This window comes from Sphingobium quisquiliarum P25, assembly GCF_000445065.1.
Lineage (GTDB): Bacteria > Pseudomonadota > Alphaproteobacteria > Sphingomonadales > Sphingomonadaceae > Sphingobium > Sphingobium quisquiliarum.
The window spans coordinates 1-57671 of record NZ_ATHO01000055.1 but is presented as its reverse complement, the minus strand read 5'-3'; the positions used below and the strand labels follow the sequence as shown (position 1 = coordinate 57671).

Genomic DNA, 57671 nt, shown 5'->3' with positions numbered 1-57671 from the left:
GGAGTGCAAGGAGGAGGACAGCCTGGTCGCCTGCGGCCCCGGCGTGGAGCGGATCGCCGATGAGGTGAAGGCGTTCTGGCCGCAGGCGCGAACCGCCATCGTTACGTCCGACACGCTCTGGTCGCCCGCCAAGGCGGCCGAGTTCGTGAAATCGGTGGAGGCAGGCGCCATCGACATCATCATCGGCACCCAGCTTGTCACCAAGGGCTATCACTTCCCCAACCTGACGCTGGTGGGGGTGATCGATGCGGACCTGGGCCTGGAAGGCGGCGACCTTCGCGCGTCGGAACGCACCTTCCAGCAGATCGTGCAGGTCGCGGGGCGCGCGGGGCGGGGACAGAAGCCGGGCCGCGTCTTCATCCAGACCCGCATGCCGGAGGCGGAGGTCATCAAGGCGCTGATCGCGGGCGATTCGGAACGCTTCTATGAAGTCGAGACCGAAAACCGCCGCCGCGCCAACGCCCCGCCCTTCGGCCGCTTCGCCGCGATCATCATCTCCAGCGAAGATGCGGACGAGGCGGCGCAGGTCGCCCGGCTGATCGGCAAGTCCGCGCCGATGATCGATGGCATGCGCGTCTACGGCCCCGCGCCCGCGCCGCTATCCGTCCTGCGCGGCCGTCATCGCCACCGCCTGCTGATCCACGCCACAAGGGCGATCGACGTACAGGCGGCGATCCGCGAATGGCTGGGCAACATCACATGGAAATCCGGCACCCGCGTCGCGGTGGATGTCGATCCCTACAGCTTCATGTGAGGGCCTGAACTGCAATGGAAAGCCCCTGCGTCAACATCTGCACGCTGGACAAGGCGGGCCGCGTCTGCACCGGCTGCGGCCGGACCATGGAGGAAATCCGGCGCTGGCGCGGCATGAGCAAGGCCGAACGCCGCGCGGTCATGGAGCGGCTGAGGCGGGCGGTTTAGCCGGAGGCGCTTTCTCCTTCGCCCTGGCGTCATATTCGGCCTTCTGCCCCACCGCCCATTCCCGCATGCCCGATGGGTGGGGCGAAAAAGCAAGCGGATCCAGCAGGCGGGACGCGCGGGCGTAATCGCCCCTCGCCGCCATGGAAGCGGCATAGTTGGCGCGATATTCGGGATTTTGCGGCAACAGCGCATAGGCCTTGGCAAGGCCGTCATAGCCAACGTCCGGCATCTCCCCGCCCCTCATCTGATGATAGCGGTAATAGAGGGCAAGCGGCACCGGGTCTTCCGTGTCGGCGCGGTTGGCCTTCACGATCATGGACCTGGCGGCCTTCCAGTCCGCCTCGGCATCGCTGTCATAGGCGCGGTCCAGCAGCACATTGGCGCGGACGCCGTAGGCGCGCGACAGAGCGGGGTCGAGCGCGATGGCGCGATCCGCATCGGCAAGCGCCTCGTCCTTTTTCTCCGCCTTCCATTCCGCTTCGGCCAGCAGCGTCAGCGCATAGGCGTTTGGCGGGAATTTGGCGGAGGTGGCGCGGATCGAATCAGCGATCAGGGGAAGCTCGTCCGCCGGAGGATGGTTCATCAACCGCAGTTCGTCTTCGATCAGCGCGCCCCGGACGGGATCGACAGGGCTGATCGCAATCTCGCCAACGGTGACTGCGTTGGCCGCCAGGCGGGACGCCGTCAGCCGCTGACGCATATAGGCGCGCAGGTCCTTTTCCAACCCGTCGACGCCTCCGGCGAAATAGCTGTCCAGCTTCATGTCGGGCACGCCCGCCGACAGGTCCTTCAGATAATGGCTGATCTCCTCCCGCCGGTCGGGGCGATATTGATAATAATGGGTGAGCAGCCAGGCCGTGCCGTAATAGCGGTCGCCATCGCGCAGCCCCAGCCCTTCGGTATCGCGGGCGAACAGCTGCTTGAGCGGATAGGGCGAAGCCATGATCAGCCCCGGCGCGCGCATCAGGGGGATGTGGCCGAACTCTATGGAGCCGTCCTTCGGGAACTTCACGACCGAGAAGAATTCGGCGAATCCCTCCACATACCAAGCTGGATAAGCCGCCGGAAAATGGTGCAGCATGAAGTGATGGCTGTATTCGTGGAACAGGATTTCTTCCGCGCCCGCATCGAACTGGCCCGTCTTCTGGCCGCGCCCCAGCACGGCGAATGCGAACCTGTCCGATGTCGTGTAGAAGCCCGACAGATGCGGGTTGCGGGCAATCGCCTTCACCTTCGCATCGTTCGACAGCAGGTAGACATGCACCGGACTGCCCGCTTGCGGATCGTCGATCCCGGTCACGCGGCGCAGCAGGCAGTCGAACTTTTCCAGCTTTTCCGCAAAGTCCCGCAGCTTCGCTTCATTGCTTTCGCTGTAGATGGTGAAATGCCTGCTCTTGGCCTGCAACCATGCGGCATGGGCCGTATCGGGCAGCAGCGCCACCATGAATGCCAGGGCCAGCAGCCCTTTCAATCCTTTTCCCATCAACGCCCCCCGACGGCATACCCCTCATCATTGCCCGTCATGCGGCGGAAAAGAAAGGGGAAAGGCGATGTTCATCCGCCGCCTTCCCGCTCCAGCAGGGCCTTCTTGCGCTCCAGCCCATAGGCGTATCCGCCCAGACTGCCGTCGCTGCGCAAAACCCGGTGGCAGGGGATCAGGACCGCCAGTCCATTGTCGCCGCAGGCCGTGCCCGCCGCCCGCACCGCGCCGGGCCTGCCGATCGCGGCCGCGATCTCGCCATAGCTGCGCGTCTCGCCCGCAGGGATGGCGCGCAGAGCCGCCCAGACCGCCTGCTGGAAGGCCGTGCCGCATATGTCCAGCGGCAGGTCGACGGGCGCCGCGGGATCCTCGATCAGGCGCACGACCTGCGCCGCCAGTCCCGCCAGGGCGGCGTCGCCCGGCACGAGCTCCGCCTTGGGAAAGCGCCGCCGCAACGCGCTCTCATCCTCATCGAAGCTGATGCGGCACAGCCCCTTCGCGGTGGCGGCCACCAGCACGGGGCCAAGGCTGGATCCCACCACTGCATAGCCGATCGTGACGCCCCGCCCGCCATCCTTCCACGCACTCGGACTCATGCCCAGATGCCGCTGCGCATCGGCATAGGCGCGGCTGGGGGCATTATAGCCCGCCTCATAGATGGCGTTGGTGACGCTCTCGCCCTCCTCCAGCGCTGATTTCAACCGCTGCGTCCGCAGGGACCGGCCATAGGCAGCGGGAGTCAGCCCCGTCTCCCGCTTGAACAGCCGGTGGAAATGATGCGGCGCATAGCCGGCATGGGCCGCGATATCCTCCAGCGAAGGCGGCGTCTCAGCGGCGGCGATGAAGGCCTTCGCCGCCTCCACCGCCAGCCGGTCTCGCCCCACTCCGTCGGGCCGGCACCGCAGGCAAGCCCGGAAACCCGCCTCCCGCGCCGCCTCAGGCCCGGGCAGGAAAATCATGTTTTCCCTCAGGGGCCGCCGCGCCGCGCAGCTTGGCTTGCAATAGATGCCGGTCGTGAGCACCGCGCCGACGAACAGCCCGTCCATGCCGCGATCGCGCCGCTGAAACGCGTCCCAGCAGGCATCGTCATCCATTGCCATCGGCGTCGGGGCGGAAAGGTCGGTCATCCGGTTCATGCTTATGGATTAGCATGGCGCGTGCCGCCAGCCTTCCCGCTGCTTGCTCTCAAAGCATTTCTCGATTGCCTCAGCCGGGCTTTGCCATATGAATGCGCCGCATATGGTCGCCATCCTCCGCCGCCTGTGCCTCGTGCTCGCCCTCATGCTGCCCGCCGCCGCGCAGGCGGAACAGCAGGACATCGCCGCCGCCGCGCGCGGGGTCGTCCGCGTCGTCATCGTCGCAACGGACGGCAGCGACGCCTATTTCGTCGGGCATGGCAGCGGCTTTGCCGTCGCGCCCGACAAGGTGCTGACCAACGCCCATGTTGTGGAACTGACGCGCGAGGAAAAAAATCTCGTCATCGGCGTCATCCCGTCGGAAGGGCGCAAAAGCTATGGCGGCCGCGTGATCGCCTATTCGCCCGGCAACGACCTGGCGCTGATCCAGCTTGAGGAAGGCCACCTTCCCGTCAGCACATTTTATGCCGGGGCGGTCAGCGACGGGCAGCATGTGACCGCCATCGGCTATCCCGGCAATGTCGACCGGGCGCAGGGCCTTGGCCTCAAGGACATGATCGAGCCGCTGGGTACGGTGAAGACCAGCGGCAACGTTTCGTCGGGCCGGTCGAGCCACAGCTTCGACACCATCCTGCACACCGCCCCGCTCGCCGCGGGCAACAGCGGCGGGCCGTTGGTTGACGATTGCGGGCGGGTGCTGGGCGTCAACAGCTTCGGATCCGTATCCGACGGCAATGACGCGGAATTCGGTTTCGCCGTTTCCTGGCGGGAAGTCGCCTCCTTCCTGCGGCAGGCGGGCGTTTCCTCCCTGCATACGGTCGTGCCTTGCCGCTCCATGGCGGAAGCCGACGCCGCCGAAGCCGCGCTGACCCAGCGCGAGGCGCAGCAGAGCGAGCAGTCAGAGCGGGCGAAGGCGGACGCGCGGGAGGCCGCGCTGGAAAAGGCCCGCGACACGGCCGAACGCGATATCATCTCCGCCCGCGAAAATGCGATGGCGGGGGCGGCGGTCCTTCTCGCCCTCGCGGTGCTTGGCTTGGGAGCTGGCGGCCTCTACTACAGCCAGGGCCGCGAACGCCACGCGACATGGTTCCTGGCAGGCGGCGGCGTCCTGCTGCTGGGAGCATTCGCCCTTTTCTTCCTCAAGCCAAGCTTTTCCGGCATCGATGAACGGGTGAAGCTGGCCGACGACGATCGGGTCAGCGGCAACAGCGCCTTCGCATGGGAAGGCGACAATATCTGCCGCATAGACCTCAACCGCAGCCGCCTCACCGTGTCGGAAGCCAATGACATTCCATTCCATTGGACCGGCAATGGCTGCGTCAACGGCAACAGCCAATATGTCAGCGCCGGGAATGAGTGGGAACGCGCCACCGTCCCCGAATCCGGCAACTTCATCACGGTCAGCCGCTTCGATCCGGCGACCGGCACGCTGCGCGTCCAGCGCTGGCTTCCTGACGGCGAGACGATGGACAAGGCGCGCGCGTTCTTGAAGGACGGCCCGGCCAAGGCGTGCGGGACCGATGCCGGCCTTCTCGCGAAAATCGCCAGCCTGCGGTCCGATCTCGCCTCCCTGCTGCCCGTCCAGCCCAATGAACGGCTCGTCTATCACTGCACCAAGGGCCGCCTGTCGCCGGGGGACGCGCCGGACTGACCCGATTTCCGGCGCCAGGAAGCACCGGAAAATCGCATCGATTCCATCCTTGTCACGGAATCGCGTTCCATGACTTGCATAGTCATAATCCCGCTGCTAACCGGCCCGGCAACAGGGGAACGGGCAGCTACTGCTCCCCTCTTTTTGCATGACCGGCAAATCAAGTGCCAGTGACAGAAATTGGAGGACGGTAAGCGCGTGGAGACTACCGGCGGCATTCAGGCTAGCCTCAGCGGACGCTACGCGGTTGCGCTGTTCGATCTGGCCCGTGACGGCAACGCCCTCGACACCGTGGCGGCCAGCCTCGGCGGGATCAAGGGCGCGATCGCCGAATCGGCGGATTTCAGGAGCCTGATCAACAACCCCGTGCTGAGCCGCGATGCTTCGGGAAAGACGATCGCGGCCGTCGCATCCTCCATGGGGATCGATCCGCTGACGACGAAATTCCTGGGCGTGCTGGCGGAAAACCGCCGCCTGTCTCAGCTGCCCGCGATCATCCGCGCCTATGAGACGCTGCTGTCGAATCACAAGGGCGAAGTGCGTGCGGAAGTGACCAGCGCGCATCCGCTCGATTCGAACCAGATCACTGCCCTGCAACAGAATCTGCGGACGCGCGTCGGCCGCGAAGTCGCGCTCGATGCGAAGGTCGATCCTGCGATCCTTGGCGGGCTGGTCGTCAAGATCGGCAGCCAGATGATCGATTCCTCCATCCGCACCCGTTTGAATAGTCTCGCCCACGCGATGAAAGGCTGAAAGCCGCAAGGCTTCGATGAAAGGCTGAACATGGATATCAACGCCGCAGAAATTTCGAAGGTCATCAAGGACCAGATCGCCAATTTCGGCACCGAAGCGCAGGTGAGCGAAGTCGGTTCCGTGCTGACCGTGGGTGACGGCATCGCCCGCGTCCATGGCCTCGACAACGTCCAGGCGGGCGAAATGGTCGAGTTCGCCAATGGCGTGCAGGGCATGGCGCTCAACCTCGAAGCCGACAATGTCGGCGTCGTGATCTTCGGCTCGGACGCCGAAATCAAGGAAGGCGACACCGTCAAGCGCACCGGCACCATCGTCGACGTTCCGGTCGGCAAGGGCCTGCTCGGCCGCGTCGTGGACGGCCTCGGCAACCCGATCGATGGCAAGGGCCCGATCCAGTACACCGAGCGCAAGCGCGTTGAAGTCAAGGCGCCGGGCATCATCCCCCGCAAGTCGGTGCATGAACCCGTGCAGACCGGCCTCAAGGCGATCGACGCCCTCGTCCCCGTGGGCCGTGGCCAGCGCGAGCTGATCATCGGCGACCGTCAGACCGGCAAGACCGCCGTCGCGATCGATACCTTCATCAACCAGAAGGGCATCAACGCGGGTGACGATGAGTCGAAGAAGCTCTACTGCATCTACGTCGCCGTGGGCCAGAAGCGCTCGACCGTCGCGCAGATCGTCAAGCAGCTCGAAGAAAATGGCGCGATGGAATATTCGATCGTCGTCGCCGCGACCGCTTCGGAACCCGCTCCGCTCCAATATCTGGCGCCCTATACCGGCGTCACCATGGGCGAATTTTTCCGCGACAACGGCATGCACGCCGTGATCGTCTATGACGACCTGTCGAAGCAGGCCGTCGCCTATCGCCAGATGTCGCTGCTGCTGCGCCGTCCTCCGGGCCGCGAAGCCTATCCCGGCGACGTTTTCTATCTCCACAGCCGCCTGCTGGAGCGCGCTGCGAAGATGAACGACGCAAATGGCGCAGGCTCGCTGACGGCGCTGCCGATCATCGAAACGCAGGCCGGTGACGTGTCAGCCTACATCCCGACCAACGTGATTTCGATCACCGATGGCCAGATCTTCCTCGAAACCAACCTCTTCTACCAGGGCATCCGTCCGGCCATTAACGTTGGCCTGTCGGTGTCGCGCGTCGGCTCGGCCGCGCAGACCAAGGCGATGAAGAAGGTTTCAGGCTCGATCAAGCTGGAGCTGGCCCAGTATCGCGAAATGGCGGCCTTCGCCCAGTTCGGTTCGGACCTCGATGCTTCGACCCAGAAACTGCTGAACCGTGGCGCGCGCCTGACCGAGCTGCTCAAGCAGGCGCAGTTCTCGCCCCTGCCCTTCGAGGAGCAGACCGCGTCGATCTTCGCTGGCACCAACGGCTATCTGGACAATATCCCGGTCAAGGACGTGACGCGCTATGAGGAGCTGATGCTCGCTTATCTGCGCCACGACCATGCCGATGTGCTGACCGCGATCCGCGACAGCAAGGATCTGGGCGACGACGCCAAGGCCAAGCTGAAGGCTGCGCTGGACTCGTTCGGCAAGACGTTCGCTTAACGAAAACCGTCGCCCCCACGCAGGCGGGGACCCATCTCCGGGCCGAGCGTCTGGACGCACCGCAAGGGAGATGGATCCCCGCCTCCGCGGGGATGACGACAAAAGGTTGAAACAGGTAGCATGGCCAGCCTCAAGGAACTGAAGCTCCGCATCGGGTCGGTGAAATCGACCCAGAAGATCACCAAGGCGAAGCAGATGGTCGCCGCCGCGAAGCTGCGCAAGGCGCAGGCTGCCGCCGAAGCCGCTCGCCCCTATTCCAGCCGTCTGGAATCGGTCGTGGCGAGCCTGGCTTCGAAGATCGCTGGCGGTTCGGGCGAAGGCGCCTCTCCGCTGCTGGCAGGCACCGGCAAGGATGACGTGCATCTGCTGGTCGTCGCCAATTCCGACCGCGGCCTTGCTGGCGCGTTCAACGCCAACATCGTCAAGGCCGCTCGCGCCAAGGCGGATGAACTGATCCAGCAGGGCAAGACGGTGCGCTTTTATCTGATCGGCCGCAAGGGCCGTCCGGTGATCAACCGCACCTTTCCCGGCATGATCGTCGCTCAGTTCGACACGACCGGGGTCAAGGAACCCGGCTATGCGCAGGCCGAGGCGATCGCGCATGAACTGACGGAGATGTATCTGAACGGCAAGTTCGACGTCGCCCACCTCTTCTTCTCGCGCTTCAAGTCGGCTCTTGCCCAGATCCCGACCGAACAGCAGATCATCCCGGTGAAAATCCCGGCGGACGCCAACCGCGACGCCATCGGCGCGACGGTCGAATATGAACCAAGCGAGGAAGCGATTCTCGATGACCTGCTGCCGCGCAACGTCACGGTGCAGATCTTCAAGGCGCTTCTGGAAAACAACGCGTCCGAACAGGGCGCATCGATGACCGCCATGGACAATGCGACCCGCAATGCCGGTGACCTCATCAACAGGCTGACCATTCAGTATAACCGCAGCCGCCAGGCCGCGATCACCACCGAATTGGTTGAAATCATCTCAGGCGCGGAAGCGCTGTGATCTTGATGCTGCTCGCTTCTGCCCTCGCATCCTCGCCGAAAGCCGGTACGGAATTTCGGATGAGTGCAAAGGTAGTTGAAGCAGCATTTGAAGAAATGGAACGTAGGCTGATGGCTGATCCGGCCATCTCCTACGATCCTGTTTTTGGGATACGGTACGGACCTGGGCGATGCGTGTTAATCGAACCAAATGTGGCAGATTGCTCATTTCGGAAAACGTACAGGAACGGCAAGTCGGTTAAGGCTAGAAACACATTCAGAAAACTCCAACTAGACAGTTGGATCGCTGATCTAGAATTTTGAACGCAAGGACACAGTCATGGCAACCACCAACAATGTAGGCCGCATCTCGCAGGTCATCGGCGCTGTCGTCGACGTGACCTTCCCCGATGCGCTCCCCGAGATTCTCTCGGCGCTGGAAACCAGCAACAACGGCCAGCGTCTGGTGCTGGAAGTCGCCCAGCATCTGGGTGAAAACACCGTCCGCACCATCGCAATGGACTCGACCGACGGTCTGACCCGCGGTCAGGAAGTCACCGACACCGGCGCGCAGATCAGCGTTCCCGTCGGTCCGGCCACGCTCGGCCGCATCCTGAACGTCGTCGGCGAGCCGATCGACGAGCGCGGCCCGGTCGCCACCACCGTCACCGCCCCGATCCACGCCAAGGCGCCCGAGTTCGTCGATCAGTCCACCGACGCCAGCATCCTGGTCACCGGCATCAAGGTCATCGACCTTCTCGCTCCCTACGCGAAGGGCGGCAAGATCGGCCTGTTCGGCGGCGCGGGCGTGGGCAAGACCGTGCTCATCCAGGAACTGATCAACAACATCGCGAAGGGCCATGGCGGCACCTCCGTGTTCGCGGGCGTCGGTGAGCGGACCCGCGAAGGCAACGACCTCTATCACGAATTCCTCGACGCCGGCGTTATCGCCAAGGACGCCGATGGAAACGCGATCAGCGAAGGGTCTAAGGTGGCGCTGGTTTACGGTCAGATGAACGAGCCCCCGGGCGCCCGCGCGCGCGTCGCCCTGTCGGGCCTCACCATCGCGGAATATTTCCGCGACCAGGAAGGCCAGGACGTGCTCTTCTTCGTCGATAACATCTTCCGCTTCACGCAGGCGGGCGCGGAAGTGTCGGCTCTGCTCGGCCGTATTCCTTCGGCCGTGGGCTATCAGCCGACCCTCGCCACCGATATGGGCGCCCTTCAGGAGCGCATCACCTCGACCAACAAGGGTTCGATCACCTCGGTGCAGGCCGTGTACGTCCCCGCGGACGACTTGACCGACCCGGCGCCTGCGACCTCCTTCGCCCACTTGGACGCCACTACCGTTCTCAACCGCGCCATTTCCGAACTCGGCATCTATCCGGCGGTCGATCCTCTGGATTCGACCAGCCGCGTTCTGGAACCCCGCGTCGTTGGCCAGGAACATTATGAAACCGCCCGCGCGGTTCAGGCGATCCTGCAAAAGTACAAGTCGCTTCAGGACATCATCGCGATCCTGGGTATGGACGAGCTGTCGGAAGAAGATAAGCTCACCGTCGCCCGCGCCCGCAAGATCCAGAAGTTCCTGTCGCAGCCCTTCCACGTCGCCGAAGTCTTCACCGGCATCTCGGGCAAGTTCGTCCAGATCGAAGACACGGTGAAGTCGTTCAAGGCCGTGGTCGAAGGCGAATATGACCATCTGCCCGAAAACGCCTTCTACATGGTCGGCGGCATCGACGAAGCCATCGAAAAGGCGAAGAAGCTGGCCGCCGAAGCGGCGTAAGCTGACGGAAAACTAGCCCCTCCCTTTCAAGGGAGGGGTTGGGGTGGGTGGTGAGCGGAGCGAACCGGCTACCTATCCCAGCAAGTTGCAGGCGATTGCTCACGCAATCGCACCCACCCCCTGCCCCTCCCTTGAAAGGGAGGGGGGAGTTATGTTGATGGCACTGCATTTCGAACTCGTGACCCCCGAAAAGCTCGTCCGCTCGGAAGAGGTCTATCAGGTGGTCGTCCCCGGCACCGATGGCGACTTCGGCGTGCTGGAAGGCCACGCGCCCTTCATGTCCACCGTCCGCGACGGCGCGATCCAGATCTTCGCCAGCGCCGGTGCGGCCCCCGAAGTCATCCCCGTTCAGGGCGGCTTTGCGGAAGTGAACGAAAAAGGCCTCACCGTCCTCGCGGAACATGCGGGCTGATCGCAGCCTGACATATCCCACCATGTAAAAAAAGGCTGCGCTCCGCCGGAGACGCAGCCTTTTTGCTGCTCCAGGCGCAGCTTCCTCGGCCGACCTGAAATGCCGGATCAGAGCCAGTTTCGACGGCGAATGACGTCAATCATCCGCCGCTCCTGATCCCAGCCGTAGCCATTGTCCGCGATCTGCGGTTTCGCGACAGGGCGGATCACAAAAGCTGGTCATCAGACTTTCATCCTTTCTCTTCTGTCGCCCAGTCGCGGCGCACGGCGCCGGTGCTCCATTCACTTGTATGAAATATCGGCTCTAGCCCGGTGCAGAACCGCCTTGCGCGGTCTGCGCGCCATTAGCCATTTGTCAAAGTTTCCGCCCTATTCACCATTGCAGCCAAATCGGATCGGCCTGTTCTGAACGGCTGGCCCATCGGAATAATGCGGCGGAGAATTATGAGCGCGTTTGGACGGAAGAATGGACCGGCCGGCATCAAGCCGGGATTTGGCGTGGCCCGGCCTATGCAGGGCGGCGCGCCGCGTGAAGAGATACGCGGCGGGGATCAGTTCCCGCCCCTGGACATGGCGCCCCTGCCCGCCGAAACGCCCATTGATCCGCTTTCCGCTCCTACCGGCCAGATGCAGCGTAACGCCGACGCGATGCAGCGCCTGTCCGATCGCGCCAATGCCGAACATATCGCCGACACCGGGCCGCAGGGCTTCGAGGCGTCGGTCCACAAGATCAAGGAACAGGTCCTCCCCCGCCTGCTCGAACGCGTCGATCCCGAAGCGGCCGCGACGCTCAGCAAGGATGAACTGGCCGAGGAATTTCGGCCCATCATCATGGAGGTGCTGGCCGAACTCAAGCTCACCCTTAACCGCCGCGAGCAGTTCGCGCTGGAAAAGGTGCTGGTGGACGAGCTTCTGGGCCTCGGCCCGCTCGAAGAACTTCTCGCCGACCCGGACGTCAGCGACATCATGGTGAACGGCCCGGAGCAGACCTATATCGAAAAGAAAGGCAAGCTCCAGATCGCGCCCATCAAGTTTCGGGATGAGGAGCATCTGTTTCAGATCGCCCAGCGCATCGTGAACAAGGTCGGCCGCCGCGTTGATCAGACCACGCCGCTGGCCGACGCCCGCCTGCCCGACGGCAGCCGCGTCAACGTCATCGTGCCGCCGCTCAGCCTGCGCGGCACCGCCATCTCCATCCGTAAATTCTCCGCCAAGCCGATCACGCTCGACATGCTCGCCCAATGGGGCGCGATGAGCCAGAAGATGTGCACCGCGCTCAAGATCGCGGGTGCGTGCCGGATGAACATCGTCATTTCGGGCGGCACCGGATCGGGCAAGACCACCATGCTCAATGCGCTGTCGAAGATGATCGACCCCGGCGAACGCGTGCTGACCATCGAGGACGCCGCCGAACTGCGCCTGCAACAGCCGCACTGGCTTCCCCTCGAAACCCGTCCTCCGAACCTGGAAGGCCAGGGCGCGATCACCATCGGCGACCTCGTCAAGAACGCCCTGCGTATGCGTCCTGACCGCATCATCCTGGGCGAAATTCGTGGCGCGGAGTGTTTCGACCTGCTCGCCGCGATGAACACCGGCCATGACGGCTCCATGTGCACGCTTCACTCCAACAGTCCGCGCGAATGCCTGGGCCGTATGGAAAACATGATCATGATGGGTGACATCAAGATCCCGAAGGAAGCCATTTCCAAGCAGATCGCCGATTCGGTCGACCTGATCGTCCAGGTGAAGCGCCTGCGCGACGGCTCGCGCCGCGTCACCAACCTGACGGAAGTGATCGGCATGGAAGGCGACGTCATCGTCACGCAGGAACTGTTCAAGTTCGAATATCATGACGAGGATGAGAATGGCCGGATCGTGGGCGAATATCGCTCCATGGGCCTGCGCCCCTACACGCTGGACAAGGCGCGGCAGTTCGGTTTCGACCAGCCTTTCCTGGAAGCGTGCCTCTGATCCGATCGCGCGGCCGCATGCTGCGGCTTGCATGGCGGGCGTATGACCGGCACATCGGAATTTCCACATAAGGAGGATTCCGATGAACCGCCTGATCCGCATCAGCATGCTGTCCGCAGGGCTGATCCTGCCTCTCGCTTCCGCTACCGCCCAGCATGGCGATCATGCCGGTCATGCAGCGCACAGGGCGGCTGACCCTATCGCGGCCGCTGTAGCGGCACCCACGCGCACGCCAGCCAATGCCGCGCGGGACAAATATCGCCATCCCGCCGAAACGCTGAGCTTCTTTGGCATCACGCCGCAACAGACGGTGGTGGAATATTCGCCGAGCGGCGGCTGGTACACCGAAATCCTCGCTCCGCTGCTGCGCGACAAGGGCAATCTGATCGCATTGCAGCCCAGCGGGCGCTATCTTGACGGATATAAGAAGTTTCTCGCCGCCAAGCCGGACGCCTATGCCAAGGTGAAGCTGGTCGCCTTCCCCGAAGAGACATCCGCCATTCCGGCGGGCAGCGTCGACACGGTCCTCACCTTCCGCAACGTGCACAATATGGTGATGTCCGGGACGGAAGAATCCGCCTTCAAGAGCTTTTACGACATGCTCAAGCCGGGCGGCATCCTTGGCATCGTCGACCATCGCCTGCCGGAAGATCGCGATGCCGCGCTGGAAAAGAGCAGCGGCTATCTCAAGACCTCCACCGTTCGCCGGATCGCCGAAGCCGCCGGGTTCGAATATGTAGGAGCGTCCGAGATCAACGCCAACGCCAAGGACAGCGCCGACTGGCCAAAGGGGGTCTGGACCCTGCCGCCCGTGCTCAGCAATGGTGAGGTGGACAAGGCGAAATATATGGCGATCGGCGAAAGCGATCGCATGACGCTGAAGTTCCGCAAGCCCGGCTGACGGCGGGCCATTGCGCGGTTGCGCAAATGCGCAGCCGCACTAATGCGGGCTGATGTCCGCCAGTCCTGCCGATCCCCGCCCCCACAGGCCCTTGCTGGGCATGGCGCTGCGCCTGGGGGCGGCGGTCTGCGTATCGGCCATGTTCATCGCCGGGCGCGTCGCCAGCACGCGCGGCGTCCATATCGTCGAAACGCTTTTCTACCGGCAGTTGCTGGCCCTGCCGGTGGTGCTGAGCTGGATCGCGATGACGGGCGGGTTCGGCTCTATCCGCGCCCGCAGGATCGGGGCGCATGCCACGCGTATGGTCGTGGGCGTTGCGGGGATGGCGCTCAATTTCCTGTCCTATATCCTGCTGCCCCCTGCCGAAGCGGTGACGATCGGCTTCACCATGCCGATTTTCGGCACCATCCTGTCAGCCGCGATCCTGAAGGAGAAGACGGGGCTGCATCGCTGGAGCGCGGTGCTGGTGGGCTTTCTGGGCGTGCTGGTCACTCAGCGGCCCGACGCGGGCGAATTGCTGCCCCTGGGCGTCGCCGTCGCGATCGCCGCTGCCTTCATGACGGCCTGCGTCAGCCTGATCCTGCGTGAGCTGGGCCGGACGGAGAATGCTGGAAACATCGTCTTCTGGTTCACCGCCCTGTCCCTGCCGCCGCTGGGCCTTGGCGCGGTGCTTTATGGCGGCGGCCATGATCCCCTCACCTGGGCCCTGCTGCTGTTCATCGGCCTGAGCGGAGGCGCCGCGCAAATGCTACTGACCGGCGCGCTGCGCTGGGCGCCGGTGTCAGTGGTGCTGCCGATGGATTATTCCAGCATCCTGTGGATCGCGCTGCTTGGCCTGCTGATCGGTCAGGGATGGCCGCCAGCGACGACCTGGATCGGCGCATCCCTGATCATGGTGAGTGGCCTCTATATCGCCTGGCGGGAGCATCTCCATGCCCGGCGGCAGCGGTCAGCCTAGCAGTTCCGCGTCAAGGCTGATTTCTGCGTTCAGCAGCTTCGAGACGGGGCAGTTCGCCTTGGCCTTGGCGGCAAGCTCCTGAAAGCGGCTGTCGTCTATGCCGGGGATCGACGCCTTCAGGCTGAGCTTGCTCGCGGTGATGGCGAAGCCGCCATCCTTCTGCTCCAGCGTGACGACGGCGTTGCTTTCCATCTTCTCGGCCGTGAAGCCCGCCTCGCCCAATATCAGCGAGAGCGCCATGGTGAAGCAGGACGCATGCGCCGCGGCGATCAATTCTTCCGGGTTGCTGCCCGGCACGCCTTCGAACCGCGTGGCGAAGCCATAGGGATGGGCGTCCAGCGCGCCGCTCTGGGTCGAGATCGCGCCCTTGCCGTCCTTCAATCCGCCGCTCCAGACGGCCGATCCGCTGCGATTGATCTTCACCTTACCCTCCTGTTTCCGTTCAGGGAGGAACTCGGTCTGTCCTGCCCGGTTTCATCCTTATAGCCTGATTTTCACAGGAGAGTGACGATGACTGACGCGATGACCGGAAATCCTGGCGATCTGATTGCGTCGGACCGGGTCGAAGGAACCGCCGTTTACAACCGGGAAGGCGAACGGCTGGGTCATATCTCCAACTTCATGGTCGACAAGCTGAGCGGGCAGGTCCGCTACGCGGTGCTGTCGTTCGGCGGCATATTGGGGCTGGGGCAGGATCATTATCCGCTGCCCTGGTCGATGCTGAATTACGACACGGACAAGGGCGGCTATGTCGTCGATCTCAGCCGGGAGGCGCTGGATAATGCGCCCAAACATCTGCCTGACGAGCGGCCCGATTACACTGACGCCTATGGCCGCAGCGTCTTCCAATATTATGGCCTGATATATCCCTGGTAAGGTGATGATATAGCAGCGGATGAAGGCTCGGAAGGCTGTTTTCCGAGCCTTTTTCCTTTGCTGGAGCGGCGGCTTTCAGGTTGCCCATATTTCGCCACATTCTGGCGCTGGACTATTGTCTACTTAAAAAATAGAATTATTTCTGATGCTCGATAAAGTGGACGAGGATCTCACCATGGACCGATTCGGACATATGGACGATGCACGCCAGCCTGTGGTGCTGACGATACCCGGCCTGAACAATAGCGGGCCGGGACATTGGCAGACCCTTTGGGAAAAGACGCGAGGCGATTGCGAGCGCGTGGATCTGGGCAGTTGGGCAAGCCCCAACCGCAACAGCTGGGTGACGCGGCTGGACGCCGCCATCAGGGAAGCTGACGGGCCGATCATATTGGCGGCGCACAGCCTGGGCTGCCTGGCTGTCGCCTGGTGGGGCGCGTTGCAGAGCCAGGCCTATGGCTGGCCGGTGACTGGCGCGTTGCTGGTCGCCCCACCCGATTGCGACCGGATGGAAACGCCGGAGACGATCGGCGGTTTTGGCCCCACCCCCAGAGGCCAGCTACCCTTCCCCTCCATCGTCGTGGGAAGCCGCAACGACCCCTATATCTTCTTCGAGCGCGCTCACAGCATAGCGAAGAACTGGGGAAGCGCGTTCGTTGACGCTGGCTATAGCGGCCACATCAACGCGGATTCCGGCCTTGGCGAATGGGCGTTCGGGCAAAGCCTGCTGGAAAGCCTGATCGACAATGCGCGCGAGCAGGCCTCTGCAATGCGCCAGATCCGCCCCGCCGTGGCGTCAGCGCATCAGGATCGCAGGGTCAGCGCGATGAGGAGCATCGGCTAAGCGCTGGGGGCGACAAGTTGAACTTGCACGCCCCCTATTTTTGTTTCTTTGTCTATCGTAATAGTTGAGTTAAGAACGGCCTTGAGGTGTTTATGAGTGAAACAAGATCCGTTGAGAATGCACGTAACGGCCGGGCTGATGGTCAACGCCATGACATTGCCATCAGCATCGAAAAGCTGCGCAATGTTCTGGAGGCGCTTCGGTTCGGGTCGGTGACCCTGACTGTGCACGACGCCCGCGTGGTGCAGATCGACGTAACAGAAAAAACACGCCTGACAGCCTGAAAGGCTGCGGAAGAATATCAGGGTTGCGAGACTAAGCCGCCGGGCAGGCGGTGATTGGAAGGCGGCAGGGGTGGCCGCCGACTGCCCGATACCATTCCCAGACCATCGGTTTTGACCGGACCGCCGGAAAAGCCGCGATCAACATCAACCGGACATCCGGAAGGGGAATCTTATGATTGCGCGTTTCCTGTTGCTCGCCTCCGCGGCGAGCGCCTCCATCATCGCGTCCAGCGCTCAGGCCGAGGACGCGGTCCAGCCAGCCGCCGACGCCGCCCAACAATCCAGCCCGCGCGGAGACGTGATCATCGTCACCGCCCGCCGCCGCGCGGAAACCGCGCAGGAAGTGCCGCTGGCGATCTCCGTGATCCGCGGCGACAGCATCGAGGCCACCGGCAATTTCAACGTGGTGAAGCTCCAGCAGCTCGCGCCGACTTTGCAGGTCTACACTACCAATCCGCGCAATACCTCCGTCAACATTCGCGGCCTTGGTGTGCCCTTCGGCCTGACCAGCGACGGTTTCGAACAGGGCGTCGGCATCTATGTCGATGACGTCTACAATTCGCGTGTCGCCGCCGCGACCTTCGACTTTCTGGACGTGAGCCAGGTCGAAGTGCTTCGTGGCCCGCAGGGCACGCTGTACGGCAAGAACACGACCGCTGGCGCGATCAACATCACGACCAACCAGCCGACCTTCGACTTTGAAGGCCGCGCCGAACTGTCCGTCGGCAACCTCAACTACCGGCAGGCCAAGGCCGCCATTTCTGGCCCGCTGTCCGACACCGTCGCCGCACGTCTTGCCGTCGCAGCGACCAGCCGCCGGGGCACGCTCTACAATGTAACCACGAACCGCTGGATCAACGAGCAGGACAATCTGGGCCTGCGGGGCCAGATATTGTTCCAGCCCAATGACGACCTGAGCATCACATTGTCAGGCGACTACAGCAAGCAGGACCCCGAATGCTGCGGCACCACCTTCGTCCGCGTGGGCCGGACGCAGCGTCCACTTACGCGTCAGTATGATGCGATCATTGCGGCTATCAATGCCGCCAATCCCGGCCGCAACTATGCGGTCCCCAGCCGAAACCCCTATGACCGCCTGACCGATCTCGATTCGAGCCTGAACGCGGGTAACAAGATCGGCGGCGTGTCCGCACGCGTGAAGTGGGATATTGGACCCGGCACGCTGACCTCGGTAACGGCGTGGCGCTTCTGGGACTGGAAGCCGGAAAATGACCGGGACTTCACTGGTCTGTCGGTCGTTTCCCGCTCGCAGAATCCGTCGCAGCAGGACCAGTACAGTCAAGAATTCCGCTACAACTATGACGGCGAGAAGATCGACTTCGTGGTCGGCCTGTTCGGCTTCAAACAGCGGATCGACACGCAGGGCACCGAGCAGCAGGGCCTTGACGCCACGCGCTTCAGCCTGTCGCCGTCCACCGATCAGAACAATCCCTACAACCGCCCTGAGGTGCTGGCTGGACTGACCGCCAGCAATACGCAATATCTCAAGAGCAGCAGCGCCGCGCTGTTCGGGCAGTTGAGCTGGCATGTGAACGACGCGCTGACCATTCAGCCGGGCGCTCGCCTCAACTATGACAAGAAGTCGGGCTTTTATGAGCGCGTTGTCACCAATGGCCAGGGCCAGGTGATTTCCTGCACCCCTACGCCTCCGACCGGCTCCGATCTGGCGGCACAGTGTGGCGTGTATCAACCGCAGGTCAGCGCGCCATCTGACAGCGCCTGGAACTTCACTTACGACCTCAACGTCAATTACAAGATCGCTCCGGATATCCTCGCCTATGCGACCTATGCCAAGAGCTTCAAGACGCTGGGCATCAACCAGAACGGGTTGCCGCTGAACGCCGATAATACGGTCAACACCGACGCAGGCACCGTGAAGCCGGAATCGGTCCATCATTATGAAATCGGGCTGAAAACCCAGTTCTGGGATCGACGCGCCACCTTCAACATCACCGCCTTCCGAACAGAAATCAAGAATTTCCAGGCGACGGTGAATGGCGGGCAGTTCGGTACGGTTCGCGGCTATCTTGCCAATGCGGAAAAGGTGCGGTCACAAGGCATAGAAGCAGACTTCAAGGTCGTGGCCAGCGATCGCTTCACCGCTTACGCCAACGGCGCCTACACCGACGCCAAATATGAAAAGTTCACCAACGCTCCGTGCCCGCCCGAACTGTCCGGCGGTCCGTCTCAGCCAGCTAATGCAGCCCCCGACTACTCACAACCGGGCGTCCCGGGCGCGGCCAGCCCCCGTCAGTGCGACATTTCCGGCCAGGATCTGCCCGGCGTGTCCAAATGGGCTTTCTCCTACGGCGCGGAATATAATATTCCGGTCACGCTGTTGGCGAAGGAAGGTCAGGTCTATCTGGGCGTCGACGGCAATTACCGCTCGCATTGGAATTCGAACGCGTCGCCGTCGCGCTACACGGAAGTGAAGGGATATGCCCTCACCAACTTCCGCGCTGGCTTCCGTGGCGAAGGCTTCGATGTCTTCGGCTGGGTCCGCAATGCTTTCGACGTGAACTACATCGAAAATCTACAGGTTGCGCCCGGCAACACCGGTCTGATCGCCGGTCAGGTGGGCGATCCGCGGACATGGGGCGGAACGATCAAATTCTCGTTCTGATCCTTCTTTCGAGGTTCACCCCCTGCGGGAGCGGCACAGGCCCGTCGCTCCCGCATTTTTTCCTTCCGCAGCCCTTGATCCCGCATGATTTGCGCCGATCCGGCGAGTGGGGTAGAGCGCAAGGTCATGTCCACCACCTTCACGCTCGACACGTCAACCAGCCGCGCCAATCCCACGCCCGCGCCGATGAAGCGGCTGACCGTCCCCGCGATCCAGCGGCGCAAGGTCGAAGGCAAGACGGCCGAACCGCTGGTGATGTTGACGGCCTACACCGCCCGTCAGGCGCAATTGCTGGACCCGCATTGCGACATGCTGCTGGTCGGCGATTCGCTGGGCCAGGTGATTTACGGCCTGCCATCCACCCTGCCGGTGACGCTGGACATGATGATCGCCCATGGCGCTGCCGTGGTGCGCGGCAGCTATCACAGCGTCGTCCTGGTCGACATGCCCTTCGGCAGCTATGAAGCCTCCCCTGCCCAGGCCTTCGCCAGCGCCAGCCGCGTCATGGCCGAAACGGGCTGCGCCGCCGTCAAGCTGGAAGGCGGGCAGGCGATGGTGGAAACCATCAGCTTCCTCACCCGCCGGGGCATCCCCGTCATGGCGCATGTCGGCCTGACCCCGCAGGCGGTCAACGCGCTGGGCGGCTATGGCGCGCGCGGCAAGAGCCTGGAAGAACATGCCCGCATCATGGACGACGCCAGGGCCGTGGCGAATGCCGGAGCCTTCGCCCTGGTGCTGGAGGGCGTGATGGAGGATCTGGCGGTGGAGATCACCAACGGGATCGACATCCCCGTCATCGGCATCGGCGCATCGGCCCATTGCGACGGGCAGGTGCTGGTGGCCGAAGACATGCTGGGCATGTTCGAACGCACGCCGCGCTTCGTCAAACGCTATGAAAACATAGCCGAAACCATCAGCGGCGCGGCGGAGCGTTATGCCGCCGACGTGCGCAGCCGCAGCTTTCCGACCGAAGATCAGGTCTATCGCCCCAAAAAGTGATTTGCGTGTGGCCGCGCCCCCGCTATTGATCGCGCCTTCCGCCTGCCTTTTCTGACGTATCTGGAGACTGATGTGGCCCTGACGCCGCAAAATAGCGAAGTGTTCATGCGCGAAGTCGATGAGGCGGTGCGCCAGGACCAGTTGCTGTCATTCTGGCAGCGCTTCGGCCGGTGGATCGTCATCGCCGTCGTCGTCGGCCTGGCGGCGTTCGCTGGCTGGCTTTACTGGCAGCATCACAGCAAGACGCAGTCGCAGGCCGTGTCCGAAGAGATGGACAAGGTGATCACGGCGGCCGCAGGGGGCGGCACGCCGGATGCCAAGCAGCTTGAGGCGCTGACCAACGCCAGCCAGCCGGGCTTCCGCGCTTCGGCCTTGCTGGTGAAGGCTGGCGTTGCTTCCCAGAAGGGCGACGCCAAGGCCGCGATCGCCGCCTATAAGGCGATGGTCGCCGACAGCAAGCTGGACAAGCCCTATCGCGACCTCGCCCTCATCAGGCAGACGGCGCTGGAGTTTGAAGCGCTCAAGCCGCAGCAGGTCGTCGACCGGCTGAAACCCCTCGCGGTCGAAGGCGCGCCCTGGTTCGGCAGCGCGGGCGAGATGGTCGCCATAGCCTATATGAAGATGCGTAAGCCCGACCTTGCCGGGCCGATGTTCGCTGCCATGGCCAAGGATGACAGCGTGCCACAGTCGATCCGTTCACGCGCGCGACAGATGGCGGGCTTATTGGGGGTGGACGCGGTCGAAATACCGGCCGTTCCGGGACAGGAATAACGGAAAAAAGCGCATGGGGATGCACAGCATGACGAAATTCGCGGGCACGCGCCGCGCCGTGACGATGGCCGCAATGGTTGCGCTGCTGGCAGGCTGCGGCATCATCGGCGGCAAGAAGGGCGGACCCAAGACGCCGGTGGTCGGCAACCGCGTGTCGATCCTGACCAATGAGCAGGGGATCGAGGTCGATCCGGCGCTGGCCGACGTGCCGGTCACGCTGCCCGAAGCGGTGGCCAACCCCGACTGGACGCAACCGGCGGGCAACAGTTCCAAGGCGATGGGCCATCTGGCGCTCAGCGCGTCTCCGCGGACTGCCTGGACCGCCTCGATCGAAGGCAGCACGCCGCGCGCGCGCCTGGCCTCCGCCCCGGTCGTCGCCAATAGCAAGCTTTATGTGATCGACGCGGCCGCGCATGTCATCGCCTTCGACGCCAACAGCGGGGCCAAGCTGTGGCAGACCGCCCTGCCTGCCGAAGGCAGCGGACGCGCGCTGTTCGGCGGCGGCGTCAGCGTGGTGGATGACAAGGTCTATGCCAGCACGGGCGTGGGCGATGTCGCCGCGCTCAACGCCGCCAATGGCTCGATCCTGTGGAAAAAGCGCCCCGGCGGCCCGCTACGCGGCGCGCCGACCCTTGCCAACGGCCATGTCTATGTGATGGGGCAGGACAACCAGATCTTCGCCCTGAACCAGAGCGATGGCGAGGTGCAGTGGACGGACAGCGGCACGCTGCAAGTCACCGGCGTTTTTGGCGTCGCGGCGCCCGCTGCTGCGCAAGGCACGGTGATCGCCGGATACAGCTCGGGCGAACTGACCGCCTATCGCTACGAAAATGGCCGGACCTTGTGGGGCGACGCCCTGTCGCGGACCAGCATCTCCACCGCCGTGGCGACACTGACCGACATCGACGCCGATCCGGTGATCGATCGCGGGCGCGTGTTCGCCATCGGCCAGGGCGGCCGCATGGCGTCCTATGAACTGGTCAGCGGCCAGCGCCTGTGGGAAATCAATATCGCGGGCATCTCCACCCCCTGGGTGGTGGGCGAATGGGTGTTCGTCGTGACCAGCGACGCAAAGCTGCTCTGCGTCGCCCGCGCCACCGGCAAGATCCGCTGGATCAGCCAGCTTCGCCGCTGGGAAAAGGAAAAGAAGAAGACCAACGCGATCCGCTGGACCGGACCTGTGCTCGCTGGCGGCCGCCTGATCCTGGTATCGACGCATGGCGACCTCAACTATGTCGATCCGGCGACGGGAACGGTGCAGGCCGCCGTCGACATGGACCGTTCCATGTCGCTTTCGCCCGTTGTCGCCAACAACATGCTGTACATCCTGGCGGATGACGGGAAACTGACGGCGTTTCGCTGACTCCGCTGATAATGTTAGATAATGTGCTCCTGCGCAGGCTGGAGCCCGGTCCAAGCGACGGAACTGGGCTCCAGCCTGCGCAGGAGCACTCATATTTTAAGGAATAGGGCTTTATGCTGCCCACAGTTGCCATTGTAGGGCGGCCCAATGTGGGCAAGTCCACCCTCTTCAACCGCCTCGTCGGCAAGAAGCTGGCGCTGGTCGATGATCAGCCCGGCGTGACGCGCGACCGGCGGGAGGGGCAGGCGAACCTGCTGGGCGTCGATTTCACCATCATCGACACGGCGGGCTATGAGGATGAAGATCCGCAGACCCTGCCCGGCCGCATGCGGTTGCAGACGCAGGCGGCGGTCGAAAGCGCCGATGTCGCGCTGTTCCTGATCGACGCCCGCGCGGGCATCACCCCGCTGGACGAGGAAATCGCCCGCTGGCTGCGCGAAGGCGACGCCCCCGTGGTGCTGGTCGCCAACAAGGCGGAGGGCAAAACGGGCGCGGACGGCGTGATGGAAGCGTTCAGCCTGGGCCTTGGCGAACCAGTGCCCCTGTCGGCCGAACATGGCCAGGGCCTGGCCGACCTGTTCCAGGCGCTGCTGCCCTATATCGACCGCGAGGAAGAGGAAGAGGAGGAAGCCGAACCGAGCGAAGCCGACCTGGAAGCCGCGCCGCTCAAGCTGGCGATCGTCGGCCGCCCGAATGCAGGCAAATCGACACTCATCAACCGGCTGCTGGGCGAAAACCGGCTGCTGACCGGGCCGGAGGCGGGCATAACCCGCGACAGCATCGCCGTTGACTGGACATGGACCAGCCGGGAGGGCGAGGAACGCCCGGTCCGCCTGATCGACACGGCGGGCATGCGCAAGCGCGCCAAGGTGCAGGACAAGCTGGAAAAGCTGGCGGTTTCAGATGGCCTCAACGCCGTCAACTTCGCCGAAGTCGTCGTACTGCTGCTCGACGCGACGCGCGGGCTGGAAGCACAGGACCTGCGCATCGCGGACAAGGTGCTGGAGGAAGGACGCGCCCTCGTCATCGGCCTCAACAAATGGGACACGGTGGAAAATGGCTCGGCGCTCTATCAGGGCATCAAGCAGGCGCTGTCCGATGGCCTCGCCCAGGTGCGCGGCGTGCCGATCATGACCGTATCAGGCGCCACCGGCAAAGGGCTGGACGACCTGATCCGCGTCGCCTTCGAAACGCGCACGGCATGGTCGCAGCGCGTGTCCACCGGCATCCTCAACCGCTGGTTCGAGCGCGCGCTGGAAGCGAACCCGCCCCCGGCGCCGGGCGGCAAGCGCATCAAGCTGCGCTACATCACGCAGAACAAGACCCGGCCGCCGACATTTGTCCTGTTCGGGACCCGGCTGGAGGACCTGCCCGAAAGCTATCGCCGCTATCTGGTGAACGGCATCCGCAAGGAATTGGGCTTCGGTGCGGTGCCTGTGCGGCTGACGCTGCGAAGCGCGAAGAACCCCTATGCCAGCAAGTGACGCGCTTCATATCGACGCGCGCGGCATGAAATGCCCCTGGCCTGCCCTGCGCGCCGCGCGCGCCATGCGATCGGCGAGCGCCGTGACGATCGAAGCCGACGATCCGGTCGCGCCGGGCGAACTGGAGGCGCTCGCCGTGCAGCAAGGCTGGGCGTTCACGGCGAATGGCGGCCATCATTTCAGGCTGGAACGGCAGGGTTGAAGGAAAAATCACGCTGGAACCGTAACAGCTTAACCGGCTGTTTACGCGCGCAACTTATCCTGAGCAGAAATTCAGGGAGTGTCGCGGGTGGCCTATCAAGAGGCGGAACTGGTAAACTGGAACGAGTTTGCTAAAACACGGGCGGAGCTGGGCAGCGCCTTCCTCCGCATCCTCGGCTATTTTCGGGAAGATGGCGCAAAGGCGATCAGCGCGATCGAACAGGCCATTCGCGAACGCAATGCCGTCGCGCTGGTGACGCCTGCCCATACATTGAAGGGCGAATCGGCTCAGTTCGGCGCCCATCGCCTGAGCAGCATGGCTGAACGCATCGAAATGGTCGCCCGCCGCTGCGTGGAATCGCGGGAAGGCCCGGACGAACTGATTGAGATCGTCGTGGCGCTGCGTCCCTGCTTCACTGAAACCATGGCGTTGCTGGATCGCGATTCCAATCCGCTGGTGGCGCGGCGTCAGCCCGCCTTCGGCCGCCGCACCGATGCGGGACCGCAGGGCTTCGGACGCTCCGTCTGACGCAGACTCACATTTCATATTGAAACGAAACGGATCATGCCCCCATATGCGGGCGATGATCCGTTTTTCCGTTCTGGACCTTGTCCCCGTCACCGAAGGCAGCGAAGCAGGCACCGCGCTTCGTCAGTCCGCCGCCTTCGCCGCCCATGCCGAAGCGCTGGGCTTCCACCGTTATTGGGTGGCCGAACATCATGGCATGCCCGGCATCGCATCGGCGGCCACGTCCGTCGTCCTGGCGCATATCGGCGCGGCGACGTCCCGCATACGCATCGGTGCTGGCGGCATCATGCTGCCCAACCATGCCCCGCTGCTGATCGCGGAGCAGTTCGGCACGTTGAGCGCCCTGTTTCCCGGCCGCATCGACCTTGGCCTCGGCCGCGCGCCCGGTTCCGACCAGCGCGTCGCGCAAGCGATCCGGCGCGGCTTGTCCGGCGGACCCGATGAGTTCCCGCGCGACGTCATGGAATTGCAGGCCTATTTTGCAGGCGACCCGCGCCTTGGATTTCAGGCGACGCCAGGCGCGGGCGAACAGGTGCCGATCTGGATATTGGGATCAAGCCTCTACGGCGCGCAGCTCGCCGCCGCGCTTGGCCTGCCCTACGCCTTTGCCTCCCACTTCGCGCCCGCGGCTCTGGACGAGGCGATCGCCATCTATCGCCGTGATTTCCGCCCCTCGGCGCAGCTAGACCGCCCCTATGTCATGGCTGGTTACAATGTCTGCGCCGCCGATGATCTTGGCGAAGCGCAATTGCTGGCGACATCGATGCAGCAAATGTTCGTGCAGTTGCGCACCGGGCAACCGGGCAAGCTGCCGCCCCCGGTTCCTGGCTATCTCGACAGCCTTCCCCCGGTCGTTCAGGCCCAGATGGCGGCGGCACGGAGCGCCACCAGCATCGGCACTCAAGCGGAGGTGGAGCGCGATCTGGCCGCCTTCATTGAACGCACCGGCGTCGATGAATTGATCATCGGCGGGCAGATCTACGATTTCGAGGCGCGCAAGCGGAGCCTGGACATCACCATGGCTGCCATCCGGCGCCTTACCGGCGAGTAGGCGCGCGGCCCGTTCAGGCTGTCGCGCGCAATCGCCCGCCGCTCAACAGGCCCGCAAGGCCCGGCCAGGCCCGGTTCAGCAGCGAGCCAAGCAGCAGCACCGCGATCAGCACCAGCAGCGGCTGAACGATCAGATAGGCAGGATAGAGCGGCGACCCCAGCTTGCCGAACAACGCGCCCAGCACCGGCCCGCCCAGCCAGATGAGGATGAGGTGCGAGCAGAAGAGGAAGAAGGCGAAAGGCTCGATCCGCAACAGCATCGCCCGCGCGGGGCTCGCCGCCAGCGCCCATGACAACCGCCAGAAACAGGTGGCGGCCGCCACCCGCACGGCCAGGTCGAGCATGCCGACGCCCAGCCCCGCGCCCGGCGCCGCCTTTAGCGAGAAGTAAAGCTGTACGGTCATCAGCAGGAGGAAGGGCATCGCCGCCCTGGGCCAGGAAAGCGCCGCCACCCGGTCCGCCAGGCCGCCCCGCCGCGCCATCATGCCGATAGTGAAGAAGAACAGGATCGCCGGGCGCATCAGCACCGGCGGCCCCCATCCCATCAGTTGTGCAAAGGCGGCTGCGCCCGCCACCCCTAGTAGCGCCCCGCCAGGCAAGCGGACGAGCAGCGGCGCAGCGACCATGCAGAGGAACAGGTCCCGCAGGAAGGGCATCTGCACATTGATGTCCGGGTTGCGGCTGACGATGAACAGCTCCTGCACCAGCCAGTCCAGCGACACAGGCACCGGCGCTGGCAGATGCAACAGCAAGGCCGCGCCCGACACGAACAAAATCGCCAGCGCATTCCACATGACCATGGGCAGCAATATCGTCCGCGCCTTGCGCGCGATGTGGCGCGGCCAGTCGAGCGTCTGCGCCGATCCGCCCACCAGCCAGCCGGAAATGATGCCCAGCAGGGGCACGGCGCTGCGGCCGAAGATTTCCATCAGCAGCCAGCGCAGATTTTCCTGCGGCGTTCCCCGCGCGATTTCCAGGTCATGGCCGTTCAGTCCCGTCCATGCATGAACATAGACGACGCCCAATATGCAGATGACGCGGGCAATGGAAATCGCATCGGACCGGCGGGACGCACTGGCATTCATCAATTCGCGCAAGCAGCTATCCTGTGTAAATGCCCCATTGCTGGCGGCGCTTTCCCATGAATGGATATGGTCCCGCACTTGGCAGCGCCATATCGGGCGGCGGTTTGACGCGCCGGGCGGAGCCCTGATCACGCCGGATGGCGCTCATAAGCATATTCTTTACCACTGGCGCGATAAAAAGGGTGACGGCTGCCTGAAGCTGGTTCCGGCGGCGCAACGGGAGCGCTTATGAGTCTCATGCCTGCGGCAGCCGAATTCGCCGACGCCCTACCCCAGGCCGCGGCGCTGCCCGGCTCGATCGGCGAGGTGTTTCAAATCGCCGGTTCCAGTTCGAAGGTGCTGATCGACGCGGCCTGCGTGCAGACGCTGGCGCGGGACGGCGATCCCTGCATAGCGATGGCGGGACAGGTGGGCAGTCAGGTGAAGATGCGCGTGGGCGCGGCCTGGCTGATCGCCAGCGTCCGGTCCATGGCGCTGGACCGGCAGAATAGCGGCCTGATCATCGCCGACATCGACTTTCTGGGCGAAGGGGATGAGGAACAAGTCACGGGCCGCATCTGCCGCTTTCGCCGGGGCGTCACCCATTATCCTCCGCCCGGAACCGAAATCCATCCGCTGTCCAGCGAAGACATGCGCCAGATCTACGCCGCCGATGACCGGCCGCATGTGCAGATCGGCACCGTCTTCCCCACCGCCGACACACGCGCCGCGCTCTATGTCGATGCGATGCTGGGCAAGCATTTCGCGCTGCTTGGCTCGACCGGCACCGGCAAGTCGACCAGCGCCGCCCTGATCCTGCACCGCATCTGCGACCTGTCGCCCGAAGGCCATATCGTCATGATCGACCCGCATGGCGAATATGGCGCGGCCTTCGCCCAGAATGGCGCGGTGTTCGACGTGGGCAACCTGAACCTGCCCTATTGGCTGATGAATTTCGAGGAGCATTGCGAGGTTTTCGTGACCTCCTCCGGCTCCGACCGCACCGTCGATTGCGACATCCTCGCCAAATGTCTGCTTGCCGCGCGGCAGAAGAACAGGTTGGCCGAAAGCATCGGCAGGCTGACAGTGGATTCGCCCGTCCCCTATATGCTGTCCGACCTCACCAACATCCTTCAAAATGAAATGGGGAAGCTGGACAAGGGCACCGGCGCCCTGCCCTATATGCGGCTCAAGACCAAGATCGACGAGATCAAGACCGATCCGCGCTACAGCTTTATGTTCTCCGGCATGCTGGTCGCCGACACCATGCAGGAGTTCATTGCCAAGATCTTCCGCCTGCCCTCCAACGGCAAGCCTATCTCCATCATCGACGTGTCGGCGATGCCGTCGGACATCACATCGGTCGTCGTTTCGGTTCTGTCGCGGCTGGTGTTCGACTATGCCATCTGGGCGCGGGACGAAGCGCAGCGCCCGCTGCTGCTGGTATGCGAGGAAGCGCATCGCTATATCCCCGCCTCCACCACCGGCAATGGCCAGGCGGTTCGCCGCATCCTGGAAAGGATCGCAAAGGAAGGCCGCAAATATGGCGTTTCGCTGGGCCTCATCACCCAGCGGCCGTCGGACCTGGCCGAAGGCGTGCTGTCGCAATGCGGCACCATCATTTCCATGCGCCTCAACAATGATCGCGACCAGGCATTCGTGAAGGCCGCCATGCCCGAAGGCTCGCGCGGTTTCCTCGATACCATTCCGGCGCTGCGCAACCGGGAAGCGATCATCTGCGGCGAAGGCGTTGCCGTACCGATCCGCGTGGCGCTCGACAATCTGGAAGAAGCGCGGCGTCCCGCGTCGGGCGACCCCAGCTTCACGCAGCAATGGCGCGAAACAGGCGGCGAAGCGGATATTCTGGACCGCACCATCACGCGCTGGCGCAGCCAGGGCCGCTGAGCTTTCAGGTGGCGGATCAGCCCACCGGCGCGATCCGCCCCGTGGCTTCCGCTTCGGAATTGACGTTTTCCATGCACTCTTCCTCGCTGGGCGGCACCATCAGTTTCGCGCTGCGCCAATCGCCGCGATAATAGGAATATCCGGCGAGCAGCAGGGCCGTCAGCGACCCGGCGGGATAGCTCCACCACAGCGCATCCGCGCCCATATACGGGTAGGCGACGGCATAAAAGCCCAGCCGCGCCCCGAACAGCGCCACGATCATGATGATCAGCGGCCGCACCACCACGCCATTGGCGCGCATGATGCCGAAATAGATCATTGCCCCGCCGAACAGGATGAAGCTCCAACTCGCGATCACCTGCATGCGCCAGGCAAGCGGGATGGCCGCGCTCTTGTCGCCCAGGAAAAGCGCCAGCAGCGGATGGTGGAACCACAGCATCAGCGCCACCATCAGGCCGGTGAAACCGACCAGATAGACAAGGCCATAAGCCGTGATCTTGCTTATCCGGTCCCAGCGTCCTGCCCCCAGATTCTGCGCCGCCATGGCGCTGACCGCCCCGCCGATCGCCATGGACGGCATCTGGAGATAGGACCAGAGCTGCTGCGCCGCGCCATAGGCCGCCGTCGCCAGCAGCCCTTCGCGATTGACGAGCCCGATCATCACCAGCCCCGATGCCGAAGCGACGATCATCTGCAATCCCATGGGCAGTCCCTTGACCACCAATATGCGTAGCTGCGCCATGGCGGGGCGCAGATAGCTCCACTCCGCTCCCCTCAGCCGCAGCGGCAGATCGCGGCTATACGTGTAGGCGACCAGCGCGGCGAAGCTGATGAAACCCGCAAAGGCCGTGGCCGCCGCGGAGCCCGCTATGCCCCAGGCTGGCGCTGGACCCAGACCCAGGATGAGCACCGGGTTGAGGATCAGGTCCAGCCCGACATTGAGCAGCATGAAGTAAAAGGGCGTGCGCGCGTCCCCCGTGCCGCGCACTCCCATCGTCATCATGACGCTCAGCAGCGTCGCGGGCATGGAAATGAAGATGACGCGCAGATAGGCCAGCGCCAGGTCGAAGGCTTCGGCCGGGGTCGCGAGCAGGCGCAGCAGAGCGGGCGCGCCGATCCATCCGGCGGTGGCGACCAGCAGCGCGAAGAGGAAGCAGAAACCCACCGCCGAGCCGAAGGCGCGGCGCGCGGCGTCGATGTCCCTGGCTCCCGTCGCCTGCGCGATCAGCACGGTCGACGCCATGCCGAAGCCGAAAACGATGGAGAACATCAGGAACATGATCAGGTTGGCGTTGGCCGTCGCCGCCACCGCCTGCTCCCCCAGGAAGCGGCCGACCCAGATGGTGTTGATCGACCCGTTGAGCGACTGGAGGATGTTTGACCCAAGCGTGGGCAGGCCGAAAAGCAGCAGCGTCGATCCGATCGGCCCCTGCGTCAAATCCCTCTGGCCGGCCGCCACGCTTTTCTCCCCTTCGCTGTTCTGTCGCCCGACCGTAGCGGATCAGGCGAGCCGGTCCAGCGCCGCCTTCAACTTTTCCGCCTCCGCCGTCTTTTCCGCATGGTCCTCGCGCGCCTTGGCGACGGCTTCGGGCTTGGCCTTCTCCACGAAAGCCGGGTTCGACAAGCGGCCGCCCAGCGCATCCCGCTCCTTTTCAGCAGCAGCCAGCGCCTTGGCGAGCCGCGCCTTTTCAGCCGCGATATCGATCACCCCTTCCAGCGGAAGGATGAAGGTCGCTTCATCGACGACGATCTGCGCCGCGCCGCCAGTGACCTCCTCACCGAAGGACAGGCTTTCGACCCGCCCAAGCCGCGCGAGCGCAGCGCCTTGCCGGTCTATCCGGCGGCGTGTTTCGTCCGACGCGTCGCTGACCACGACCCGCAGCTTCGCGCCGGGGGGCACGTTGAGTTCGGTCCGCGCGGTGCGCATGGCGCTGATCAGGCGGATCAGCCAATCGATCTCCGCCTGCGCCTCGCTGTCCACGGCATAGAGAGCCTGCGGCCAGCGCGCGACGATCAGGTCGCAGTCCCGCTCGCCCATGGCATGCCATAACTCTTCGGTAATGAACGGCATGAAAGGGTGCAGCATGACCAGAATCTGGTCGAACGCCCATCCCGCGACAGCGCGGGTTTCCTCGTCCATCTGCCCCTTGCTGAGTTCGATATACCAGTCGCAAAACTGGTCCCAGACGAAATGATAAATGGCGTTGGCCGCCGCATCGAAGCGCAATTCGGCCATGGCGGTGTCGATCGCCTGCACCGTCGCAACGGTCTCTGCGACGATCCAGCGGTTGACCGGCGCCTGCGCATGCGGCGCTTCGTGGGTGGCCGATCCGGCGACGCCGTTGGCTTGCAGGAAACGGGCCGCGTTCCACAGCTTGGTCGCGAAGTTGCGATAGCCCTCGACCCGCTTCTCATCCATCTTCACGTCGCGGCCCTGGCTTTCCATCGCCGCCATGAAGAAACGCAGCGCGTCGGCGCCGAACCTGTCGATCAGCCCCAGCGGATCGACGACATTGCCCTTGGACTTGGACATTTTCTGCCCGTCCGCCGCGCGCACGAGACCGTGGAGGTAGAGCTTGCGCCACGGCACATCGCCCATGAACTCCAGCCCCTGCATCGCCATGCGCGCATCCCAGAAGAACAGGATGTCAAAGCCGGAGATCAGCAGGTCATTGGGATAATGGCGCTTGAGCGTGTCGCTCTCTTCCGGCCAGCCCAGCGTGCCGAAGGGCCACAGAGCGGAGGAGAACCAGGTGTCGAGCACATCGGGATCGCGCGTCAGCTTCTTGTTACCGGCGAGTGCCTGCGCCTCTTCCTCGCTTTCCGCGACATAAGGATTGCCATCCTCGTCATACCAGGCCGGGATCCGATGCCCCCACCAAAGCTGGCGCGACACGCACCAGGGCTGGATATTTTCCATCCAGTTGAAGAAGGTCTTTTCCCACGTCCTGGGCACGATCTCGATCCGCCCGTCGCGCACCGCCTGCATCGGCGCGACCGCCAGCTTCTCCGCATCGACATACCATTGATCGGTCAGCCAGGGTTCGATCACCACACCCGAACGGTCGCCAAAGGGCGTCTGGATGGTGCGCGGCTCCGCGTCGGACAGGATTTCCTCGCCATCCTTGTTCTTCGACACATGCGGCACCAGCAGGCCGAGCGCCTTCATCTCCGCCACGACCAGTTCGCGCGCGCCGTCCACGCCGTCGCGCCGGAAGCGGTGCAGGCCCAGGAACCGTTCAGGGATCAGCCCGTCCGCCGTCTGGATCACATTGGCGTCGGCATCGAACATATTGAGCATTTCCGCCGGACGGAAGCCCGCCCGCTTGCCCACTTCGAAATCGTTGAAGTCATGCCCCGGCGTGATCTTGACCGCGCCCGATCCCAGTTCGGGGTCGGCATGTTCGTCGCCTATCACCTTGAAGCGGCGGCCGGTGATCGGCTGGAGGATGTCCTTGCCGATGACGTCCTTGTAGCGCGGGTCTTCGGGATGCACCGCGACCGCCATGTCCGCCAGCATGGTTTCGGGCCGCGTGGTCGCGACCACGATATGGTCCGCTCCATCGGCGAGGCGAACGCCATCGGCCAGGGGATAGCGGAAATGCCAGAAGCCGCCCTTCACTTCCTGCGTTTCGACCTCAAGATCGGAGATGGCTGAGCGGAAACGCGGGTCCCAGTTCACCAGCCGCTTGTCGCGATAAAGCAGGCCCCGCCGGTGCAGTTCGACGAACACCTTGATGACGGCGCGCGAAAAGCCCTCATCCATGGTGAAGCGCTCATTGGCCCAGTCCATCGAGCAGCCCAGGCGCCGCAGCTGCCGCGTGATCGCGCCGCCGCTTTCCGCCTTCCACTCCCACACCTTCTCGATGAACTGCTCACGCGTATAGTTGGTGCGCTTGTCCTGTCGCGCCTCCATCTGCCGCTCGACCACCATCTGCGTCGCGATGCCCGCATGGTCCGTGCCGACCACCCACAAGGCATCCTTGCCGCGTAGCCGCTCGTACCGGATAACGATATCCTGCAACGTATTGTCGAGCGCATGGCCGATGTGCAGGCTGCCCGTGACGTTCGGCGGCGGGTTCACGATGGTGAAGGGTTCCGCGTCCGGCCGTTCCGGGCGAAACAGCCCATTCTGCTCCCAATGGGCATACCAGCGGGATTCGATTTCAGCGGGGTCGAAGGTCTTGGGCAGTTCGGTCATGGGAGGCGCTTTAGCGGCAAGGGCGGGAAGATCAAATAGCGCCGTTCCCGGTCCTACCGCGATTGTATTTCGTGCGTGATCCGCTCGATATAGCGCGCCGCTACGGGCTTGCCGTCCGGCCCCGCATAGACGCGCCCCTTAAGCCCCACCGGATAACGCATGCACGGGTCGACAGGCACCTCAAACTCTCCAGATTTGACGCTGCTGCATTTTTCCACCACTCCCTCGCTACTGATGTCGACCGTGATGATCAGCGTCTGGGGTTCGGGAAACGGGACCACCGAACCCGCTGGCAGGCGCCATGTGATACGCCCGGAATAGATGGATTCGATCTTCCGGCCCTTCCCGTCCCGCGCGGGATAGAAGGAGGCCCTTTCCTTGACAGGGCGCAAGTCGTCGCATCCAGCGCAGGGGAGCCGCTGCTCTGCACGATGCGGCAATCCTTGACGCCCCATCTTCCTGAACCAGCAGATTGAAGGCAGCCGTCCCACTCGACCCCTTCGCGCTTTCGGATGTGGGATAATCCTTGTCGCTGAACCAGCTGCCTGGGCTGGCCCGGGGCGTCGGCCCTACAGGTTCGCGCGCGAAAGCAGGACAAGCCGCCAGGATCAGCAGCCCGCCACCAGCTAAAATCGATTTCATGGAACACCCCTTCCGCCCGATGATAGCATCGCCTGCGAAAAAGATGTTACAAATTCACGAAATATCAGCGCGCCGTGATGCGGGCGATTTCCTTGGCGACCATGTCCTCGACCAGCGCAGGCAGGCGCGCGTCGAGCCATTCCTTGAGCATCGGTTTCAACATCGACCGGACCAGCCCGTCCAGCGTATTGTCTTCCCCATCCCTGGGCGTGACGAGCATGGACGACAGAGCGGAAAGCGAATGGCGCGCGGCGACTTCGCTTTCGACCGACAGGATGGACTCATCCTTCTGCGGCGGCGGCGCGGCGGCGGACACGGCATCGGCGGGCGGAGCTTTATGGGCGGGCATCGGCTCCTCCACATGGACCTCGTCGGTCAGTTCCAGCACTTCTTCGGGCATCGGCTGCTCGGCTGGAGCCTGCTTCGCCTCGGCCCGGCCGCGGCGGGACATGGACTGCGCGGCTTCCTCACCCTCTTCCGCGATGATGCGCTTGATGGACGAGAGGATGTCCTCCATCGAGGGTTCCTTGCTCATGTCACCCACGAATTGTCCCCAATCGTCCTAAGGTTGCTGCGCCAATCCAGCAGGCACATTGGCATTTTGTGCCGGTGTGTCAACGGTTCGCGTCGCCTGAGGTTGCGGCGCGGGATCAAAATCCCAATCGAACCATTTGCCATCGACCCGCTTGTAATTGACGATCGGGTCATAAAGCGCGCCCGTGTCGAAGCTCAGATCATCCGCTTCGGCATGGCCCATCGCCGCCAGCAGGCTGAACCCCGCGACATAGGCGTTCCGGCGCGCGGACACGAGTTCCACCTTGGCGTTCAACGCCTCCTGCTCCGCGTTCAGAATGTCCAGGATGGTGCGGCTACCCACCGAGTTTTCCGCCCGCACCCCTTCCAGCGACAGGTTAGCGGCCTCAACCGCTTTCTGGCTGGACTGGATCGTCTGGAGCGACGCCTGCCAGCTCGCATAGGCGGACCGGGTTTGCGCGATCACGCTGCGTTCGGCCTCGATTTCCCGTTCGATCGCTTGCGCTTCCAGCGCCTGGCTCTGACGCACTTGCGCCGCCGGGCGTCCGCCTTGATACAGGGGAATTGTCAGCCTCGCTCCCGCCACGACTTGGGTATTGACCTGAGAGGGGTCGGGCGGGACCACGCCATTCTGGTCAGGCGCATCATGAAGCGTGCCCAGAAAATGGGTATAGCTGCCCTGTGCAAAGCCGGACAGCGTCGGAAGCACGCCCGCTTTCGCAACGCGCACATCATAGCGAGCGGCTTCGCGCAGTTTCTTTGCTGACAGAATATCGGGATTATCGGTCAACGCCACTTGCACCGCCGTCTGTGGCGATGCGGGAAGACCCGGCAGCGGCGGCGGCGGTTGCAGATCATCCGGCGGCGTTCCGACCAGCGCTATGTAATTTTCCCGGCTGGCGATCAGGTTCGCTTCCGCCGATTGAAGATCGGACCGGGCCAGCGCCAGCCGCGATTCCGACTGCGCTACATCGGTCCGGGTAAGGTCACCCACCTCGAACCGGTCGTTGGTGGCTTGAAGGTTCACCTCCAGCACGTTCACATTCGCCATGTTGAGCGACACGATCGCGCTGTCGCGAATGACATCCATGTAGGCGGCGACAACCTGTGAGAATATCGATGCCTCCGTGCCGCGCAGGTCTGCTCGCCCCCCTTCCGCCCGCACTTTCGCCGCCTTGACCCCGTTCCGCACTGCTCCGCCCTGATAAATGGGCACATTGAGGTTGGCGGTTCCATTAACCTGCCGGTCTGGAGCCAGAAAGGCGCGAGTCGGCTTTACCACCTGCTCCTGATATTGTGCATCGACATCAATATTCGGGCGTCCATCCGCCTTGCGGATCGGCACATTCTCATCATTGGCGCGCTGCTGCGCCCGCGCGCCCGTCAATGTGGGGTTGGAGCGGTAGGCCTTTGCTAGCGCGCCCTGGAGCGTTTCCGCGCCCGCAACGGCCGGCATGGCGGAGGACACGAGCAGCAGAAGCGTCGCGGCGGAGCGCCGTAAAAAGACCTGCCTTGCCGTCATGATCCCCCGACCTGTTAAAAAACGAAACCTTTCGGCGCAGCGAAACCTGGCAGGACCACCATTTCCACGTCCGTGAGGCTGGCCAGCCCCAATGTCTCTCCGACGACGCGGCCGCTGCACAGGCGCGTGACGCCGCGCTCTACGATGCCCGTCACGACCCGCGCGCCATCGGCAAGCTGCTCAACGAGCGCGGCAGGCACTTCCTCCACCGCGCCATCGATAAACAGAAGATCATAAGGCGCACCCTCCGGCGCGCCATCCCTGAGCGGTCCACGCACCAGCGTGCCGTCAAATCCGGCAGGCTCCGGTCCGTCGGCCTCTTCCACCGCGGTCACCTGCGCGCCAAGCGCTTTCAGCAGCGCCGCGCTGTAGCCCGTCGCCGCGCCGATCAGCAGCACGCGATCGCCCGGCTCCACCTGCGCTTCCTTGAGCAGACGGCCCGTCGCCAGCGGCGGGTTGAGCGCCCGGCCGCCCGGCAGCGGAATGGCGCGATCGACATAAGCCATGAAGCGCCGTTCAGCCGGAACGAATTCCTCACGCGGCACCCGCGCCATCACCGCGATCACCCGCTGGTCATCGACATCGCTGGTGCGAAGCTGGCTTTCGACCATGGCGGCCCGCATCGATGAAAAATTCTGCTCGGTCACGATATTTCCTCGATTGCACAACTGTATTGTGAAAGCAATACAGCGCTGACATTACCGGACCTCTAAATCAGCATGCAGGCAACGCCAAGCGGCTTTCCACGCCGCGGAGCGAGAATCTTGGGATCGCTGGCAAGAGCCATGCTTGACTTTGCAGCGAAAGCCGCACATTTGCGGCGTCCCACTTGGCGAGGCCCGATGGCGGAGTGGTGACGCAGCGGACTGCAAATCCGTATACGCCGGTTCGATTCCGGCTCGGGCCTCCAAAAATCCCCGATTAAAGCGACCGCAGCGCGCGTGCGGGGCGGACGGACATGAGCGGGATCGATCCCAGCAGGCCGATGGCCAGGGTCAGCACCCCGCCCGCCGTCAGCGTGCCCGCCACCAGCATCCAGTCCGGCGACCAGGTGAATTCGAATATCCGCACGATCACGAACCACGCCGCTCCAAGTCCCAGCGCCAGGGCCACGAAGGCCAGGATCGCCGCCAGCAGCGCATATTCGATCGCCTGGCTGCCCAATATCTGCCAGCGCGTCGCGCCCAGCGTCTTCAGGATCACGCTGTCATAGGCGCGGGTCTGCCGTGATGCGGCGATCGCGCCGATCAGCACGGCTATGCCCGCCAGGATCGCGACCGATCCCGCCAGGATGATCGCCGTCGCCATCTGGCCCAGCAGCAGCGTGACCTGCCCTACCACTTCCCCCACCTCGATGATCGAGATGGACGGAAAGGCGGAGAGCAAGGCGCGGGTCAGCCCTGCTTCCGAAGGCTTGGATGCCCCGGCGGTGATCGTCGCCGCCAGGCTGTGGGGCGCGCCGCGCAGGCTGTTGGGGGAGAAGACCATGATATAGTTGAAGCCCATCGTCTCCCAATTCACCTGCCGCAGCGACGCGATGCGCGCTTCAATCTCGCGCCCCAGGACTGATACCAGCAGACGGTCGCCGACGCCGACGCCCATGACTTTCGCCGCCTCCCGGTCGAGCGACACGAGCGGCGGCCCGCTATAGTCGCGCGGCCACCATTGCCCCTCCACCAGGTCGGACCCTTCAGGCAGGCTGTCGCTGTAGGTGACGCCCCGCTCACCGCGCAGGAACCACGCATCCTTGGGCAATTCTTCCAGGTCCGCGACCCGCGTCGCGCCATAGGCGATGATGGTGCCGCGCAGCGTGGGCACGATGTTGACCTCCGCGCCCGGCGCATGACGCGCGACCAGATTCTGGAATGATGGCCTCTGATCGACAGGGATGTCGAGCACGAACTGGTCCGGCGCCGTGCGGGGAACGGTGTTGCGGATTTCGGCGCTGAGGCTCGACTGGATGGCCGCCAGCGTGACGAAGAGGGTGAGGCCCAGCCCCAGCGCGACCACCAGCGCGCTCGTCTGCGCGCCGGGGCGATGCAGGTTGGCGATGGCGAGGCGCAGAAGCGGCGTCCGGGGCCTGCGCATCCGCCGCGCGATCCTTCTGACGATCAGGCCGATGCCCAGCAATATCGCCAGCGCCGCGCCGATAGCGCCCAGCACCGATGCGGCGAATAGCGGCTCGCGCGCGGTGCCAAGGGCGAGCATGACCGCCGCCAGAGCCGCGACCCCGACGGCGATCGTGCTCGCCCTGTCCATCCCGCGCCGCCGGTCGACCGTTTCCCGGAACAGCGCCGCGGCAGGCAGCGTCCGCGCACGCGCCAGCGGCGGCATGATGAAGATGAAGGCGACCAGCAGCCCATAGGCAGCGCTGACAAGGAACGGCCAGGGAGACAAGGCGAAGGAAGGCTGTACGGGAAGCAGGCCGCCAACCGCCATCAGCAGCAGCGCAGGAAGACCCGCCCCCACCAGCAGGCCGCAGCCTGTCGCCAGCAGCGCGATCACGCCGATCTGCATCAGGTAGATGCGCGTGATGTCGCTCGACGACGCCCCCAATATCTTGAGCGTCGCGATGCCGTCGCGCTTCATCGCAAGATAGGAAGTGACGCCGTTGCCCACGCCGATCCCGGCAATGGCAAGGGCGCTGAGCCCGATGAGCGAGAGGAACTGGCCCATCCGCTCGAAAAAGCGGCTCGTCCCCGGCGCCGCGCGATCGCGGTCCTTGATCTCCAGCCCGGCCGCCGGAAAAGCCCGCTTCAATGCCTCGCCCGTGGCGCGGGCGTCCGTGCCGGGCGATAGCCGGATGCGATATTTGCTTTCATAAAGGCTTCCGGGCTGGAGCAGGCCCGTGCGCCGCAGCCCTTCCAGCGACGTGATCGCCACCGGCCCCAGGGTAAAGCCTTCGCCCACGCGGTCGGGCTCATCCACGATGATGTCGCGGATGCGGAAATCAGCGCTGCCATAGCGCAGATACTGGCCCGGCCGGACGGCGAGCCGGTCAGCCAGCGCCTGTCCGATGACCAGTTCACCGGCCTTGAGCGCCCCGGCCGGACCCGCACGCAACATCAATGTGCCGTAGAGGGGATAAGGTCGATCGACGCCCTTCAATTCCGTCAGCACCGCCGCAGGGCCGCCGCCGCTGCCCTGGCCCGGCCGTTGCGCCATGGCGCGGAGCCGGATGGTTTCGCTAAGGTGCCCGGCGCGGCGGAAGGCCTGCTTTTCCGCCGCGCTTGCTTCACGCTGCGACATGGCCACTTCAACGTCGCCGCCCAGCAGCAACTGCCCCTTGCTGGCGATCTCGCCCGTGATCGCTGCGGTCAGATTGCCGATCGTCGCCAATGTCGCGACGCCCAGGAAAAGGCAGATGAACAGCAGGCGCAATCCTCGCAGCCCGCGATGCAGGTCACGCCGGGCGATCCGCCAGCAACCCCGCCAGCCAAGCCCCCGGCTCATGACCGGCCTTGGGTCAGGATCAGGCCGTCGCGCATCTCGACAATGCGGTCGCACCGCTCCGCCAGCGTGGGATCATGGGTAATGATGACCAGAGTTGCGCCGTTGGCGGCCTGCCGCGCGAACAGCAGGTCGATGATCGCGCCGCTCGTTCCCCCGTCCAGATTGCCGGTCGGCTCGTCGGCGAACAATATCTCAGGGCCGGGCGCGACGGCGCGGGCGATGGCGACCCGCTGCTGCTCGCCGCCGGACAGCTGCGCCGGATAATGATGCAGCCTGTGGCCAAGGCCGACAGCCTCCAGTTCCGCAGCCGCGCGGTCGAACGCATCACCCTTGCCCGCAAGCTCCAGCGGCACGGCGACATTCTCGATCGCCGTCATGGTCGGCAGCAGGTGAAAGCTTTGCAGGACGATGCCTATCCGCCCCCGCCGGGCCCGCGCGAGCCCATCCTCGTCCAGCGGGCCATAATCTACCCCCGCGACCCGCACCTCTCCCCCCGTCGCGCGCTCCAGCCCCGACAGGATCGCCATCAGCGACGACTTGCCCGACCCGGATCGTCCCAGGATGGCAACGCTCTCGCCGCGCAGGATCGAAAGGTCGATGCCCTTCAATATTCCGGTCCCGCCCAACGACAGGGTGACATTGCGCGCCTGGATGGCGATATGGGTGGGATCGGACGAACCGTGCATGAATGAAGGAAATCCTGATGGCGCGACGTTGGCCAACATATGTGGCCGCTGCACTGATTGTGCAATTGCTCACCGCCTGCTCTGGCGATCCGGCGTCGAACCACAATGCCGCAAGCACCGCCACGCATCAGGAAAACAGCACCACCCCCGCCAGCGAGCGAAAGCTGATCCTGGCTTTCGGCGACAGCCTGTATGCGGGCTATGGCGTCGCCCAGAATGAAAGCTTCCCGCATGAGCTGGAAAAGGCCCTGAAGGCACGTGGCGATGCGGTCGAGGTGCGCAACGCCGGGGTTTCGGGGGAAACGACGCAGGGCGGCTTGCAGCGATTGGCCTTCACCCTGGACGGATTGCCCCGCAAGCCCGATCTGGTGCTGCTGGGGCTGGGCGGCAACGACATGCTGCGCGGCCTGGACCCGGCGCAGAGCGAGAAGAACCTGCGCGCGATGCTGGATATATTGAAGGCGCGCAATGTGCCGGTGATGCTGACGGGCATGCTCGCGGCGCCGAACATGGGCGCGGACTATGCCGGGCGGTTCAACGCGATCTATCCCGCGCTCGCCAGGGATTATGGCGTCCCGCTCTATCCCTTCTTCCTTGACGGCGTGATCGGCAATCCCCGCTTCATGCAGCCGGACTCGATCCATCCCAATCCCGCGGGCGTGGACGTCATCACCGGCAAGATCGCGCCTCTGGTCAGCCGCAGCCTGGATGCGGCGCCGTAGGAACGCGGCTGACCGCGCGAACGCAATGCCGCTATCGACTTCCCTTCCCGGCTCCGTCTAAAGAGGTCGGATGATGAAGCTTTTCATTGGCAACAAGGCCTATTCGAGCTGGTCGCTGCGCGGCTGGCTGGCGTGCAAGCTCAGCGGCCTGCCCTTTGAGGAGGTCGTCGTTCCTCTGTATGACGAAGCCTGGGAAAAGCGGCGCGAAGGGGACGAATTCGCCCCTTCGTCCGGTAAGGTGCCGATCCTGTGGGACGGCGACGACATCGTCGTCTGGGACAGCCTGGCCATTATCGAATATCTCAATGAAAAGACGGATGACGAGAAGTTCTGGCCCGCCGATCCGGCCGCGCGCGCCATGGCCCGCTCCATGGCGGCGGAAATGCATTCCAGCTTCGCCGCGCTTCGGCGCGAGCACAGCATGAACATCCGCCAGATATATTCCCCGGTGCCGCCATCGGAAGCGGTGGCGCAGGACCTTGGCCGGATCATGCAACTATGGGCGCAGGCCCGCGCACGCTATGGCGGCCAGGGGGAATTTCTGTTCGGCGAATTCGGCGCGGCCGATGTGATGTTCGCGCCGGTGGTGACGCGCTTCATCACCTATCAGCTTCCCGTGGCGCGCTTTGCCCAGGCCTATATGCAGGCGGTGATCGCCCATCCCTGGATGCAGGAATGGATCGGCGGCGCGCAGGCGGAAGAATGGGTCATCGACCGCTTCGAAGCCCCGCCGCAACTGGGATAGCCCCTTCAATCCTCCCCATTCATGGCAAGGGGGGATTTCAGGAAGCCAAAAGAAAAAGGGCCGGAAGGCATTCGCCCCGGCCCTCTTCATCCCATCGGCTGACGGATCAGCCGACGATTTCTTCCGGCTTGAAGAAATAGGCGATCTCGATCGCGGCATTTTCCTCGCTGTCCGAACCATGGACCGAGTTGGCTTCGATCGATTCGGCATATTCCTTGCGGATCGTGCCTTCATCGGCATTGGCGGGGTTGGTCGCGCCCATGATGTCGCGGTTGCGCTTCACGGCGTCTTCGCCTTCCAGCACCTGCACGACGACCGGGCCCGAAATCATGAAGGCGACCAGATCGGCGAAGAAGGGGCGGTCCTTGTGAACGGCGTAAAAGCCTTCGGCCTGCTCGCGGCTCATGCGGATGCGCTTGGATGCGACGACACGCAGGCCCGCTTCCTCCAGCTTCTTGGTCACGGCGCCCGTCAGGTTGCGACGGGTCGCGTCGGGCTTGATGATCGAAAAGGTGCGGGTGACGGCCATGAGGCTCAAAAGCTCCGAATTGTTTGGAAAGAGAATGGCGCGCCTTTAGACCGGGCGCTCCGCCGCCGCAAGGGGCGTTATCCGGCCGCGTATATCAGGGTCCTTGCACCCATTTGCGCCCGTCCTGCCGCCAGAAACGGGGCATTACCCCGTCCCGCCTGGACAAAGCGCGCCAGCTTTCCCGCGCGCCGTCCACGCTCGCCGCATCGAAGAAGTAGAAGGCGCGCTCGAAATTCAGCGCCTCGTCCCGCCACAGGCCATCCGCGATAGCGACATGGCGCGCGCCATTGGCGGCATCGCAATCCTGCGACAGCAGCACCGGCTGGATCGACTCCGCCCCCTCGCCCGCCCGTCCATGCGCCAGGAAGCTTTCCGGCGGCCCTTCCCACAGGCCAGTGGAGATGCGGCCAAGCTGCGCGTCATCCGCCGCCACCACCAGCAGCCGCTCGCCAAGGCTCAGGACGCGCGCCGCGATGGCGGGCAGCACCTGATCCACCGGATCACGGCTCAACTGATAGAAGTCGACCTGCATCTTTCACCTGTCTGAGGGGGGCAATCGTTCCTGCGACGGCAGGAATCCGGTCCTGCCGCACGATCCCGTCAGTCCGCCCCTTACCGCTCGAACCTGTCCGCCACCAGGCGATCGATCAGGCGCACGCCATAGCCCGTCGCGCCCTTGTCCCATGTCGCTCCGGGCTTGTCCGCCCACACCATGCCTGCAATGTCCAGATGCGCCCATTTCACGCCATCATCGACGAAGCGCTTGATGAACTGGGCGGCGGTGATCGACCCCGCATAGCGGGCGCCCATATTCTTCATGTCGGCGATCGGGCTGTCGATCAGCTTGTTATAGGCGTCGGACAGCGGGAAGCGCCACAGCTGGTCGCCCGCCGCCTTCCCCGCCGCGATCAGGTCATCGGCAAGGCCATCGTCATTGGCGAACAGGCCCGCATATTGATCACCCAGCGCCACGATCATCGCGCCGGTCAGCGTCGCAAGGTCGATGATGACCTCCGGCGCATAGGTCTTCTGCGCCCAGGTGATGACGTCGCATAGCACCAGCCGCCCTTCCGCGTCGGTATTGATGACCTCGATCGTCTGGCCCGACATGGACGTGACGATGTCGCCCGGCCGCTGCGCATTGCCGTCCGGCATGTTTTCGACGAGGCCGCAGATGCCGACGACGCGCGCCTTCGCCTTGCGCCCCGCCAGCGCCTTCATCGCTCCGGCGACCGCGCCCGCGCCCCCCATGTCCCACTTCATGTCTTCCATGCCAGCGCCGGGCTTCAAGGATATGCCGCCCGTGTCGAAGGTGACGCCCTTGCCGACGAAGACCACCGGCTTGTCCGCAGCGCCGCCGGTGCCGTCCCATTCCATCGCGATCAGGCGCGGCTCGCGCACCGAACCCTGCGCCACGCCCAGCAGGGCGCCCATGCCCAGTTCAGCCATCGCCGCCTTATCGAGGACGGTGATCTTGACGCCAAGCTGTTCCAGATGGCGGCAGCGTTCGACGAAGCTTTCGGGGTAAAGGATATTGGCCGGTTCGGAAACAAGCTCGCGCGTGAAGGCGACGCCGTCCGCCACCGCCGACAGCTTTTCCCATGCCGCCGCGCCGTCCGATCCAACCAGCGTCACCGTGGCCAGCGTCGGCTTCGCCTTTTCGCTCTGCCGCGTGCGATAGGTGTCGATGCGCCAGCTGCGCAGCAGGGCGCCAAAGGCAAGGCGCGCCGCATCCTCGCCGCTGACGCCGCCGGGAAATTCCACCGCCGCATGGACGGCCCCGCTGGTCAGCAGCCGCGCGGCCAGCGCGCCGCCCGCCTTTTCATAATCGCCCTCGCCGCCGCCGCCGGTGCCCAGCAGCACGATGCGGACGACCTTGCCGCCTTCTTCCGCGAAGCTTTCGAAGCTCGACCCGGCCTCGCCCGTGAAGCGCGCCGCCGTTGCCCCTGCCGACAGCGTCGTGGCGGCGGCGAGCGGCAGGCCGTCAAGGCGGCCCTTCGGCACGGCCAGGACCAGGGTGTCTGCGTCTGGACGCTGCGGGCTGAACGCGATTTCCATCTGGGGTCCTTCTTTTCTGTCGGTCGTGAAGCTCAAATCTGTCTGCGTCAGATAATGGCGCTTGCACCGTCTGGCAAAGCCGTTCGCCCGATTTCCTGCAAAAGAAGCATGACGAAAGATTGCGGCCTGAGCAAAGCAGTGCGATAGGCGGGCAAAGAAGCGCCCCTGAAGAGGCACGATCCCCTTGCACGATTTTACCTTTCTCCAACGTTCCAGACTGGCGCTGGCTACAGGCGCGGCCTTGGCGTGCCTTGCCTGTGCCCAGCACGGCGCGGCGCAGGAACTGAACGCGCCGCCGGTGCCGGTCAGCGCGCCCGACGCGCCTGTGCCGCAAAGCGATGATCAGATCGGCTTTGCCGCCGACCGGCTGGACTATGACAGCAATAGCGAGGTCGTGACCGCCAGCGGCAATGTGCAGTTGCTGCGCGAAGGCAACCGGTTGCGCGCCGACGCGGTGGTCTGGAACCGCACCACCGGAAAGGTCGAGGCGCAGGGCAATGTCTCGGTCACCGACCCGGAAGGCAACATCGCCTATGGCGACCGTTTCGAAGTCACCGACACGCTGAAGGACGGCGTGGTCGACAATATGCTGCTGGTGCTGGAATCCGGCGGGCGGCTGGCGGCGGCGCGCGGTGAGCGGGCGAACGGCGTCTATACGCTGCACAAGGCCGCCTATACCGGATGCGCGGTGGAGGATTCGGACGGCTGCCCCAAGGAACCGACATGGCAGATCAAGGCGGTGAGGGTCGTCTATGATCCGGTGCAGGCGCGGGTCCGGTACACCAACGCCAATATAGAGATATTCGGCCTGCCGCTGATCCCGCTGCCCGGCTTTTCGCATCCGGTGGGCGGCGAGGGCGGCAACGGCCTGCTGGTGCCCAACATCCGTTATGATCGCACCAACGGCGTGGAGGTCGCGCTTCCTTATTATTTGAAGCTCGCGCCCAATCGCGACCTGACCATCACGCCGCACGTCTATTCCGGCACGCTGCCGATGCTGGAGGCGAATTTCCGCCATCGCTGGGATCGCGGCGCATACCAGATCACCGGCTATGCCACCCATGCCAGCCGCCAGGACGCCAGCAGCTCGCTGCCCAACGCCACGGTATCCGATGAGTCGCAGAAGGATTTCCGCGGTTATCTGGACGCCAGCGGCGGCATGCAGCTAACCCCGGAATGGAGCGTCAACGGGTCGATCCGGGTGGTCAGCGACCGCACCTTCCTGCGCCGCTATGACATCAACCGCGACGACCGGCTGCGTTCGACCCTTGGGGCGCAGCGGATCGGGCAGAACAGCTATTTCTCCATCGCCGGATGGGCCGTCCAGACGCTGCGCCTGGGGGATTCGCAGGGGCAGACCCCGATCGCCCTGCCCGCCATCGATTACCGTCTGCGCATGACCGACCCGCTGCTGGGCGGGCGCATCCAGTTGCAGGCGAACAGCCTCGCCATCACCCGCACCCATGGGCAGGACACGCAGCGCGCCTTCGCCGCATTCGAATGGAACCTGCGCAAGCTGACCGGCATGGGACAGGAAGTCACCTTCACCACCTATCTGCGCGGCGACATCTATCACAGCAGCGACAGGGGACTGAACACCATCCCGCTCTATGCCGGTGATCCCGGCTGGCAAGCGCGCGGCATCGCCGCGGCGGCGGTCGATGTGCGCTGGCCCTTCATGGGCGAAGCCTTTGGCGGGGTGCAACGCATCGCGCCGCGCGTTCAGATCGTCGCCGCCCCGCGCCTTGCCAACCTGTCCGTGCCCAATGAGGATGCGCGCGCCATCGACCTGGAGGACAGCAACCTTTTCGCGCTCAATCGCTTCGCGGGCTATGACCGGTTCGAAGATTCGACCCGCATCACCTATGGCCTGGAATATAGCCTGTCGCTGCCCGGCTTCTCGCTCGAAAGCGTGCTTGGGCAAAGCTATCGCCTGAACAATCGCGAAAGCATCCTGCCGGACGGCACCGGCCTTTCCGACCGCATGTCGGACGTGGTCGGCCGCACGACCGTCCGCTACAAGGATTTCATCAGCCTCATCCACCGCTTCCGCCTGGACAAGGACGGCCTCTCGGTCCGCCGTAATGAGATCGACGCGACCATCGGCACGCGCAAGACCTATGCGCTCGTCGGCTATCTGCGGCTCAACCGCAACGCCGCAACGGGCCTGGAGGATTTGCAGGACCGCGAGGAATTGCGCCTGGGCGGCCGGGTCCAGTTCGCGCGTTTCTGGTCGCTTTACGGATCGACCGTCATCGACCTCACCGATGCGAAGGAAGACCCGCTGAGCGTCGCGGACGGATATGAACCCGTGCGCCACCGCCTCGGCATCACCTATGAGGATGACTGCCTGACGCTGGGGCTGACATGGCGGCGCGACTATCAGGCCGCCGGTGACGCGCGAAAGGGCAACAGCTACCAACTACGGCTGGCTTTTCGGAATATCGGTATATAAGGATCATCCTTCCCGCCCTCCGCTCAGGACCGGTTAAGGCGGACCGGCGCATCACGCGCCGGACCGTATTGGAGAGTTTTGTCGACGATGCACCCAGTCGTTTCCCCGTCTGCCCGCCTTCGCCATTCCCTGCGCGCGGGCATGCATGCCCTTATACTGTCCTCCCTGCTGGCAGGCGCAACCGTATCGCCCCTGTCCGCGCAGACCGTGGACGACGATGACGGCGTCGCCTCGCAGCAGTTGAACCTGCCCAAGGATGTCACCGTCTTCGGCAAGAGCGACCCCAATGTCCGCAAGGCCACGGCGATCGTCAACGGCCGCATCATCACCGGCACCGACGTCGATCAGCGGCTTGCCCTGATCGTCGCCGCCAATGGCGGCAAGGTCGCGCCGGAGGAAAAGGAGCGGCTGCGCGTCCAGGTGCTGCGCAACCTGATCGACGAAACGCTCCAGATTCAGGAAGCTGCCGCCAACGACATCCGCATCGACAAGGCGGAAATCGACCAGAGCTATGAGCGCGTGGCCGCCAATTTCCGCCAGTCGCCCGCACAGTTTGACGAGTATCTGCGTAAGCAGGGCAGCTCTCCCGCCAGCATCAGGCGCCAGATTGAAGGCGAACTCGCCTGGAGCCGCCTGCTCCGCCGCAACATCCAGCCCTTCGTCAACGTGTCGGAGGATGAGGTAAAGTCCGTCATCGACCGGATGAACGCGGCCAAGGGCAGCGACGAATATCGCATCGGCGAAATCTATCTGTCCGCGACCCCTGAAAATCAGCAGCAGATCGTCGCCAACGCGCGCAACATCATCGAACAGATCAAGCAGGGCGGCAGCTTCGCGGCCTATGCCCGGCAATTTTCCGAAGCGTCCACGGCGGCGGTCGGCGGCGACCTTGGCTGGGTGCGCCCTGCCCAGCTTCCCGACGAACTGGCGAAGGCGGCGGGCGAAATGCAGGTCGGCCAGATCGCCGGTCCCATCAGCGTTCCGGGCGGCGTGTCGGTCATCTACGTCATGGACAAGCGCAAGGTGCTGACCGCCGATCCGCGCGATGCCCTGCTCAGCCTCAAGCAATTGTCGGTCAACTTTCCAGCGGGCACGACCAAGGAACAGGCCAGCGCCAGGGCCGCCAGCTTCGCCGCGCAGGTGAAGGCGATCAAGGGCTGTGGCCAGGCCAATGACCTTGGCGCGAAGATCGGCGCTGATGTCGTCGACAATGACAATGTGAAGGTGCGCGACCTGCCGCCGCAGTTGCAGGACATCCTGCTCGGCCTGCAAGTGGGCGAAGCGACGCCGCCTTTCGGTTCGATCAGCGATGGCGTGCGCGTGCTGGTGGTCTGCGGCCGCGACGATGCGGCTTCGGCGGCCGCGCCCAATCCCGCGCAGATCATGGCGCAGCTTGAGGAAGAACGGGTCAACAAGCGCGCGCGCATCTACCTGCGAGATCTCCGCCGCGATGCCGTCATCGACTATAACTGATCCTGCGGCGGACCGGCCGCAGCTTGCGCCCTTCGCCGTTCCGCTGGGCGACCCGGCGGGCATCGGGCCGGAAATCGTCGCGAAAAGCTGGGTCATGCGCGAAGCACGCGGTCTTCCCGCCTTCTTCGCGGTGGGGGACATGGCGTCTCTGCGCGCGGTATGGCTGGGGCCGGTAGAGCAGATCGCCGCGCCAGAGGAAGCCGCATCGGTCTTCAACCGCGCGCTGCCATGCCTTCAGGTCGCCGACGCAGGTCCGGTCGTGCCGGGAACCCCCAGCATCGACGGGGCCCGCACGGCCTTTCAGGCGCTGGAAGTAGCGGTCGGCCTTGCCAGGACCGGATCGGCCGCGGGCATCGTCACTGCGCCGGTCGGCAAGGAGCAGCTGTACGGCGTCGGCTTCACCCATCCCGGCCAGACGGAATTCGTCGCCGAACGCTGCGGCGTCGCGCCCCATAACGCCGTGATGATGCTGGCGGGACCGTCGCTCAAGGTGGTGCCGGTGACGATCCACATCCCCCTTGCCGATGTGCCGTCCGTCCTGACCGCCGACCTGATCCGCGCGCGCGCGGTCACGACCGTAAAAGGCCTGCAACGCAATTTCGGCATTCCCCGCCCCCGGATCGCGGTGGCCGGGCTCAACCCCCATGCGGGCGAAGGCGGCGCGCTCGGCCGCGAGGAAATCGAAATTATCGGCCCCGCGATCGAGGCGTTGCAGGCGGAGGGCATGAATATTCGCGGCCCGCTGGCGGCTGACGGCCTATTCCACAGCCGCGCCCGCGAAACCTATGATGCGGTGCTGTGCATGTATCATGACCAGGCGCTGATCCCGCTCAAGACGCTGCATTTCGATGAAGGCGTCAACATCACCCTCGGCCTGCCGATCGTGCGCACCTCGCCCGATCATGGCACGGCGTTCGGCATCGCCGGAACCGACAGCGCCAATCCCGGCGCGATGATGGCGGCGCTCAAGATGGCCGCCGAAGCCGCGCGCGCACGCCTGACCCATGGCTGCTGACACGCGGCCGGCATTGCCGCCGCTGCGCGATGTGATCGCCGCGCACAGGCTTCAGGCGAGCAAGGCGCTGGGCCAGAATTTCCTGCTCGATGAACAGTTGCTCGACCGCATCGCCGCCATTCCGGGACCGCTCAAGGATGCCCCCGCGTTCGAAGTCGGACCTGGGCCGGGCGGCCTTACCCGCGCGATCTTGCGCGCCGGAGCCCGGCTCGTCGCGGTCGAGCGCGATGCCCGCTGCCTGCCCGCGCTGGCCGAACTTGCCGAAGCCTTTCCCGCCCAATTGCGCGTCATTTCCGGCGACGCCATGCAGGTCGATGCCCGCGCCGAAGCTGGCGACGGCGCGCACATCATCGCCAACCTTCCCTATAATGTCGGTACGGCGCTGCTTGTCGGCTGGCTGTCGGCGGCATGGGAGCCGCTTCCCTGGTGGTCGTCGCTCACGCTGATGTTCCAGATGGAAGTGGCCGAAAGGATCGTCGCCAGACCAGACAGCGATCATTATGGCCGCCTCGCCGTGCTTGGCCAATGGCGCAGCGACGCGCGCATCGCCATGAAGGTGCACCGCAGCGCCTTCACCCCGCCGCCCAAGGTCATGTCGGCGGTTGTCCACATCACGCCCAAGGCAGCGCCGCAAGGGGTGCAACTCAAGACGCTCGAACGCCTCACCGCCGCCGCCTTCGGCCAGCGCCGCAAGATGCTGCGCCAAAGCCTCAAGGGCCTGCCCGGCGCTCTGGAAGCGCTGGAAGCAGCAGGCATCGACCCGCAACGCCGCGCCGAAACCGTCAGCGTCGACGAATATGTCGAAGTGGCGCGCCTTATGGACCGGGTTTAGCTACAGACCGGGCTCGCCCTGCACCGTTCGGTCTATAACCCTTCAAACCTTGCCCTTCAGCATCTGACTCAACCAGTCCCCTCACTCCGCAAGGTCAAGATGCAGAAACTGGTTGAACGCGCTTTTCTCATAGCTGCCGAAAGCGGCCCCATTTCTGAAGCCCCGCCGCCGATATAGCGCCAGAGCCGGTTCGAATGCCGCCCCGCTGCCCGTTTCCAGGCTCAGCCGCCGGATGCCACGCGCAACTGCGGCAGCGATAATGGTCTCCAGGATCGCCGCTCCAGCGCCTCTTCGCAGAAAATGCGGATGCGTGCGCATGGATTTGATCTCGGCCAAGCCCTCTTCCAAAATCTTCAAGGCGCCGACCGCCGCAATGTAATCGCCGTGCCAAGCCGTCCAGACCGTGACCGCAGGATTTTTCAAAGCCGGCAGGTCTAGGGCAAACACACTGCCTGGCGGCGAACTGGCGTGCATATCCGCAAGATGCAGCGCCAGCAGTTCGCGCGTCCCGTCACTGCTAAGATCGTCCTGCCGAATATCGAACATGCGGTGTTGCCCATGATGCGCCGCCAACTCCGCCGAACCGGCTGGCACCATGGGCGGCGCGGCAGGTAGCTTGGCTCAGGGCGTTTCTGTCGCCACTGCCTTGGGCACCGCCACCCCGTCCTTGGCGCTCAGCACGGTCGCGGGCGGGCCTTTCTCGATCGCGGCGGCCAGCTTTCCGACCACCGCGCAGTCGGTCTTGCAGACGCTTTGCGCCTGGGCCAGATTTTCCTTGGCCTTGGCGATCGCGCCCTTTTCGACCATCGCCTCGCCCTGGCCCACCAGCGCGCCGACATCGGTCGGATCGAGCAGCAGCGCTTCACGATAAAGGCGGATGGCCTTGCCCTGCAATCCTTGCGCCCGCGCCACCTGCGCCAGTTCTATATAGGCGCTGCGGTTGCGCGGATCGACCGCCAGCGCGGTTTCCAGCGCATCGGTCGCTGCCTGATAATTACCTGCCTTGCGCGCCGCCGTGCCCGCATGCTGCCATTCGACCGACAGGGCCGAAATCTGCGCGTCGGGGCGCTGGGAAAGGCCCGCGCTCGACACGGTGGTCAGCAAAGCGGCAAGGGCGATCGAGGCGGGGGTAAAACGCATGCACAACTCCAGCCATGTTTCAGGCGATGATTCCGCCCAAGTGTCGCCATTTTGCCGGGGCTTGTCCATGGTCTCTTTCAGCCCGTCCGCCGCAGCCGGGCGAAATAAAAGCCGTCCGTCGCATCATGCCCCGGCGTCAGCAGGATGCCGTGCCCATGCGCCCGTCCCATCGGCGTCATGACGGGCTCAGGCGTCCAGCCATCATGGCGTTCCAGGAAACTGTCCACCTGATCGCGCCCTTCCCTGTCCGTCAGCGCACAAGTGGCATAAACGAGCGCGCCGCCCGGAGCCACCAGCGGCGCGGCAAAGTCGAGTATCCGCGCCTGCTCCTGCGCCAGCCGGTCAAGCCTGGCGGGGGTAAGCCGCCAGCGCGCCTCAGGATTGCGCCGCCAGGTGCCGGTGCCCGAACAGGGCGCATCGACCAGCACGGCATCGGCCCTTCCGTGCAGATCGCGCACCGCCCTTTCCTCATGCCCCTGATCCAGCAGCAATGTCTGGATGAAGGTCGCCCCGGCCCGCACGGCCCGCGGCTCCAGCCGGGCGAGACGCGACCGGATGGTGTCCGCCGCGATCAATGTGCCCTGGCTCCCCATCGCGCTCGCCAGCGCCAGCGTCTTGCCCCCCGCGCCCGCGCAGAGATCGACGACCGTCATCCCCGGCCCCGCTCCGCACGCGGTGGAAATCAACTGGCTTCCGGCATCCTGCACTTCCACCAGACCCTGTTTCCAGGCGTCGCTCTGCTCGACGGGCCAGCCCTCAGGCAGGCGAAGCGCGTCGTCCAGCCCGTCGACCGGCACGGCTTCGGGCAACAGGGGCGCGACCTCCTGCCGCGCGGCCTTCAACCGATTGACGCGCAGGTCGACCGGCGCGCGGCCAAGCAGGGCCTGCTGCTCGGCAGGTTCGGCCAGCAGCGGCTGCAACCATTGCGGCACATCGCCTGCCTCTGCCCCCGCCTCCCGCGCGTCGATCGGCGCTGGCCCATGAGCGGACCCGTCGAACAGGGCGGCCAGATCGCCCCGCTCCCGCGCCAGCCCCACCATCGCGGCGCGCCCTGATGAAGGCCGTTCCGCCGCGCGGCGCACCGCATCATAGACATGATCGCGCACCGCCCGCCGGTCGCGCGATCCCGCATAGCGGCGCTCCTTGAAATAGCGCGCGATCAGCGTGTCCGCCGCCGGTCCACCATCCCGCGCCGACGCGATGATGGCGTCGAGCAGTTCGATCGCAGCCTGAATGCGGGCAGATGGGGTCATATACTACTCCCCCTCCCACGGCAGAGAGGGGCCGGGGGTGTCTGCCACGCCAGCGGCGCTTTGGGCGGAGAGCAGTAAGGCCCGCTTCGCTCGCGCCCACCCCTGACCTCATCCGCGTGCGGGAGAGGAATGAAGATGTCAGCGCGTGGGATAGTTGGGCGCTTCCCGCGTGATCGTCACGTCATGAACGTGGCTTTCGGACAATCCCGCATTGGTGATCTGCACGAAGCGGGCGCGCTCCTGGAGGTCCTTGATCGTGCGGCTTCCGGTATAGCCCATGGCCGCCTTCACGCCGCCGACCAACTGATGGATCACGTCCTTGGCGGGGCCCTTGAACGGCACCTGGCCTTCAATGCCTTCGGGCACCAGCTTCATCTGGTCCTTGATGTCCGCCTGGAAATAGCGGTCCGCCGACCCGCGCGCCATGGCGCCGACGCTGCCCATGCCGCGATAGCTCTTATAGGCGCGGCCCTGATAGAGGAAGGTTTCGCCCGGCGCTTCGGCCGTGCCCGCCAGCAGCGACCCCACCATGACGCATCCCGCGCCCGCTGCCAGAGCCTTGGCCACGTCGCCCGACGTGCGCAGGCCGCCATCGGCGATCACCGGAATGCCCTGCTTCGCCGCTTCATTGGCCGAATCCATGACGGCGGTCAGCTGCGGCACGCCCACGCCCGCGACCACGCGCGTGGTGCAGATGGAACCGGGGCCGATGCCCACCTTCACGCAGTCCGCGCCAGCGCCGATCAGCGCCTTGGTCGCTTCGGCGGTGGCGACATTGCCCGCCACGACCTGAACATGGTTGGACAGCCGCTTCACCGCCTCGACCGCGACGGCCACCTGCTTGCTGTGCCCATGCGCGGTGTCGATGACGATCAGGTCGCATTCGGCGTCGATCAGCGCCTCGCTGCGCTCCAGCCCCTTGTCGCCGACCGTCGTCGCGGCGGCGACGCGCAGGCGGCCCGACGCGTCCTTGGTCGCCTGAGGATAGGTGACCGCCTTCTCGATATCCTTGACGGTGATCAGGCCGACGCAATGATAATCATCGTCCACGACCAGCAGCTTTTCGATCCGGCGCTGGTGCAGCAGGCGCATCGCCTCATCCTGGCCCACGCCCGCCTTCACCGTCGCCAGATTGTCCCTGGTCATCAATTCGCTGACGGGCTGCTGCGGATTTTCGGCGAAGCGCACGTCGCGATGCGTGAGGATGCCGACCAGCTTGCCGCTGTCCTCGACGACCGGGATGCCGCTGATCCGGTGCCGCTCCATCAGCATCTGCGCATCCGCCAGCGTGGCGCGGGGGGTGATGGTGATCGGGTTCACCACCATGCCGCTTTCGAACCGCTTGACCGCCCGCACCGCCGCCGCCTGCTCCTCGATCGACAGGTTGCGGTGCAGGACGCCGATCCCGCCCAGTTGCGCCATGACGATCGCCATGTCGGCTTCGGTCACCGTATCCATGGCGGAGGAGAGGATCGGGATGTTGAGCTTGATCTGCTTGGTCACATGGGTGCTGGTGTCGGCCTGGCTCGGCAGCACATCGGACTCGGCGGGCTGCAACAGCACGTCGTCAAAGGTGAGGCCGAGGCGGATATCCATGTGAAAGCCACTTTCTGCTACGGGCCTTGGCGAAGGCCGGGGGGATTCGTGGCGGCCCATGTAACCATTAACCAGCAAAACAGCCAGACCTTAGCGGGCATTTTGTTGCGCAAGCGCGAAAAGCCGCTGTGGATGTAATTTTACGCGCAGAGGCGCAGAGGACGCAGAAGCCTTCCTCCCCGCTCAAAAGCGGCGCAGCCCCTCAAACCCTCTGCGCTCTCTGCGCCTCTGCGCGAAAAAATCACGCGGAGGCGCGGAGAATGGGGGTATCCAGCCTGCCGGGCTGAACATTTCAATCCTGGCTCCGGCGGGCCATCATTTTGATCAAAAAAGGAAGGGCTTCGAAAAGCTCACCCCGAACGGATGACCTGTGACCCGGCAGCGGCCGCCAACGCCACGGCACGACCTCTCCGCCGTCATCTCTCCGCGTCTCCGCGCCTCCGCGTGAATCAAAAAGGGCGCAGCCACCGGCCACGCCCCCTTTGCACCATTCAGCTAAACCTCAAGCCCCTGCCGGAGAAGGTTCCCCAAAGGGCCCCTTGCGCTTGCGCGTCTTGGGGATGGAGGAACCAGCCGCCGGCACCGCCGATGGCTTGATCGTCGTGCCGTCGTCGCGGGTGATCTCACCCTTGTCGAGCAGCGTCTTGATCTCCTCGCCGGTCAGCGTCTCATATTCCAGCAACGCGTTGGCGAGCAGATGGAGCTGGTCCTCATGCTCCGTCAGCACCGTCTTGGCGCGCTGATAGCCGCCTTCCACGATCGTGCGGATTTCGTGGTCGATGGCCTTGGCCGTCTCGTCCGACATATGGACGCGCTGGCTCTGGGAATAGCCGAGGAAGGTTTCCCCCTGCTGCTCCTCATATTGCAGCGGGCCCAGCTTGTCCGACATACCCCACTGGGTCACCATGTCGCGCGCCAGCTTGGTCGCATATTGGATGTCACCCGAAGCGCCCGACGATACCTTGTCATGCCCGAAGATGATCTCTTCGGCCACGCGCCCGCCCATGGCGACGGCCAGGTTCGCATGCATCTTGTCGCGGTGATAGCTGTAGCTGTCCCGCTCCGGCAGACGCATCACCATGCCCAGCGCGCGGCCGCGCGGGATGATCGTCGCCTTGTGGATCGGGTCGGACGCCGGTTCATGGACCGCGACGATGGCATGGCCCGCCTCATGATAGGCGGTCATCTTCTTCTCATCATCGGTCATGACCATGGAGCGGCGCTCGCTGCCCATCATGACCTTGTCCTTGGCGGCCTCGAACTCGTCCATCGCGACCAGCCGCTTGCCCCGCCGCGCCGCCATCAGCGCCGCTTCGTTGACAAGGTTGGCGAGATCAGCACCCGAAAAGCCCGGCGTGCCGCGCGCGATGGTGCGCGGATTGACGTCCGGCGCCAGCGGCACCTTCTTCATATGCACAGCCAGGATCTTCTCGCGGCCCTCGATATCGGGGCGCGGCACCACCACCTGACGGTCGAAGCGGCCCGGACGCAGCAGCGCGGGGTCCAGCACGTCAGGGCGGTTGGTCGCCGCGACGATGATGATGCCCTCATTCGCCTCGAAACCGTCCATCTCGACCAGCAGCTGGTTCAGCGTCTGCTCGCGCTCGTCATTGCCGTTGCCCAGGCCAGCGCCGCGATGACGGCCGACCGCGTCGATTTCGTCGATGAAGACGATGCACGGCGCATTCTTCTTCGCCTGCTCGAACATATCGCGCACGCGGCTGGCGCCGACGCCGACGAACATTTCGACGAAGTCCGAACCGGAAATGGTGAAGAAGGGAACGCCCGCCTCACCCGCGATCGCGCGCGCCAGCAGCGTCTTGCCCGTACCCGGCGAACCGACCAGCAGCGCGCCCTTGGGGATCTTGCCGCCCAGCCGCGCGAACTTGCTCGGGTCCTTCAGGAACTCGACGATTTCCTGCAATTCCTCGCGCGCCTCGTCGATGCCAGCGACATCGTCGAACGTCACCTTGCCATGCTTTTCCGTCAGCAGCTTGGCCTTGGACTTGCCAAAGCCCATCGCGCCGCCCGCGCCGCCGCCCTTCTGCATCTGGCGCAGGACGAAGAAGGCGATGCCAAGGATCAGCAGGAACGGCAGCGACTGGTAGAGCATGATCTGCCAGAAGCTCGGCTGCTCCTCCGTCTGCCCGGAATATTTGACGTTATAATCGTCCAGCAGGCCGGTCAGGCCCGGATCGTTCACGGGCACGGTGTTGAACCGCTGGCCGCTGCTCAGCGTCCCGGTGATCTTGTCGGGAGCGATGGCGACGTCCTTGACCTGCCCTTCCTGAACCTTCGACCGGAACTCGGAATAGGCAATGCCGGTGCCCGCCTGCGAAGCGGTCCGGCTGTCGAACATGGACACGAAAAGCAGCAGGGCGATAATCACGCCCGCCCAGATCATCGCGCTCTTGATCCAGGGATTGCCCTGGGGGTCCTTCTCGTCGTTCATTCAACACTCTCTTTCACCGGGCAAGATAGGATGCTCCGGCAAAATCGCAAGCTGGCGTAGAAGGATGCGCTGCGGTCAGCCGCCCACAAATTGCGAGAGGCCGATATAGCCCAGGATCAACGCCACCCCCGCCGAAAGGCCGCACAGCAAATAGCCTGCATAAAGCAGCAGGGGCGGGTGCGGGCGCGCCAGTTTCCGGTTACGTTGCGCTGCCGAAAGGATAACGCTGGCGAGCACGCCATAGGTCAGCGCCGCAAATTCGAACATGACTCACTTTCCAAGCTGGAGGGGGCTGTTCCCTTAAGCATGCAGGCTATTAAGGAAAGGTCATTGCGCTGCATCAATTCGACGGACCGTGGGGCATGCGCGATAACCCGTGGAACCTTTCCGAAACGATCCATTTACCGTCGCGGAGGAGCCAGCCTCACCCCCCATTGTTCGCCGCCTTTCAGCAGCACAGGACCCAGGCTGACCTGCTGCCCCGCCGATAGCGCGGCCATTGCCCGGTCGAGCGCTTCTCCACGCGGCGGCTGCGCATCCGGCGCGGCCAGGGCGATCATGCGCAGCAGCAGACGCCGCATGATCTCGCGCGGGAAGCCGGCGTCATCAAGGATCCACGCATTCCCATCCTGCCGCACATGGCGCGCCGCAAGATCGTCGGCCATCCAATCCAGCGCCTCGGCCGCTTCCGCCAGTGCGCCAGCGCTGCGCGCCGCCGTGACGGGATCGAGCCAGTCCACGCCGCTCAGCCGCTGCCGAATCGATGCCCGGTCAAAGCGAAGATCGCTGTTCGATGGGTCTTCTACATAAGGGATCGCCCGCCGCCGCACATAAGCGAGCAGGTGAGACCGCCGCGCGCCCAGCAGCGGCCGCAGCACCCTGCCCTGCCGCGCCCTGATCCCGGCGAGGCCGCCCACCCCGGCCCCGCGATTGAGCCGCATCACCATGGTTTCCAACTGGTCATCGGCGTGATGCGCCGTGAAAATCCAGTCGATCCCTCGCCCGGTGCGCCACTGTTCCAGCGCGGCATAGCGCTGCTCGCGGGCCCATTGCTGGACATTGCCCGTGACCGGCTCGGCGGGATGCAGGATGGCATGGGGAATGGCGCGGTCCCCGCACCAGGCGGCGACCATCGCCGCTTCCTCCGCCGAAGCCTGCCGCAAGCCATGATCCACCGTCGCGGCTTCGACCCGCCCCTGGAACAGCCGGGCGCTCAGGTCCAGCAAGGCCATGCTGTCGGGGCCGCCGGATACCGCCACCCCGAAACGCCAGCCCTCACCCGGTCCGGCAAGCCGCCCCGCCGCCCGCTCCAACAGGGCATTAAGGCCGGTCTCCTCCGGTTCGGGGCTGGCCATCTGGCCCTAGCTGCACTTGGCCTTGGCGCGCCCCTTGTCCATCATGCCGCGCAGGTTCGCGGGCAAGGTCGCGCCATAGACCTGCTCAAGCTCCGCATAGACCTTGCACGCGTCGGCGGGCTTCTTGAGCTGGATCAGCGCCTCGCCCAGCCAGGCCAGGCTGTCGGCAGCACGGTCGCCACGGGGGCGCTTCTGGTAGTTCTCGTAAAAGGCGACCGATGCCAGCGCGGGCTTGCCATCGTCCAGATAGGCGCGGCCCAGCAGATTATGCGCCCGGCTCGCGATGGAGGATGATCCGTATTTCTCGACCGTGGCCTTCAACTGCGCCTGCGCTTCGGGATAGAATTTCGCGTCCCACAGGCGGAAGCCGTAGGTGTAGGCGTCATCCGCCTCATTCCCCGTGGAGGGCCGCTCGATCGCCGCCACGGCCGCCTTGCGCGCTTCGCTGGCCCCGCCATTGGTGCCCGAAGCGGCGGCGGGCGT

The 57671-nt window shown here is 64.6% G+C and carries 52 protein-coding genes and 1 tRNA gene (1 of these 53 running past the window's edge); 30 read left to right on the top strand and 23 right to left on the bottom strand.

Features of this window, described 5'->3' with window-relative positions:
• Positions 1-754 carry the 3' portion of a primosomal protein N' gene (locus tag L288_RS28585; RefSeq protein ID WP_021237601.1) on the top strand. The gene continues 1418 nt to the left of window position 1, outside the view, so the window shows 754 of its 2172 coding nt (coding positions 1419-2172); the start codon falls outside the window, past its left edge; its stop codon occupies positions 752-754.
• Between the two features lie 14 nt (positions 755-768).
• Positions 769-921: a DUF1289 domain-containing protein gene (locus L288_RS28580; RefSeq protein WP_021237600.1), complete on the top strand. Its 153-nt coding sequence runs from the start codon at positions 769-771 to the stop codon at positions 919-921.
• Here L288_RS28580 and L288_RS28575 read toward each other — a convergent pair.
• Both L288_RS28575 and ada read right to left on the bottom strand, forming a co-directional pair.
• Positions 893-2404, bottom strand: coding sequence for a tetratricopeptide repeat protein (locus L288_RS28575; RefSeq protein ID WP_031304116.1), 1512 nt, complete (start codon positions 2402-2404; stop codon positions 893-895). The genes L288_RS28580 and L288_RS28575 overlap by 29 nt on opposite strands.
• A 71-nt stretch (positions 2405-2475) precedes the next feature.
• Positions 2476-3537: a bifunctional DNA-binding transcriptional regulator/O6-methylguanine-DNA methyltransferase Ada gene (ada, locus tag L288_RS28570; protein ID WP_031304115.1), complete on the bottom strand. Its 1062-nt coding sequence runs from the start codon at positions 3535-3537 to the stop codon at positions 2476-2478.
• 103 nt (positions 3538-3640) lie between these two features.
• Here ada and L288_RS28565 point away from each other — a divergent pair, with 103 nt between their 5' ends.
• The 9 genes from L288_RS28565 to L288_RS28525 all read left to right on the top strand — a co-directional run bounded on the left by L288_RS28565 (position 3641) and on the right by L288_RS28525 (position 14511).
• Positions 3641-5188: a S1C family serine protease gene (locus L288_RS28565; RefSeq protein ID WP_031304114.1), complete on the top strand. Its 1548-nt coding sequence runs from the start codon at positions 3641-3643 to the stop codon at positions 5186-5188.
• A gap of 198 nt (positions 5189-5386) precedes the next feature.
• The gene (locus tag L288_RS28560; protein WP_031304112.1) at positions 5387-5941 is read left to right on the top strand and encodes a F0F1 ATP synthase subunit delta; all 555 of its coding nucleotides are present in this window, start codon (positions 5387-5389) and stop codon (positions 5939-5941) included.
• A gap of 30 nt (positions 5942-5971) precedes the next feature.
• Positions 5972-7501, top strand: coding sequence for a F0F1 ATP synthase subunit alpha (atpA, locus tag L288_RS28555; RefSeq protein WP_021237595.1), 1530 nt, complete (start codon positions 5972-5974; stop codon positions 7499-7501).
• Between the two features lie 120 nt (positions 7502-7621).
• The gene (locus L288_RS28550) at positions 7622-8506 is read left to right on the top strand and encodes a F0F1 ATP synthase subunit gamma (protein ID WP_021237594.1); all 885 of its coding nucleotides are present in this window, start codon (positions 7622-7624) and stop codon (positions 8504-8506) included.
• 318 nt (positions 8507-8824) lie between these two features.
• Positions 8825-10270, top strand: coding sequence for a F0F1 ATP synthase subunit beta (gene atpD / locus L288_RS28545; protein ID WP_021237593.1), 1446 nt, complete (start codon positions 8825-8827; stop codon positions 10268-10270).
• A gap of 157 nt (positions 10271-10427) precedes the next feature.
• Entirely contained in the window at positions 10428-10682 is a 255-nt protein-coding gene (locus L288_RS28540; protein ID WP_031304111.1) for an ATP synthase F1 subunit epsilon, read from the top strand.
• Between the two features lie 443 nt (positions 10683-11125).
• Positions 11126-12652: a CpaF family protein gene (locus tag L288_RS28535; RefSeq protein ID WP_021237590.1), complete on the top strand. Its 1527-nt coding sequence runs from the start codon at positions 11126-11128 to the stop codon at positions 12650-12652.
• Between the two features lie 82 nt (positions 12653-12734).
• Entirely contained in the window at positions 12735-13553 is an 819-nt protein-coding gene (locus L288_RS28530; RefSeq protein ID WP_021237589.1) for a class I SAM-dependent methyltransferase, read from the top strand.
• A gap of 52 nt (positions 13554-13605) precedes the next feature.
• The gene (locus tag L288_RS28525; RefSeq protein ID WP_031304110.1) at positions 13606-14511 is read left to right on the top strand and encodes a DMT family transporter; all 906 of its coding nucleotides are present in this window, start codon (positions 13606-13608) and stop codon (positions 14509-14511) included.
• Here L288_RS28525 and L288_RS28520 read toward each other — a convergent pair.
• Positions 14503-14934, bottom strand: a complete 432-nt coding sequence (locus L288_RS28520; protein ID WP_021237587.1) for an OsmC family protein — start codon at positions 14932-14934, stop codon at positions 14503-14505. The two genes, L288_RS28525 and L288_RS28520, sit on opposite strands and share 9 nt — an antisense overlap.
• An 87-nt stretch (positions 14935-15021) precedes the next feature.
• On the opposite strand from L288_RS28520, the gene L288_RS28515 reads away from it, so the two are divergent.
• The 11 genes from L288_RS28515 to L288_RS28465 all read left to right on the top strand — a co-directional run bounded on the left by L288_RS28515 (position 15022) and on the right by L288_RS28465 (position 25557).
• Positions 15022-15387 (top strand): PRC-barrel domain-containing protein, encoded by a 366-nt coding sequence (locus tag L288_RS28515; RefSeq protein ID WP_021237586.1) that lies wholly within the window; start codon positions 15022-15024, stop codon positions 15385-15387.
• A gap of 175 nt (positions 15388-15562) precedes the next feature.
• Positions 15563-16231 carry an RBBP9/YdeN family alpha/beta hydrolase gene (locus L288_RS28510; protein WP_030539591.1) on the top strand — a complete coding sequence of 223 codons (669 nt, stop codon included), beginning with the start codon at positions 15563-15565 and terminating at the stop codon, positions 16229-16231.
• Between the two features lie 92 nt (positions 16232-16323).
• Positions 16324-16515: a YezD family protein gene (locus tag L288_RS28505; RefSeq protein WP_021237584.1), complete on the top strand. Its 192-nt coding sequence runs from the start codon at positions 16324-16326 to the stop codon at positions 16513-16515.
• Positions 16516-16687: 172 nt separating this feature from the next.
• The gene (locus L288_RS28500) at positions 16688-19159 is read left to right on the top strand and encodes a TonB-dependent receptor (RefSeq protein ID WP_021237583.1); all 2472 of its coding nucleotides are present in this window, start codon (positions 16688-16690) and stop codon (positions 19157-19159) included.
• A gap of 126 nt (positions 19160-19285) precedes the next feature.
• Positions 19286-20158, top strand: a complete 873-nt coding sequence (gene panB / locus L288_RS28495; RefSeq protein WP_021237582.1) for a 3-methyl-2-oxobutanoate hydroxymethyltransferase — start codon at positions 19286-19288, stop codon at positions 20156-20158.
• A 72-nt stretch (positions 20159-20230) separates the two neighbouring features.
• Positions 20231-20929 carry a tetratricopeptide repeat protein gene (locus tag L288_RS28490; protein ID WP_021237581.1) on the top strand — a complete coding sequence of 233 codons (699 nt, stop codon included), beginning with the start codon at positions 20231-20233 and terminating at the stop codon, positions 20927-20929.
• Positions 20930-20942: 13 nt separating this feature from the next.
• A complete protein-coding gene (locus L288_RS28485; RefSeq protein ID WP_021237580.1) occupies positions 20943-22292 on the top strand; it encodes an outer membrane protein assembly factor BamB family protein in 1350 nt (449 codons plus the stop codon).
• Between the two features lie 113 nt (positions 22293-22405).
• Positions 22406-23776, top strand: coding sequence for a ribosome biogenesis GTPase Der (gene der / locus L288_RS28480; RefSeq protein ID WP_021237579.1), 1371 nt, complete (start codon positions 22406-22408; stop codon positions 23774-23776).
• The gene (locus L288_RS28475; RefSeq protein ID WP_021237578.1) at positions 23763-23978 is read left to right on the top strand and encodes a sulfurtransferase TusA family protein; all 216 of its coding nucleotides are present in this window, start codon (positions 23763-23765) and stop codon (positions 23976-23978) included. The genes der and L288_RS28475 overlap by 14 nt, the downstream gene beginning before the upstream one ends.
• Before the next feature lie 87 nt (positions 23979-24065).
• The gene (locus L288_RS28470) at positions 24066-24506 is read left to right on the top strand and encodes an Hpt domain-containing protein (protein WP_021237577.1); all 441 of its coding nucleotides are present in this window, start codon (positions 24066-24068) and stop codon (positions 24504-24506) included.
• Positions 24507-24561: 55 nt separating this feature from the next.
• Complete coding sequence (locus L288_RS28465) at positions 24562-25557, top strand: LLM class flavin-dependent oxidoreductase (protein ID WP_031304106.1); 996 nt, start codon at positions 24562-24564, stop codon at positions 25555-25557.
• Positions 25558-25570: 13 nt separating this feature from the next.
• Here L288_RS28465 and L288_RS28460 read toward each other — a convergent pair whose 3' ends face one another.
• Complete coding sequence (locus L288_RS28460; protein ID WP_031304104.1) at positions 25571-26653, bottom strand: acyltransferase family protein; 1083 nt, start codon at positions 26651-26653, stop codon at positions 25571-25573.
• 225 nt (positions 26654-26878) lie between these two features.
• Here L288_RS28460 and L288_RS28455 point away from each other — a divergent pair, with 225 nt between their 5' ends.
• Positions 26879-28525, top strand: coding sequence for an ATP-binding protein (locus tag L288_RS28455; RefSeq protein ID WP_408020491.1), 1647 nt, complete (start codon positions 26879-26881; stop codon positions 28523-28525).
• 16 nt (positions 28526-28541) lie between these two features.
• On the opposite strand, the gene L288_RS28450 is transcribed toward L288_RS28455, so the two are convergent.
• The 6 genes from L288_RS28450 to L288_RS28425 all read right to left on the bottom strand — a co-directional run bounded on the left by L288_RS28450 (position 28542) and on the right by L288_RS28425 (position 36071).
• Positions 28542-29984 carry an MATE family efflux transporter gene (locus L288_RS28450; protein WP_021237572.1) on the bottom strand — a complete coding sequence of 481 codons (1443 nt, stop codon included), beginning with the start codon at positions 29982-29984 and terminating at the stop codon, positions 28542-28544.
• A 42-nt stretch (positions 29985-30026) separates the two neighbouring features.
• Positions 30027-32726, bottom strand: coding sequence for a valine--tRNA ligase (locus L288_RS28445; RefSeq protein ID WP_021237571.1), 2700 nt, complete (start codon positions 32724-32726; stop codon positions 30027-30029).
• A 53-nt stretch (positions 32727-32779) separates the two neighbouring features.
• Positions 32780-33118: a hypothetical protein gene (locus tag L288_RS28440; protein ID WP_021237570.1), complete on the bottom strand. Its 339-nt coding sequence runs from the start codon at positions 33116-33118 to the stop codon at positions 32780-32782.
• Positions 33119-33432: 314 nt separating this feature from the next.
• A complete protein-coding gene (locus L288_RS28435; protein WP_031304101.1) occupies positions 33433-33912 on the bottom strand; it encodes a DUF2497 domain-containing protein in 480 nt (159 codons plus the stop codon).
• 18 nt (positions 33913-33930) lie between these two features.
• On the bottom strand, positions 33931-35424 hold the full coding sequence (locus tag L288_RS28430; protein ID WP_021237568.1) for a TolC family outer membrane protein: 1494 nt from the start codon (positions 35422-35424) through the stop codon (positions 33931-33933).
• A gap of 14 nt (positions 35425-35438) precedes the next feature.
• Positions 35439-36071 carry a protein-L-isoaspartate O-methyltransferase family protein gene (locus L288_RS28425; protein ID WP_021237567.1) on the bottom strand — a complete coding sequence of 211 codons (633 nt, stop codon included), beginning with the start codon at positions 36069-36071 and terminating at the stop codon, positions 35439-35441.
• Positions 36072-36260: 189 nt separating this feature from the next.
• Here L288_RS28425 and L288_RS28420 point away from each other — a divergent pair.
• Positions 36261-36334: transfer RNA gene (locus L288_RS28420), tRNA-Cys, on the top strand.
• Positions 36335-36345: 11 nt separating this feature from the next.
• Here L288_RS28420 and L288_RS28415 read toward each other — a convergent pair.
• Both L288_RS28415 and L288_RS28410 read right to left on the bottom strand, forming a co-directional pair.
• On the bottom strand, positions 36346-38877 hold the full coding sequence (locus tag L288_RS28415; RefSeq protein WP_021237566.1) for an ABC transporter permease: 2532 nt from the start codon (positions 38875-38877) through the stop codon (positions 36346-36348).
• The gene (locus L288_RS28410) at positions 38874-39563 is read right to left on the bottom strand and encodes an ABC transporter ATP-binding protein (protein WP_021237565.1); all 690 of its coding nucleotides are present in this window, start codon (positions 39561-39563) and stop codon (positions 38874-38876) included. The genes L288_RS28415 and L288_RS28410 overlap by 4 nt, the downstream gene beginning before the upstream one ends.
• Before the next feature lie 17 nt (positions 39564-39580).
• On the opposite strand from L288_RS28410, the gene L288_RS28405 reads away from it, so the two are divergent.
• A complete protein-coding gene (locus L288_RS28405; RefSeq protein ID WP_031304100.1) occupies positions 39581-40285 on the top strand; it encodes an arylesterase in 705 nt (234 codons plus the stop codon).
• Between the two features lie 70 nt (positions 40286-40355).
• Positions 40356-41030, top strand: coding sequence for a glutathione S-transferase N-terminal domain-containing protein (locus tag L288_RS28400; protein WP_021237563.1), 675 nt, complete (start codon positions 40356-40358; stop codon positions 41028-41030).
• 106 nt (positions 41031-41136) lie between these two features.
• Here L288_RS28400 and ndk read toward each other — a convergent pair whose 3' ends face one another.
• The 3 genes from ndk to L288_RS28385 all read right to left on the bottom strand — a co-directional run bounded on the left by ndk (position 41137) and on the right by L288_RS28385 (position 43617).
• Positions 41137-41559 carry a nucleoside-diphosphate kinase gene (ndk, locus tag L288_RS28395; RefSeq protein WP_030539607.1) on the bottom strand — a complete coding sequence of 141 codons (423 nt, stop codon included), beginning with the start codon at positions 41557-41559 and terminating at the stop codon, positions 41137-41139.
• Positions 41560-41653: 94 nt separating this feature from the next.
• Positions 41654-42091 (bottom strand): DNA polymerase III subunit chi, encoded by a 438-nt coding sequence (locus L288_RS28390; protein ID WP_021237561.1) that lies wholly within the window; start codon positions 42089-42091, stop codon positions 41654-41656.
• An 80-nt stretch (positions 42092-42171) separates the two neighbouring features.
• Positions 42172-43617 carry a leucyl aminopeptidase gene (locus L288_RS28385; RefSeq protein WP_021237560.1) on the bottom strand — a complete coding sequence of 482 codons (1446 nt, stop codon included), beginning with the start codon at positions 43615-43617 and terminating at the stop codon, positions 42172-42174.
• Positions 43618-43801: 184 nt separating this feature from the next.
• Here L288_RS28385 and L288_RS28380 point away from each other — a divergent pair, with 184 nt between their 5' ends.
• The 4 genes from L288_RS28380 to rsmA all read left to right on the top strand — a co-directional run bounded on the left by L288_RS28380 (position 43802) and on the right by rsmA (position 49392).
• Positions 43802-46072: an LPS-assembly protein LptD gene (locus L288_RS28380; RefSeq protein WP_031304099.1), complete on the top strand. Its 2271-nt coding sequence runs from the start codon at positions 43802-43804 to the stop codon at positions 46070-46072.
• Between the two features lie 87 nt (positions 46073-46159).
• Complete coding sequence (locus L288_RS28375; protein WP_021237558.1) at positions 46160-47545, top strand: peptidylprolyl isomerase; 1386 nt, start codon at positions 46160-46162, stop codon at positions 47543-47545.
• Positions 47523-48560 carry a 4-hydroxythreonine-4-phosphate dehydrogenase PdxA gene (gene pdxA, locus L288_RS28370; RefSeq protein ID WP_021237557.1) on the top strand — a complete coding sequence of 346 codons (1038 nt, stop codon included), beginning with the start codon at positions 47523-47525 and terminating at the stop codon, positions 48558-48560. Before L288_RS28375 ends, pdxA begins: the two co-directional genes overlap by 23 nt.
• A complete protein-coding gene (gene rsmA, locus L288_RS28365) occupies positions 48550-49392 on the top strand; it encodes a 16S rRNA (adenine(1518)-N(6)/adenine(1519)-N(6))-dimethyltransferase RsmA (RefSeq protein ID WP_021237556.1) in 843 nt (280 codons plus the stop codon). The genes pdxA and rsmA overlap by 11 nt, the downstream gene beginning before the upstream one ends.
• A gap of 81 nt (positions 49393-49473) precedes the next feature.
• On the opposite strand, the gene L288_RS28360 is transcribed toward rsmA, so the two are convergent.
• The 8 genes from L288_RS28360 to L288_RS28325 all read right to left on the bottom strand — a co-directional run.
• Positions 49474-49938: a GNAT family N-acetyltransferase gene (locus L288_RS28360; RefSeq protein ID WP_031304098.1), complete on the bottom strand. Its 465-nt coding sequence runs from the start codon at positions 49936-49938 to the stop codon at positions 49474-49476.
• A 75-nt stretch (positions 49939-50013) separates the two neighbouring features.
• Positions 50014-50532, bottom strand: a complete 519-nt coding sequence (locus L288_RS28355; protein WP_031304097.1) for a tetratricopeptide repeat protein — start codon at positions 50530-50532, stop codon at positions 50014-50016.
• A 77-nt stretch (positions 50533-50609) separates the two neighbouring features.
• Positions 50610-51785: an RsmB/NOP family class I SAM-dependent RNA methyltransferase gene (locus L288_RS28350; protein WP_021237553.1), complete on the bottom strand. Its 1176-nt coding sequence runs from the start codon at positions 51783-51785 to the stop codon at positions 50610-50612.
• Between the two features lie 138 nt (positions 51786-51923).
• Positions 51924-53381 carry an IMP dehydrogenase gene (gene guaB / locus L288_RS28345; protein WP_021237552.1) on the bottom strand — a complete coding sequence of 486 codons (1458 nt, stop codon included), beginning with the start codon at positions 53379-53381 and terminating at the stop codon, positions 51924-51926.
• Positions 53382-53883: 502 nt separating this feature from the next.
• Positions 53884-55833: an ATP-dependent zinc metalloprotease FtsH gene (gene ftsH, locus L288_RS28340; protein ID WP_021237551.1), complete on the bottom strand. Its 1950-nt coding sequence runs from the start codon at positions 55831-55833 to the stop codon at positions 53884-53886.
• A 75-nt stretch (positions 55834-55908) separates the two neighbouring features.
• Positions 55909-56100, bottom strand: a complete 192-nt coding sequence (locus L288_RS28335) for a hypothetical protein (RefSeq protein ID WP_021237550.1) — start codon at positions 56098-56100, stop codon at positions 55909-55911.
• A gap of 134 nt (positions 56101-56234) precedes the next feature.
• Positions 56235-57188 (bottom strand): tRNA lysidine(34) synthetase TilS, encoded by a 954-nt coding sequence (gene tilS / locus L288_RS28330; protein WP_021237549.1) that lies wholly within the window; start codon positions 57186-57188, stop codon positions 56235-56237.
• Positions 57189-57194: 6 nt separating this feature from the next.
• Positions 57195-57671: tetratricopeptide repeat protein (locus L288_RS28325; RefSeq protein ID WP_021237548.1), on the bottom strand; the 477-nt coding region annotated here is incomplete at its 5' end.

What these genes read in the sequence shown, in the direction of transcription:
- L288_RS28405 (WP_031304100.1), top strand. Translation starts at nt 39,581, where the DNA reads ATGGCGCGACGTTGGCCAACATATGTGGCCGCTGCACTGATTGTGCAA.
- rsmA (WP_021237556.1), top strand. Translation starts at nt 48,550, where the DNA reads ATGGCTGCTGACACGCGGCCGGCATTGCCGCCGCTGCGCGATGTGATC.
- L288_RS28580 (WP_021237600.1), top strand. Translation starts at nt 769, where the DNA reads ATGGAAAGCCCCTGCGTCAACATCTGCACGCTGGACAAGGCGGGCCGC.
- tilS (WP_021237549.1), bottom strand. Translation starts at nt 57,188, where the DNA reads ATGGCCAGCCCCGAACCGGAGGAGACCGGCCTTAATGCCCTGTTGGAG.
- der (WP_021237579.1), top strand. Translation starts at nt 22,406, where the DNA reads ATGCTGCCCACAGTTGCCATTGTAGGGCGGCCCAATGTGGGCAAGTCC.
- L288_RS28445 (WP_021237571.1), bottom strand. Translation starts at nt 32,726, where the DNA reads ATGACCGAACTGCCCAAGACCTTCGACCCCGCTGAAATCGAATCCCGC.
- L288_RS28575 (WP_031304116.1), bottom strand. Translation starts at nt 2,404, where the DNA reads ATGGGAAAAGGATTGAAAGGGCTGCTGGCCCTGGCATTCATGGTGGCG.
- L288_RS28540 (WP_031304111.1), top strand. Translation starts at nt 10,428, where the DNA reads ATGGCACTGCATTTCGAACTCGTGACCCCCGAAAAGCTCGTCCGCTCG.
- pdxA (WP_021237557.1), top strand. Translation starts at nt 47,523, where the DNA reads ATGCCGTCATCGACTATAACTGATCCTGCGGCGGACCGGCCGCAGCTT.
- L288_RS28390 (WP_021237561.1), bottom strand. Translation starts at nt 42,091, where the DNA reads ATGCAGGTCGACTTCTATCAGTTGAGCCGTGATCCGGTGGATCAGGTG.
- L288_RS28550 (WP_021237594.1), top strand. Translation starts at nt 7,622, where the DNA reads ATGGCCAGCCTCAAGGAACTGAAGCTCCGCATCGGGTCGGTGAAATCG.
- L288_RS28485 (WP_021237580.1), top strand. Translation starts at nt 20,943, where the DNA reads ATGGGGATGCACAGCATGACGAAATTCGCGGGCACGCGCCGCGCCGTG.
- L288_RS28350 (WP_021237553.1), bottom strand. Translation starts at nt 51,785, where the DNA reads ATGACCCCATCTGCCCGCATTCAGGCTGCGATCGAACTGCTCGACGCC.
- atpA (WP_021237595.1), top strand. Translation starts at nt 5,972, where the DNA reads ATGGATATCAACGCCGCAGAAATTTCGAAGGTCATCAAGGACCAGATC.
- L288_RS28410 (WP_021237565.1), bottom strand. Translation starts at nt 39,563, where the DNA reads ATGCACGGTTCGTCCGATCCCACCCATATCGCCATCCAGGCGCGCAAT.
- L288_RS28535 (WP_021237590.1), top strand. Translation starts at nt 11,126, where the DNA reads ATGAGCGCGTTTGGACGGAAGAATGGACCGGCCGGCATCAAGCCGGGA.
- panB (WP_021237582.1), top strand. Translation starts at nt 19,286, where the DNA reads ATGTCCACCACCTTCACGCTCGACACGTCAACCAGCCGCGCCAATCCC.
- ftsH (WP_021237551.1), bottom strand. Translation starts at nt 55,833, where the DNA reads ATGAACGACGAGAAGGACCCCCAGGGCAATCCCTGGATCAAGAGCGCG.
- L288_RS28515 (WP_021237586.1), top strand. Translation starts at nt 15,022, where the DNA reads ATGACTGACGCGATGACCGGAAATCCTGGCGATCTGATTGCGTCGGAC.
- L288_RS28335 (WP_021237550.1), bottom strand. Translation starts at nt 56,100, where the DNA reads ATGTTCGAATTTGCGGCGCTGACCTATGGCGTGCTCGCCAGCGTTATC.
- guaB (WP_021237552.1), bottom strand. Translation starts at nt 53,381, where the DNA reads ATGGATATCCGCCTCGGCCTCACCTTTGACGACGTGCTGTTGCAGCCC.
- L288_RS28510 (WP_030539591.1), top strand. Translation starts at nt 15,563, where the DNA reads ATGGACCGATTCGGACATATGGACGATGCACGCCAGCCTGTGGTGCTG.
- L288_RS28500 (WP_021237583.1), top strand. Translation starts at nt 16,688, where the DNA reads ATGATTGCGCGTTTCCTGTTGCTCGCCTCCGCGGCGAGCGCCTCCATC.
- L288_RS28530 (WP_021237589.1), top strand. Translation starts at nt 12,735, where the DNA reads ATGAACCGCCTGATCCGCATCAGCATGCTGTCCGCAGGGCTGATCCTG.
- atpD (WP_021237593.1), top strand. Translation starts at nt 8,825, where the DNA reads ATGGCAACCACCAACAATGTAGGCCGCATCTCGCAGGTCATCGGCGCT.
- ndk (WP_030539607.1), bottom strand. Translation starts at nt 41,559, where the DNA reads ATGGCCGTCACCCGCACCTTTTCGATCATCAAGCCCGACGCGACCCGT.
- L288_RS28475 (WP_021237578.1), top strand. Translation starts at nt 23,763, where the DNA reads ATGCCAGCAAGTGACGCGCTTCATATCGACGCGCGCGGCATGAAATGC.
- L288_RS28385 (WP_021237560.1), bottom strand. Translation starts at nt 43,617, where the DNA reads ATGGAAATCGCGTTCAGCCCGCAGCGTCCAGACGCAGACACCCTGGTC.
- L288_RS28565 (WP_031304114.1), top strand. Translation starts at nt 3,641, where the DNA reads ATGGTCGCCATCCTCCGCCGCCTGTGCCTCGTGCTCGCCCTCATGCTG.
- L288_RS28355 (WP_031304097.1), bottom strand. Translation starts at nt 50,532, where the DNA reads ATGCGTTTTACCCCCGCCTCGATCGCCCTTGCCGCTTTGCTGACCACC.
- L288_RS28525 (WP_031304110.1), top strand. Translation starts at nt 13,606, where the DNA reads ATGTCCGCCAGTCCTGCCGATCCCCGCCCCCACAGGCCCTTGCTGGGC.
- ada (WP_031304115.1), bottom strand. Translation starts at nt 3,537, where the DNA reads ATGAACCGGATGACCGACCTTTCCGCCCCGACGCCGATGGCAATGGAT.
- L288_RS28415 (WP_021237566.1), bottom strand. Translation starts at nt 38,877, where the DNA reads ATGAGCCGGGGGCTTGGCTGGCGGGGTTGCTGGCGGATCGCCCGGCGT.
- L288_RS28375 (WP_021237558.1), top strand. Translation starts at nt 46,160, where the DNA reads ATGCACCCAGTCGTTTCCCCGTCTGCCCGCCTTCGCCATTCCCTGCGC.
- L288_RS28455 (WP_408020491.1), top strand. Translation starts at nt 26,879, where the DNA reads ATGCCTGCGGCAGCCGAATTCGCCGACGCCCTACCCCAGGCCGCGGCG.
- L288_RS28360 (WP_031304098.1), bottom strand. Translation starts at nt 49,938, where the DNA reads ATGTTCGATATTCGGCAGGACGATCTTAGCAGTGACGGGACGCGCGAA.
- L288_RS28465 (WP_031304106.1), top strand. Translation starts at nt 24,562, where the DNA reads ATGATCCGTTTTTCCGTTCTGGACCTTGTCCCCGTCACCGAAGGCAGC.
- L288_RS28505 (WP_021237584.1), top strand. Translation starts at nt 16,324, where the DNA reads ATGAGTGAAACAAGATCCGTTGAGAATGCACGTAACGGCCGGGCTGAT.
- L288_RS28430 (WP_021237568.1), bottom strand. Translation starts at nt 35,424, where the DNA reads ATGACGGCAAGGCAGGTCTTTTTACGGCGCTCCGCCGCGACGCTTCTG.
- L288_RS28400 (WP_021237563.1), top strand. Translation starts at nt 40,356, where the DNA reads ATGATGAAGCTTTTCATTGGCAACAAGGCCTATTCGAGCTGGTCGCTG.